The organism is Streptomyces sp. NPDC051315, from assembly GCF_044455165.1.
In the GTDB taxonomy this organism is placed as follows: domain Bacteria; phylum Actinomycetota; class Actinomycetes; order Streptomycetales; family Streptomycetaceae; genus Streptomyces.
In genome coordinates this window covers 341,315-397,133 of sequence record NZ_JBITEN010000003.1, presented here as the reverse complement: position 1 = coordinate 397,133, position 55,819 = coordinate 341,315, and the positions used below count along the sequence as shown (strand labels likewise).

General features: G+C 73.0%; 50 protein-coding genes (2 of these 50 cut by a window edge). 19 read left to right on the top strand and 31 right to left on the bottom strand.

Going from position 1 to position 55,819, the window contains the following annotated elements:
* The 4 genes from ACIBBD_RS08160 to ACIBBD_RS08145 all read right to left on the bottom strand — a co-directional run.
* A protein-coding gene (locus ACIBBD_RS08160) for an LCP family protein (protein ID WP_399418469.1) crosses the window boundary here: on the bottom strand, nt 1-782 show its 5' portion. It extends 517 nt beyond the left edge of the window; only the first 782 of its 1,299 coding nucleotides appear in the window; it begins with the start codon at nt 780-782; the stop codon falls past the left edge of the window.
* 510 nt (nt 783-1,292) lie between these two features.
* Nucleotides 1,293-1,772 carry a hypothetical protein gene (locus ACIBBD_RS08155; protein WP_399418468.1) on the bottom strand — a complete coding sequence of 160 codons (480 nt, stop codon included), beginning with the start codon at nt 1,770-1,772 and terminating at the stop codon, nt 1,293-1,295.
* 71 nt (nt 1,773-1,843) lie between these two features.
* Nucleotides 1,844-2,977, bottom strand: coding sequence for a hypothetical protein (locus tag ACIBBD_RS08150; RefSeq protein ID WP_399418467.1), 1,134 nt, complete (start codon nt 2,975-2,977; stop codon nt 1,844-1,846).
* An 81-nt stretch (nt 2,978-3,058) separates the two neighbouring features.
* Nucleotides 3,059-4,807 (bottom strand): lysyl oxidase family protein, encoded by a 1,749-nt coding sequence (locus ACIBBD_RS08145; protein ID WP_399418466.1) that lies wholly within the window; start codon nt 4,805-4,807, stop codon nt 3,059-3,061.
* Nucleotides 4,808-5,032: 225 nt separating this feature from the next.
* Between ACIBBD_RS08145 and ACIBBD_RS08140 the strand changes: the two genes are divergently transcribed.
* From ACIBBD_RS08140 to ACIBBD_RS08130, 3 genes are all read left to right on the top strand, one after another.
* The gene (locus ACIBBD_RS08140) at nt 5,033-5,317 is read left to right on the top strand and encodes a hypothetical protein (protein WP_399418465.1); all 285 of its coding nucleotides are present in this window, start codon (nt 5,033-5,035) and stop codon (nt 5,315-5,317) included.
* Between the two features lie 437 nt (nt 5,318-5,754).
* Nucleotides 5,755-5,958 (top strand): hypothetical protein, encoded by a 204-nt coding sequence (locus ACIBBD_RS08135; protein WP_399418464.1) that lies wholly within the window; start codon nt 5,755-5,757, stop codon nt 5,956-5,958.
* A 10-nt stretch (nt 5,959-5,968) separates the two neighbouring features.
* The gene (locus ACIBBD_RS08130) at nt 5,969-6,319 is read left to right on the top strand and encodes a DUF1036 domain-containing protein (RefSeq protein ID WP_399418463.1); all 351 of its coding nucleotides are present in this window, start codon (nt 5,969-5,971) and stop codon (nt 6,317-6,319) included.
* A 35-nt stretch (nt 6,320-6,354) separates the two neighbouring features.
* Here the strand turns inward: ACIBBD_RS08130 and ACIBBD_RS08125 are convergent, their stop codons facing one another.
* Entirely contained in the window at nt 6,355-6,840 is a 486-nt protein-coding gene (locus ACIBBD_RS08125) for a hypothetical protein (protein ID WP_399418462.1), read from the bottom strand.
* A 176-nt stretch (nt 6,841-7,016) separates the two neighbouring features.
* On the opposite strand from ACIBBD_RS08125, the gene ACIBBD_RS08120 reads away from it, so the two are divergent.
* A complete protein-coding gene (locus ACIBBD_RS08120) occupies nt 7,017-7,529 on the top strand; it encodes a hypothetical protein (RefSeq protein ID WP_399418461.1) in 513 nt (170 codons plus the stop codon).
* A gap of 541 nt (nt 7,530-8,070) precedes the next feature.
* Here the strand turns inward: ACIBBD_RS08120 and ACIBBD_RS08115 are convergent.
* From ACIBBD_RS08115 to ACIBBD_RS08105, 3 genes are read right to left on the bottom strand one after another with little or no spacing between them, the layout of a single operon-like run.
* Nucleotides 8,071-9,036, bottom strand: a complete 966-nt coding sequence (locus ACIBBD_RS08115; protein WP_399418460.1) for a M23 family metallopeptidase — start codon at nt 9,034-9,036, stop codon at nt 8,071-8,073.
* 53 nt (nt 9,037-9,089) lie between these two features.
* Nucleotides 9,090-10,124, bottom strand: coding sequence for a glycoside hydrolase family 26 protein (locus ACIBBD_RS08110; protein WP_399418459.1), 1,035 nt, complete (start codon nt 10,122-10,124; stop codon nt 9,090-9,092).
* Between the two features lie 4 nt (nt 10,125-10,128).
* Complete coding sequence (locus tag ACIBBD_RS08105; RefSeq protein WP_399418458.1) at nt 10,129-10,650, bottom strand: GNAT family N-acetyltransferase; 522 nt, start codon at nt 10,648-10,650, stop codon at nt 10,129-10,131.
* A gap of 110 nt (nt 10,651-10,760) precedes the next feature.
* On the opposite strand from ACIBBD_RS08105, the gene ACIBBD_RS08100 reads away from it, so the two are divergent.
* The gene (locus ACIBBD_RS08100; RefSeq protein ID WP_399418457.1) at nt 10,761-11,612 is read left to right on the top strand and encodes a hypothetical protein; all 852 of its coding nucleotides are present in this window, start codon (nt 10,761-10,763) and stop codon (nt 11,610-11,612) included.
* A 105-nt stretch (nt 11,613-11,717) separates the two neighbouring features.
* Here ACIBBD_RS08100 and ACIBBD_RS08095 read toward each other — a convergent pair whose 3' ends face one another.
* On the bottom strand, nt 11,718-12,428 hold the full coding sequence (locus ACIBBD_RS08095) for an MOSC domain-containing protein (RefSeq protein WP_399418456.1): 711 nt from the start codon (nt 12,426-12,428) through the stop codon (nt 11,718-11,720).
* A gap of 180 nt (nt 12,429-12,608) precedes the next feature.
* On the opposite strand from ACIBBD_RS08095, the gene ACIBBD_RS08090 reads away from it, so the two are divergent.
* Nucleotides 12,609-13,361 carry a DUF4142 domain-containing protein gene (locus ACIBBD_RS08090; protein ID WP_399418674.1) on the top strand — a complete coding sequence of 251 codons (753 nt, stop codon included), beginning with the start codon at nt 12,609-12,611 and terminating at the stop codon, nt 13,359-13,361.
* Nucleotides 13,362-13,367: 6 nt separating this feature from the next.
* Here ACIBBD_RS08090 and ACIBBD_RS08085 read toward each other — a convergent pair whose 3' ends face one another.
* Nucleotides 13,368-15,038 (bottom strand): alpha-amylase family glycosyl hydrolase, encoded by a 1,671-nt coding sequence (locus ACIBBD_RS08085; RefSeq protein ID WP_399418455.1) that lies wholly within the window; start codon nt 15,036-15,038, stop codon nt 13,368-13,370.
* A gap of 270 nt (nt 15,039-15,308) precedes the next feature.
* Here ACIBBD_RS08085 and ACIBBD_RS08080 point away from each other — a divergent pair, with 270 nt between their 5' ends.
* Entirely contained in the window at nt 15,309-16,259 is a 951-nt protein-coding gene (locus tag ACIBBD_RS08080) for an LAETG motif-containing sortase-dependent surface protein (protein ID WP_399418454.1), read from the top strand.
* A 166-nt stretch (nt 16,260-16,425) separates the two neighbouring features.
* Here the strand turns inward: ACIBBD_RS08080 and ACIBBD_RS08075 are convergent, their stop codons facing one another.
* Both ACIBBD_RS08075 and thrS read right to left on the bottom strand, forming a co-directional pair.
* Complete coding sequence (locus ACIBBD_RS08075) at nt 16,426-17,388, bottom strand: nucleoside hydrolase (protein WP_399418453.1); 963 nt, start codon at nt 17,386-17,388, stop codon at nt 16,426-16,428.
* A 106-nt stretch (nt 17,389-17,494) separates the two neighbouring features.
* On the bottom strand, nt 17,495-18,775 hold the full coding sequence (gene thrS / locus ACIBBD_RS08070) for a threonine--tRNA ligase (protein WP_399418452.1): 1,281 nt from the start codon (nt 18,773-18,775) through the stop codon (nt 17,495-17,497).
* Between the two features lie 332 nt (nt 18,776-19,107).
* Between thrS and ACIBBD_RS08065 the strand changes: the two genes are divergently transcribed.
* Nucleotides 19,108-19,878: a hypothetical protein gene (locus tag ACIBBD_RS08065; RefSeq protein ID WP_399418451.1), complete on the top strand. Its 771-nt coding sequence runs from the start codon at nt 19,108-19,110 to the stop codon at nt 19,876-19,878.
* 81 nt (nt 19,879-19,959) lie between these two features.
* Here the strand turns inward: ACIBBD_RS08065 and ACIBBD_RS08060 are convergent, their stop codons facing one another.
* From ACIBBD_RS08060 to ACIBBD_RS08045, 4 genes are all read right to left on the bottom strand, one after another.
* A complete protein-coding gene (locus ACIBBD_RS08060; RefSeq protein WP_399418673.1) occupies nt 19,960-20,628 on the bottom strand; it encodes a GAF and ANTAR domain-containing protein in 669 nt (222 codons plus the stop codon).
* Nucleotides 20,629-20,762: 134 nt separating this feature from the next.
* The gene (locus tag ACIBBD_RS08055) at nt 20,763-21,590 is read right to left on the bottom strand and encodes a TIGR03943 family putative permease subunit (protein WP_399418450.1); all 828 of its coding nucleotides are present in this window, start codon (nt 21,588-21,590) and stop codon (nt 20,763-20,765) included.
* Entirely contained in the window at nt 21,587-22,588 is a 1,002-nt protein-coding gene (locus ACIBBD_RS08050) for a permease (RefSeq protein ID WP_399418449.1), read from the bottom strand. The genes ACIBBD_RS08055 and ACIBBD_RS08050 overlap by 4 nt, the downstream gene beginning before the upstream one ends.
* A gap of 145 nt (nt 22,589-22,733) precedes the next feature.
* A complete protein-coding gene (locus tag ACIBBD_RS08045; protein ID WP_399418448.1) occupies nt 22,734-24,092 on the bottom strand; it encodes a tetratricopeptide repeat protein in 1,359 nt (452 codons plus the stop codon).
* Nucleotides 24,093-24,367: 275 nt separating this feature from the next.
* Here ACIBBD_RS08045 and ACIBBD_RS08040 point away from each other — a divergent pair, with 275 nt between their 5' ends.
* Nucleotides 24,368-24,544: a hypothetical protein gene (locus ACIBBD_RS08040; RefSeq protein WP_399418447.1), complete on the top strand. Its 177-nt coding sequence runs from the start codon at nt 24,368-24,370 to the stop codon at nt 24,542-24,544.
* Between the two features lie 89 nt (nt 24,545-24,633).
* Here ACIBBD_RS08040 and ACIBBD_RS08035 read toward each other — a convergent pair whose 3' ends face one another.
* The gene (locus ACIBBD_RS08035) at nt 24,634-25,896 is read right to left on the bottom strand and encodes a hypothetical protein (protein WP_399418446.1); all 1,263 of its coding nucleotides are present in this window, start codon (nt 25,894-25,896) and stop codon (nt 24,634-24,636) included.
* A 63-nt stretch (nt 25,897-25,959) separates the two neighbouring features.
* A complete protein-coding gene (locus ACIBBD_RS08030; protein WP_399418445.1) occupies nt 25,960-27,186 on the bottom strand; it encodes a PP2C family protein-serine/threonine phosphatase in 1,227 nt (408 codons plus the stop codon).
* 336 nt (nt 27,187-27,522) lie between these two features.
* Here ACIBBD_RS08030 and ACIBBD_RS08025 point away from each other — a divergent pair, with 336 nt between their 5' ends.
* Together ACIBBD_RS08025 and ACIBBD_RS08020 are read left to right on the top strand one after the other, a co-directional pair.
* On the top strand, nt 27,523-27,966 hold the full coding sequence (locus ACIBBD_RS08025) for a hypothetical protein (RefSeq protein WP_399418444.1): 444 nt from the start codon (nt 27,523-27,525) through the stop codon (nt 27,964-27,966).
* Nucleotides 27,967-28,317: 351 nt separating this feature from the next.
* On the top strand, nt 28,318-29,403 hold the full coding sequence (locus tag ACIBBD_RS08020; RefSeq protein WP_399418443.1) for a hypothetical protein: 1,086 nt from the start codon (nt 28,318-28,320) through the stop codon (nt 29,401-29,403).
* Here the strand turns inward: ACIBBD_RS08020 and ACIBBD_RS08015 are convergent.
* Entirely contained in the window at nt 29,309-30,643 is a 1,335-nt protein-coding gene (locus ACIBBD_RS08015) for an aminotransferase class I/II-fold pyridoxal phosphate-dependent enzyme (protein WP_399418672.1), read from the bottom strand. The genes ACIBBD_RS08020 and ACIBBD_RS08015 overlap by 95 nt on opposite strands.
* 74 nt (nt 30,644-30,717) lie before the next feature.
* Between ACIBBD_RS08015 and ACIBBD_RS08010 the strand changes: the two genes are divergently transcribed.
* From ACIBBD_RS08010 to ACIBBD_RS08000, 3 genes are all read left to right on the top strand, one after another.
* The gene (locus tag ACIBBD_RS08010; protein WP_399418442.1) at nt 30,718-31,518 is read left to right on the top strand and encodes an alpha/beta fold hydrolase; all 801 of its coding nucleotides are present in this window, start codon (nt 30,718-30,720) and stop codon (nt 31,516-31,518) included.
* Nucleotides 31,519-31,593: 75 nt separating this feature from the next.
* Nucleotides 31,594-31,938 (top strand): hypothetical protein, encoded by a 345-nt coding sequence (locus tag ACIBBD_RS08005; RefSeq protein ID WP_399418441.1) that lies wholly within the window; start codon nt 31,594-31,596, stop codon nt 31,936-31,938.
* Nucleotides 31,883-32,905: an endonuclease/exonuclease/phosphatase family protein gene (locus ACIBBD_RS08000; RefSeq protein WP_399418440.1), complete on the top strand. Its 1,023-nt coding sequence runs from the start codon at nt 31,883-31,885 to the stop codon at nt 32,903-32,905. Before ACIBBD_RS08005 ends, ACIBBD_RS08000 begins: the two co-directional genes overlap by 56 nt.
* A gap of 90 nt (nt 32,906-32,995) precedes the next feature.
* On the opposite strand, the gene ACIBBD_RS07995 is transcribed toward ACIBBD_RS08000, so the two are convergent.
* The gene (locus ACIBBD_RS07995) at nt 32,996-35,095 is read right to left on the bottom strand and encodes a PhoX family protein (RefSeq protein ID WP_399418439.1); all 2,100 of its coding nucleotides are present in this window, start codon (nt 35,093-35,095) and stop codon (nt 32,996-32,998) included.
* Nucleotides 35,096-35,374: 279 nt separating this feature from the next.
* On the opposite strand from ACIBBD_RS07995, the gene ACIBBD_RS07990 reads away from it, so the two are divergent.
* Together ACIBBD_RS07990 and metG are read left to right on the top strand one after the other, a co-directional pair.
* Nucleotides 35,375-37,261, top strand: coding sequence for a VWA domain-containing protein (locus ACIBBD_RS07990; protein ID WP_399418438.1), 1,887 nt, complete (start codon nt 35,375-35,377; stop codon nt 37,259-37,261).
* Nucleotides 37,262-37,400: 139 nt separating this feature from the next.
* Nucleotides 37,401-39,116 carry a methionine--tRNA ligase gene (gene metG / locus ACIBBD_RS07985; protein ID WP_399418437.1) on the top strand — a complete coding sequence of 572 codons (1,716 nt, stop codon included), beginning with the start codon at nt 37,401-37,403 and terminating at the stop codon, nt 39,114-39,116.
* A 66-nt stretch (nt 39,117-39,182) separates the two neighbouring features.
* Here the strand turns inward: metG and ACIBBD_RS07980 are convergent, their stop codons facing one another.
* Together ACIBBD_RS07980 and ACIBBD_RS07975 are read right to left on the bottom strand one after the other, a co-directional pair.
* On the bottom strand, nt 39,183-39,395 hold the full coding sequence (locus tag ACIBBD_RS07980; protein ID WP_399418436.1) for a DUF397 domain-containing protein: 213 nt from the start codon (nt 39,393-39,395) through the stop codon (nt 39,183-39,185).
* On the bottom strand, nt 39,392-40,267 hold the full coding sequence (locus tag ACIBBD_RS07975; RefSeq protein WP_399418435.1) for a helix-turn-helix domain-containing protein: 876 nt from the start codon (nt 40,265-40,267) through the stop codon (nt 39,392-39,394). Before ACIBBD_RS07975 ends, ACIBBD_RS07980 begins: the two co-directional genes overlap by 4 nt.
* 476 nt (nt 40,268-40,743) lie before the next feature.
* Here ACIBBD_RS07975 and ACIBBD_RS07970 point away from each other — a divergent pair, with 476 nt between their 5' ends.
* A complete protein-coding gene (locus ACIBBD_RS07970) occupies nt 40,744-41,493 on the top strand; it encodes a helix-turn-helix domain-containing protein (protein ID WP_399418434.1) in 750 nt (249 codons plus the stop codon).
* Between the two features lie 52 nt (nt 41,494-41,545).
* Entirely contained in the window at nt 41,546-42,157 is a 612-nt protein-coding gene (locus ACIBBD_RS07965; protein WP_399418433.1) for a Uma2 family endonuclease, read from the top strand.
* Nucleotides 42,158-42,278: 121 nt separating this feature from the next.
* Here ACIBBD_RS07965 and ACIBBD_RS07960 read toward each other — a convergent pair whose 3' ends face one another.
* From ACIBBD_RS07960 to aspS, 7 genes are all read right to left on the bottom strand, one after another.
* Nucleotides 42,279-43,622, bottom strand: a complete 1,344-nt coding sequence (locus ACIBBD_RS07960; protein ID WP_399418432.1) for a polysaccharide lyase family 1 protein — start codon at nt 43,620-43,622, stop codon at nt 42,279-42,281.
* A gap of 101 nt (nt 43,623-43,723) precedes the next feature.
* On the bottom strand, nt 43,724-45,562 hold the full coding sequence (locus tag ACIBBD_RS07955; RefSeq protein WP_399418431.1) for a carbohydrate-binding domain-containing protein: 1,839 nt from the start codon (nt 45,560-45,562) through the stop codon (nt 43,724-43,726).
* Nucleotides 45,559-46,347: a polyphosphate polymerase domain-containing protein gene (locus ACIBBD_RS07950; RefSeq protein WP_399418430.1), complete on the bottom strand. Its 789-nt coding sequence runs from the start codon at nt 46,345-46,347 to the stop codon at nt 45,559-45,561. Before ACIBBD_RS07950 ends, ACIBBD_RS07955 begins: the two co-directional genes overlap by 4 nt.
* Nucleotides 46,344-46,943 (bottom strand): DUF4956 domain-containing protein, encoded by a 600-nt coding sequence (locus ACIBBD_RS07945; protein ID WP_399418429.1) that lies wholly within the window; start codon nt 46,941-46,943, stop codon nt 46,344-46,346. Before ACIBBD_RS07945 ends, ACIBBD_RS07950 begins: the two co-directional genes overlap by 4 nt.
* A 181-nt stretch (nt 46,944-47,124) precedes the next feature.
* On the bottom strand, nt 47,125-48,123 hold the full coding sequence (locus tag ACIBBD_RS07940) for an intradiol ring-cleavage dioxygenase (RefSeq protein ID WP_399418428.1): 999 nt from the start codon (nt 48,121-48,123) through the stop codon (nt 47,125-47,127).
* Between the two features lie 176 nt (nt 48,124-48,299).
* Nucleotides 48,300-48,764 (bottom strand): hypothetical protein, encoded by a 465-nt coding sequence (locus tag ACIBBD_RS07935; RefSeq protein ID WP_399418427.1) that lies wholly within the window; start codon nt 48,762-48,764, stop codon nt 48,300-48,302.
* Between the two features lie 396 nt (nt 48,765-49,160).
* Nucleotides 49,161-50,924 carry an aspartate--tRNA ligase gene (gene aspS, locus ACIBBD_RS07930; RefSeq protein WP_399418426.1) on the bottom strand — a complete coding sequence of 588 codons (1,764 nt, stop codon included), beginning with the start codon at nt 50,922-50,924 and terminating at the stop codon, nt 49,161-49,163.
* A gap of 484 nt (nt 50,925-51,408) precedes the next feature.
* Here aspS and ACIBBD_RS07925 point away from each other — a divergent pair, with 484 nt between their 5' ends.
* On the top strand, nt 51,409-53,571 hold the full coding sequence (locus ACIBBD_RS07925) for a SpoIIE family protein phosphatase (RefSeq protein ID WP_399418425.1): 2,163 nt from the start codon (nt 51,409-51,411) through the stop codon (nt 53,569-53,571).
* On the opposite strand, the gene ACIBBD_RS07920 is transcribed toward ACIBBD_RS07925, so the two are convergent.
* Nucleotides 53,511-54,587: an AI-2E family transporter gene (locus ACIBBD_RS07920; RefSeq protein ID WP_399418423.1), complete on the bottom strand. Its 1,077-nt coding sequence runs from the start codon at nt 54,585-54,587 to the stop codon at nt 53,511-53,513. The two genes, ACIBBD_RS07925 and ACIBBD_RS07920, sit on opposite strands and share 61 nt — an antisense overlap.
* Before the next feature lie 317 nt (nt 54,588-54,904).
* On the bottom strand, nt 54,905-55,819 hold the 3' portion of the coding sequence (locus tag ACIBBD_RS07915; RefSeq protein ID WP_399418422.1) for a pirin family protein. Its footprint extends 66 nt past the window's final position; the window shows 915 of its 981 coding nt (coding positions 67-981); its start codon lies beyond the right edge, outside the window; it ends in the stop codon at nt 54,905-54,907.

Below are 55,819 nucleotides of genomic sequence, written 5' to 3'. Positions count from 1 at the left end.
TCGGGGTCCGTCGTCAGGGACTTGGTGGCGGACTGGAGGAAGCCGTACAGCGAGTTGGGGCTCGTCAGCCTCTCCTTGGCCTTCTTGACCAGGGCGTTCATGAACTCCTGCTGGCGGCCGATGCGTCCGATGTCGGAGCCGTCGCCGACGCCGTAGCGGACCCGGACGTAGCCGAGGGCCGTCTCGCCGTCGACGGTCTGGCAGCCGGCCTTCATGTCGAGGCGCGCCTTGTCCGACTTGATGGCCTGCTCGGGACAGACCTCGATGCCGTCCAGGGCGTCGACCATGCCCTTGAAGCCGGAGAAGTCGACGGACATGAAGTTGTCGATGCGCAGGCCGGTGTGTGCCTCGACGGTCTTGATGCTGCACGCTGCGGCCTCGGCGACCTCGCCGCTGGTGCCGCCGATCGCGAACGCCTCATTGATCTTGCCCTTGTGCGGGGAGGACGTCTTGCCGTTGCCCATGTCGCAGGCGGGTATCTCCACCCACGAGTCACGCGGGAACGACACGATCGCGGCCCACTTGCGGTCGGCGGGGACGTGCAGCACCATCAGCGTGTCCGACTGCATGGTGGTCAGGTCCTTCTTGTTGCCGTACTCGGCGTTCGCGCCCTCACGGCTGTCGGAGCCGACGACCAGGATGTTCTTCGAGCCCGGGCTGAGGTTCTCGGGCCGGTCGCCGCCCAGCTTGTCGTCGACGTCGGCGGAGCTGATGTTGTCGTTGAGGTCCTGGTAGATCCACGCGCCGACCCCGCCGACCGCGAGGACGACCACCGAGGTCACCCCCGCGCTCCACGCCAGCACGCGCCCCCGCCGCGTCAGCCGGGTCTTCCCCGGCCCTCCGGCCCTCCCCGGCCCTCCGGTCCTGCCCGGTCCGCCGGACCCGCCCGGCGGAGTACGCCGCCGCCTTCCTGTTCCGCTCACCGGCGCTCGCCCCTCCGCCTCGGCCGTCTGTCACCCCGTACACCGTGCTCGGATCGTGCGGCGTGGGTCACCGCCGAACGACGGAACCCTACACGCAGGTAGGAATACGTCCCGAAAACACAGACGACTCATGTGCCCCGGGCGTTCCCGGCGTTGGGGACCGGCGGCGCCTCTGGCGTGCGGGTCTCCGGGGTGGTCCGGGGCGCGTCCCCGGGCTCCGCGTCGTCATGTCCCCGGGGCCGCCGGGGGACCGGGCGCGAGCGGGTGCCGGGGGCGCGGAGGCGCGGGCGGCCCGGGGTGCGCGTCACCCGGCGGGCGGTCTCCTCGCGGATCAGCCGGCGGATGGGGCGGTCGTCCCCCGAGCTGTCCTCACGGGCAGCGGTGGCCGTTGTCCGGCAGGCCCATCGCGTGCAGGACGGGGAGGCCGTCGTCGGGGACGACGAAGGTGAACGCGGCGGACGTCGGCGGGACGCGCAGGGTGCGCTGGTCGCGGAAGGTGAGGGCGGGGTCGGGCTCCCAGGGGCAGGCCGCCCTCTCCAGCGCGGCGATCACGTCCGGCTCGGCCGGCCCGCCGGGGAAGGTGCCGGCGCCCCCGGTGAGCGGCGTGGGCAGGTCCACGGTGTCCCGCCAGGTCGGGACGGTCAGCATCCTGACCTCGCGGCAGCGGCACACGAACACCTCGAGGTCGCCGTAGCCGAACAGGCGGGGCCAGGGGCGGCGCCGGCGCGCCGGGAGCATGTCGCGCGGCTCGCCCAGGGCCGCGGTGACGTCGTCCCAGGACGCCCCGACGAAGACCGGGCCCAGACGGGCGGTGAGCGCCGCGCGGGCGAGCAGGTCGAGGAGGGACACGGGCGGAGCCTTCCAGGGCACGGACGCCCCGTCCAGCGGGTTTGCCGGTGCGCGCCCGCGGCGCTCCCCACTCACCTCGGCCGCAGCGGCCCCACCGTCGCCTGCGCCTCCGGCCACGCCATGGGCCGGATCCGCTCGGTGAAGGCGGGGACGTACGGCCACATCACCGGCCCGCCCGCGTGCACGGCGGGGGTCTCGGCCCAGACGACGCCGTCGCGGTCGGTGAAGTGGGGCCAGTGGTGGTTCAGGCCGCGCGCCACGTCGGCGCGGAGCCGTTCGACGAGGGCGGCCGGGACCGCGGGGACCGTGGGCCGCGCCGGCCGCCATCCCGGCAGGGGGCCGCGGAAGCCCACGCCGTGGCGCCGGCGGAGCAGGACGATCTCGATGGCGGCGGTCACGGTCACCCCGGCCGGACCCGCGAACAGGGCCAGGTAGTAGGACGGCGTCGGCCGCGCGCCCGGGTAGGCCTGCACGGCGTCGATGAGGACGCAGTGCGCGACGGCGGTCAGCCAGACCAGCGGGACGCAGGCCAGGGGGCGGACCAGGGGGTGGCCGCCGACGCTGAAGGAGTTCCGGTGGATCAGGTAGAGGACGGAGCCGAAGAACACCGTGAGCCAGGGGCCGAAGAGCACGGCGAGGATCAGCCAGGCCGCCCGGTCGGGTTCGTGGTCGTACCCGTTGAGCGCCCAGAGCACGAACAGGCCGCAGAAGGCCGCGGTGAGCAGGGCGGTCAGCAGGGGGCGCACGCACAGGCGGGTCACCGTGCCGCGGGTGCCGGGGCGGGCCAGGGCGATCAGCGGGGCACAGGCCAGGAGCAGGGCGACCGGGCCGGTGGCCAGCATCAGGACGCTGTCGCTGAAGGCCTGTCCGACGGATTCGAGGACGCCGCCGCCGGTGAACAGGCGGATGACGAAGAAGAGGACGCCCAGTCCGAGCAACGCCCGGGGCAGCAGCAGGCGTTCGATGAGCGGGTCGGCCGCCTGGGAGGCGAGGGTGGTGACGACCGGCTGCCCCGGCGCGGCGAGGCCGAGGGCGTCGGAGGCACTGAAGCGGAAGGCGTGGAACGGCCCGTAGACGCGCCTGGCCAGCCGCCAGGGCAGCAGCACGTCCAGCACCCACGCACCCGGCCCGCTCGGGCGGGCCGGGGCGACGGGTGTGCGGTACGGCGGCCGGTCGTAGGCATCGGCGGTGGAGGTGGTGCTCATGGCGTCGTCCGCTCCCCCGAGTCGACGGTCATGATCAGGACATCCTCATCCTGACATGTCCGCCGCCAACGCCCCCACCGGTTATGGGGCGTTGATCAGGTCGTACGGCGGAACCGTCACCGTACGGGCACCCGGCGTGCCGCCGAGGACGACCTTGCGCAGGGAGACGTTGTTGCCGAGGTCGGTCTCCTTCAGCCGCTTGGCCGGGTTGGCGAGGACCTCGATGTAGTACGTGCCGTTGGGCAGGTCGGTGACGTCGAAGGACTGGCCGGGGCGGTACTGGGTGTACGTGTCACCGGAACCGACGTCCAGGACCTCGCGGACGGAGATGGAGTTCTGCTGGCCGCAGGCGGTCGACAGGTCGGTGTTGTACGGGTGCCAGTTGGCGTTCTTCACCGTGTAGTCGACGGCGTCGGTGTTGGCGAGGCAGAACGCCTCCTTGCCGCTGCGCACCTCCTTCGTCTTGTCCTCGCTCAGCAGGCGGTAGCTGGCGAAGTCGGTGAAGTGCCAGTGCTCGTGGCCGATGCGCGGGTCCCACTCCATGGTGCCGGTGGGGGTGTAGCCGACCTGCTTGCCGTTCGCGTCGTAGAAGTACTGGTAGGCGTCCATCAGGTCCTGGCCGGGGCTGCGGAATCCGTCCACGACGAGCGGGGCGGGGCCGGCGTTCCAGACGTTGGCGCTGAAGGCGAGGTAGTCCTTGCCGGGTACGTCGCCGTCCTCACCGTCGGTGATCATGATGTCCCAGGCCGGCAGGGACCGCAGGTCGGGCTTGGGCACGTCGGCCGGAACGCCGGCACGGCCGGTGGGCCGCTTGGCGTTGGCCGTCAGCGCGGGCGCGACGCGGGAGCCGTCGGTGTGGCCGCTGCCGTCGCCGAGGTGGTGGGCCAGGCCGCGGTCCTCGAGGGCGTGGGAGAGGGCGGGCGGGGTGGGCGCGTCGGCGCCGCGCGGACCGTAGTGGTGGCCCGTGTCCTGCGCCGCGTGGCCGGCGTGCGCGGAGTGGGCGCCGTGCGCGGAGTGGGCGCCGTGGGCGCCGGTGCCGTTGTGGGCGCCGTGGGCCGCGGAGGACCGCAGGCCGGCGGCCCCCTCGCCGTCGCCCCAGCTCTGCTCCCGCACCGTCACCTTGATGGTCGGCCGGTCGTCGGGGATGGAGAACAGGTCCCGGTACTTCTTCGCCACCGACACCTTGGCCGTGTACTCGCCCGCCGGCAGGTCCACCGGCTTGTCGTAGTCGACGCCGCTGGAGTTGGCCGCCCAGCCCTGCTCCACACCCCACACCGAGCCCAGCGTGAACGGGTTGGTGGGGCAGCTCTCCGGGTAGTGCGAGGTCGCCGGGGCGTCCGGACGGATCCGCCCGGAGGCGTTGTTCGGACAGAAGGTGCCCTTGCTGGTCGCGACCTCGGCCCCGGATGCGTCCGTGAGCGACACCTCGAGGAAGCCGGGCAGCCCCTTGAAGTCGTTCACCAGGCCGGCGGGCAGCTTCTTCGTCTTCGTCCTGGTCCCGTCGCGCAGGATCTGCTGGGCGACGACGGGGTCCTTGTACGACTTGCGCGTCACCTTGAACTCCAGCGGCGCGTTGTCGACCGCGAGGTACGTGCCCAGGTCCAGGTAGACGCCGGGCTCCCCCTCCCACCGGTCGAGCGTCACGGACTGCGACGCGGCGATCAGCTTGAGCTCCGGTACGCCGGGCGTGCTCTTCGGCGCCGCGCCGGCGACGGGTGCCGCCCCGGCGACGGCTACGACGGTGAGCGCGGCCCCCGCGGCGAACGCCGCGCGCTGGAACCTCTTGCGTTGTGGCTGACTGGTCATCGGTTCCTCGTCTGCGAGTGCCATGGTCAGTGGCATCGGACTGGACAGCCCACGAAAGGCGGCACTCGTGCGGACGCACCCCACGCGCCCCGACCGCCTCTGTGAACATCCTGTGAGACAGGTAAAACCCTTGCCGGGGTTGCCTGTTGTCGGGAAATCACCTCACGGCGCGGTTCACGTCAGGGGTCCCCTCGCGGATCCCCTCGCGGAACCGTTCGCGGATCCCCGCGGGGTCTCGGACCGGAATCCGTGCCCCAGTTCCGGGCCGAGGCCGTGGTGGTGCCGGAAGTTGTGGACGAGCGGGCTCCACGCCGACGGGTCGACGTGCTGGGTGCCGGGGACGACGACGGACGCGTCGGCGTGGACGCGCGGCGCGCCCTCGGAGCGACCCTCTTCCACCACGCCCTCGACCGGCACTGGCTGACCCACCACCCCACGACCCGCATCGTGACGGTGACCCCCGCGGGTCACCAGGCCCTGCGGGAACGGTGGGGGGTGGCGGAGGAGGCGTTGCGGGGGGTGGGGGAGGCGTAGCCGCTGTCCTGCGGCCGAGGCCGTCGGCGTGGCCGGCATCGCCCCCGCGGCCCCGCCGCCCTCCGCGTCCGCTGCGCCGACGGCTTCTGCGGTTCGGAGTTGGGGACACCCGCCCACAATTAGGGTGCCGAAACGCCCAGTTGGCGGGTCTCGCGACGCCGAGGACGGACGCGGGCCCCGGCCTGATGCGGGACTGCGCCTGCGCATGGGGGTGGCGGCCGCCGACGAGGGCCGGGGGCGGGGCAGGTGCGCGTGGTACGGGTGGGCCGGCCCCCGGGACTCGGCATGCGTGATGCGGAGTGCGGGACCAGACTGGAGAAGTGGGACTCTTCCGGCCCGCGTTTCGCTGACGACGCGGCCCCTTGCCCGGTCCCCGCAGCCGGGGATCGCGGCAACTCCCCCTTCAGGTCCAGGTCCGGAGCACTTGGAGCACCCCTATGACGTATGAGGATTCCGCACAGGCCGACCCGACCACCGAAACCAGTGACGAGGCGCTGGATCGCGCACTGGCCGCCAGGGCGGCAGCGGCAGGAGGCGGCGGGGAAAGCGCGAGTGAGGCGCGCATCACCGCCGGGCTGGACGCCGGCGCGCAGGCCGGCAGTCAGAAGCCCGCGGTCCGCAAGCAAGCTCCCTCCGTGTGAGGAGGACGTCATGTCACTCAGGTTCAGGAACAACCACCACGAGACGATCTGGGCGATGGTCGAGTGGTTCTTCCCCAACTGCCCGGACGGGGGCGACTGGCTCAAGAAGGGCTGGTGGCAGATCGAACCCGGGCAGGAGGCCGTCGTCTTCGGTGGCGATGCCGACGACGTGAACCGGTTCTGGTACGCCTACGCCCACACGAGTGACGGTCTCGAGTGGGGCGGCACCTTTCCGGAGCTGGTCCCGACCCGGCGTTTCGAGTGGTGCGAGAAGACCGCCGACAGCCAGTCCAGGACCATCCACATGCACCAGTTCGAGGTCACCGGCTCCGACCACGTCCACACGTTCCGCGGAGCCTGACCCCGGGTCGGGTGGCTGTGGCGCCGCCGGCCACGTCAGTGCCGCACCGCCCGCGGCACCTCCGCCTGGGTTCCCTTCGGCAGCTTGTGCGTGCTGCGGGCCGTGGAGGTCCGGGAGGCCTTCGGGGGGACGTCCGGGACGGTGACGAGGACCGTGTCGCGCCATGTGCCGTCGGGGTCCTTGAAGTCGACCTGGACGGTGAAGGACTTGGCCGAGTCGTCGGGGTTGGTGGCGGTGACGTCGACCGTGGTGCGGCCGTCGGCGTCGGTGGACGGGGTGCCGAGTCTGACGTCGGCCTTGGCGTCGACGCCGCCCTTGATGCTGTCCAGCCGGCGGCCGGCCTCCGCGCTCGCCGACGCGAAGGCGGACGCGGCGCGGTCGCCGACCGACTCGGCGGCGGAGGCGGCGCGGCTGGCCACGGACGACGGGTCGGTCTCGTCCGAGCAGGCGCAGAGCGGGAGGGCGCACGCCGTCGCCGTCAGGGCGGCCCGCCCGGTCCAGTGCGTGCGGTGGGATGTCATGGGGCCTCCGGCGTGCGGTACGTCCTGGGGTCGCCTCCAGTGAAGGGCCGGCCGCCGCTGCCCGCATGCCGGCTCACCCGGACGGGCCACTCCTCGTGGTGGCGGCCCCCGGCCGGACCGATGGTCGAGGGAGAACAGCCGACTGACGCAGTCGCCCACAGGAACGGGGTACGGCCATGCGCGAGCAGCCGTCGTCGCAGTCCCACACTCCCTCCCCCGAGGACTCACCCGTCTGGGATCCGTCCCACCAGGGCACCGGACGGCCCCCATCGGCCCGGGCCGCCCCGCCGGCGGCCGACAGCGGGTGGGCGGCCGGCGGTGTCGTCTTCGCGGGGGTGCTGATGCTGGTGCACGGCCTCCTCACCGTCGTCCAGGGCATCGCCGCGATCGCCGAGGACGACGTGTACGCCCGGATCGGCGACTACGTCTACGAGATCAGCCTCACCGGGTGGGGCTGGATCCTGCTGATCCTGGGAGCCGTGGCGGCCGGCACCGGCGCGGGCCTGCTCAGGGGGGCCGAATGGGCCCGGGCCGTCGGCATCGCGATGGCCGCGCTGAGCATGGTCGCGCAGTTCCTGTTCCTGCCGTACGCCCCGGTCTGGTCGATCATCCTCATCGCGATCGACGTGTTCGTGATCTGGGCGCTGGCCACGTACCGGCCGCCGAGGACGACGACCCGGCCGGCCTGAGGCGAGCCTTCCCCGGGGTCCGCCCCCGGTTGGCCGCCCCGGGACACGCCACCCAGCCCCCGAGCGCCTGCCGGCCCGCCGGCTCGTTCACGTTGACCGGACCGACTTGGATGTGATCGAGAAGCTCGTCCTGCCAGGGGGAGATCGGCGCCGCCACACTGATTACCGGGCTTCCGATCGGCAGCCCGGCGAGGTTTCCCGTCGGCCGCTCCGGTGCCGTGGGGGGTTGCCCCCTCCGCCCGGTTTCGGAGTGGTTGGCGCAGCTGGTCCCGAACGCCGGCGACAGGAAAACCACCGACTCCCCCGCAGACGAAGGAGACACCGAGGAGATCACCGCTCCTGCCGCGACCGCCGTGAACAGAAACCCGTGACCGTCTAAGGCATGGTCATGACCGGGGAACGATCAATGACCACCCCGGGTCACCGTCCGGGACCTTCTGGACGTCGGTGCGGACTTCGCGCTCCCCACCGAACCACCCGGCAGGCACTCACCCGTTCAAGCGCCCCGCACGCGGGTCACCGACGTCGCCGGACAGCACACCTAGTCGCCCGGGGCGCCCGGCACCACCTCGACCGCCTTTCTCCGCAGCCACTCCAGCGGCGGCACGGCCGATCCCATGTACGGCGTGATCCGTACCTCGAAGTGGAGGTGGGGGCCGGTGACGTTGCCGGTGGCGCCGGAGAGGCCGAGGCGTCGGCCCGGTCCGACCCGCTGACCCTTGCGGACGTCGATGCGGGAGAGGTGGGCGTACTGCGTGAAGTACCCGTCGGGATGGCGGACCAGGACCTGCCGGCCGAAGCCGTCGCCGCAGGTCGTGGCTCGGACGACGCCCGGACCGACGGCGTACACGGGGGTTCCGGTGGGCACGGCGAAGTCCTGGCCGGTGTGGCGGTGGGCCCAGCGGGAGCCGCGTTCGGCGTAGCCGGCGGAGAGCCAGTAGCCGCGGGTCGGGGCGGTCCAGGCCGCCGCCGCGCCGGCCCTGGTGCCGGCCTCGGTGCGGGCCGCCGGGCGGGGGGCTGCGGCGCGGGCCGCCGCCCCGTCGCGCGCGGACGAACGACTGCGGGCCGCCGCGCCGTCGCGCTTCGACGGCCGGCCGCGGGCGGGAGCCGGGGTGCGGTCGGGGGTGCAGTGTCCGGCCTGCCCCGACGCGTCGACGGCGACCGGATCGCCGGCGTCGCGCGCCCTCGTCCACAGCAGGTCCCACAGTTCGGCGCGCAGCGCCTTGCGGCGGCGTTCGGCGGCCTCGGCCTCGGTGTCGGCGGCGCCGGCAGCCACGTCGGGACGGGGCTCGGCGGTATGTGCGGTACCGGCGTCCGCGTCGGTGTGCGCCGCCCTGAGCCGGTCGGCCCGTTCACGGGCCTGTTCGTGCGCCCGTACGACCCGGGCGGCCCGCTCGCGCAGCGCGTCGCTCCCGGCGCCGGCCGGCACCGCGGCGAGCGCCACCAGGAGGGCGGCCGCCAGGAAGGTGGCGGCGGCGGAGTGGCGCGCGGAGTGTTCTCGTCGCATCTTGGGATCATCGGACCAGCACTCGAGCGCGGTCCGGTCGACGCGCCGCGCCCTCAGCCGAACGGCCGCGCCACCCAGGCCCGGTACACGGCCGACGACCGTGGATTGTCCCGGCACCGCCACACCCCGTGCGGGCAGTAGTCGCTGATGGTCTGGTAGAGGGGCCGGTGCCGGGCGAACCACGCGAGCATGCCGCGCACGTAGGCGGGGTTGTCCCCGTTCCGGAACAGCCCCCACTCCGGGTACGCCACCGGCTTGCCGTGCCGCTTGGCGAACCGCACGTGATCCGCGAGTCCGTACGGCTCGTCGACCTGTTCCTCGAAGCGCATGCCCTCGGGCTGGTCGTAGGCGTCCATGCCGATGACGTCGACGTAGGCGTCACCGGGGTAGCACTTGGTCCACGGGATCGCGTCCCGACCCCGGTTGGGCGTGAACTCGAACCGGAACCGCTGCCCCTCCACGGCCCGCATGACCCGCACGATCCGCGTCCAGTAGCGCTTCCAGGCAGCCGGGTCCGGCCCGCAGCGGTGGGTGTAGGTGATGCCGTTCATCTCCCAGCCCACCACGAGCACGGCGTCGCGCAGCCCGAGCGCGACGAGCCGCCGGCCGAGCACCCGGAAGTGCTCGTCGTACGCCCCGCCCGCGCCCTTGGCCAGCTCCATGCGCACCACGGAGTCCGGCAGGTGCGCCTCGTTGCGCTCCAGCATCGGCACGTTCAGCACGAACATCCGGTCCGCGCGCGCCCTGCGCCACGTCCCCCAGTGCCTCAGATGTCCGGGCTCGCCCTCGATCCTGCTCCACCGGTCGCCGGGCAGGAAGGCCCTGCCCACCCGTGGCGTGGCCGCCCCGACCCACCCGTCGAGCTCCGCCAGCCGCCGCACCGCCGTGGAGTCGTACCCGACGTACGCCCCGAAGGCGGGCGGGTCGCGCGGCGGCGGCCCACCGGCGCCGCGCCCCAGGGGGACGCAGGCCGGCGCGGAGAGCAGGACCAGGACGGTGAAGGCCGTGAGGCAGGGCCTCAGGAGCCCGCGCAGCAGGCTCCGGGAAGCGCGGGGGGTGCCGCGGCGGGCGCGGAAGGGAGGGCGCATCGGCTCATGATGACCGCCTCCCGCCCTCAGGCACCCTGAACTCGCCAGGAGACCACCCGGACCGGGTACGAGGAGTCCGACGGCCGTGCGCCGGCTCGCGCACCAGGAAGACGTCCACCGCGTCCTCCCGCTCCCGTACGAACCCGTGTCGCTCGTACAGGCGGCGGGCCGGGCTGCCCCTCAGGACGTCGAGGCGGACCCGGGTACCGGTGCGGTCGGTGTCGCGGAGCAGTCCGGTGAGGACGGCGGAGCCGATGCCCCTGCCCTGGGCGCTCGGGGCGAGGTAGAAGTGCTCCAGCCAGTGGGCGTCGGCCGCCGGGCGGAGCGCCACACAGCCGGTGAGGACGCCGCCGATCTCGATGATCCGGGTGTGCGCCGGGACGAACCCGTCGCGCAGGCGCTGCCGTACGCCGTGCTCGTCGTAGCGGCCGAGTCGCTCCAGGTCGGGGCGGAGGACCACGGCGCGCAGGTCGGCCACGGCCTCGACGTCCGCCGCCGTGGCCGGGCGCAGGCTCCAGTCCGTCATGGCGGTGCAGCGTACGCGAGCCCGCGATCCGGGAGGACGGCAACCCCGGCGGGGGCCGCGGCGACCAACAGGCGTCCGTGGATCCGTCCCCCACACGAGGAGTTCACTCCATGCGCAGACACCTCGTACGGTTGTTCACCGTGCTCGCGGCGCTGGCCGCGCTGCTCCACGCCACCGGCACCGCCGCCCCCCGCGCCGAGGCGGCCGACGAGTGGAACCCGCCCGCCCAGCTCGTCCAGCCGCTCGACGAGGTCTGGAACCACGTCTCGACGACCTACCCCGACCTCCACGGGTTCCGCAACTACGGCTGGGACCAGGTCATGGCCAACAAGGGCAGCATCAACTACTGCGTCCGCTGGGAGTCCGACGCCCCGGTCAGCGCCGCCCTGCGCGACCGCGTCCACGCCGCGCTGAAGCGGCAGTTCGCCCTGTGGATGGCCGCCCAGGTGGAGAACGGCCGGGGCTACGACAACTGGCCGTACACCACCGTGCCCGTCAACATCGTCGGCTGGGCCGTCAAGAACCGCGCCACCCTCCAGTGGACGGACAACTCTGTCGACATCTACACCAACGTCCTCGACGGCGGCGGCGCCCCGCAGTGCGCCCCCGACTGCGGCCGCTTCTTCCACCAGGACGGCGACTACTCCCAGTGCCCCGGCGGCACCGCCCGCCACTACGACCAGTCCCTCTGGCTGACCAAGGGCTTCCAGGGCGGCGCCGGCGGCGACTGGGGCCAGCGGCTCGGCCAGGAGTACTTCACCTCCGCCCTCGACCAGCAGAACATCCACATCTACCTGCACGAGGTCGGCCACACCTTCGGCCTCGACGACTTCTACGACTGGACCCCGACCGGCCAGTGCTGCTTCCTGATGAAGGCGGGCAGCGCCACGCACATCACCGAGTTCGACAAGTGGATGCTGCGCGACTTCTGGCGGCACCTGAAGGGGCGGTACGGGCTCTGAGGTGACCCCCGCACCGGACGACGGCGACGCCCGCGGAGCAATTCTCGATCCGGCCCGCCCCGCGCTTCCGTCGTCCGGCCGCCGTCGTCCGGTGCGGTCCGCGCGTCAGACGTCCCGCACGCCGTGGGCCACCGACACCTCGTCCCCCACGGTCACCTTCCCCGCCCGCTCGACGGTGAAGTAGGCGCCGAAGGCGACCCCCTCCGTCTCCCGTCGGTAGTCGGCGAGGGTGCGCAGGGGCTCGGGGCCGCAGCGGCGGCCCGTTTCCTGGTCGACCATCGTGATGGCGCAGCGGATCGTGCGCTCGGTGAAGGTGAGCCGGGTGCCGGCGACGGTGAGGTGAGCGACGCCGTCCTCCGTGTGCGGGGCCGGCCAGCCGTCGATCACCATGTTCGGGCGGAAGCGGTCCATGGGGAGGGGATCGGCGCCGCGCTCCACGAGCCTGGCGTTCAGCAGGTCCAGGCTGGCGCGCGAGACGACGTGCAGACGGCCGCTGTTGCCGGCGGGCGGGCGGACCAGGCGGCTCGGCGCGCCGAGGAACTCCGTCAGCCAGGCGTCCGCCCCGCTCCCGTCGGGCGGCACGCGGAGCGTCTCCCTGCCCGGGGCGCGCAACCGCAGTTCCCCGTCGGACAGTTCCGGTGTGATCAGGGCCAGCGCGGGGTCCCCCCACTGCCAGCGGACGTCGCCCTTGTCGTCGACGATCGCGTACGTGCGGTCGTCCCGCAGACCCGTCGGGGTCAGCTCCGCCTCCGTGAGGGTGATCCCGGCGCAGCCCTTCACCGGGTAGTACGTGAGCTCCGCGACCTTCGCCACCATGCGCAACGCCCCCTTTTTCCGGGAACCTACTCGCCCGTCGTGGCGCGGCGGGCAAGTTTTTGCGGAATCCGGTGAGTTCTCGCGGCCCCGCGTCCGTACTCCTGTGCGTCCGACCCCGCCGAGCACAGGGCGGTATCCCCGAACGGGCAAGGAGGAACGGTGCGCTTTTCGCGGAACGCGATGGGAACTGCCTTCGTGGGCGGCGCTCTGAGCTTGACCCTCGTGGCCCTCGCCTATCCGTCGATGCTGGGGCTGGAGACGGTCTCCACCTCGAACGACCGGATCATCGCCAACACGCAGTGGGGCCCGTTGACCGAGAGCGACCGGGCCTTCGTGGTGGCCGTGCGGGCGGCCGGTCTGTGGGAGTACCCGGTCGGCTTCATCGGGCTGCAGAAGGGGCAGAGCCCGGCGGTGAAGACCGCGAGCGAGCACCTCATCGACGGGCACGCGGCCCTGGACACCACCTGCCGCAAGATCGCCCCGATGCTGAACATCACGCTGCCCAACGTGGCCAGTCCGCAGCAGATCGGCTTCGTCAACACACTGCAGGCGGCCCAGGGCGAGCAGTTCGACATCACGTTCGCGAACATCCTCCGCCAGACGCACGGCTCCATCTTCAACACCGTGGCGAAGGTCCGCTCCACCACGAAGAACACCCTGGTGCGGGCGCTGGCCGACCAGGCCAACGACACCGTCCTCGACCACATCACGGTGATGGAGAAGACCGGCATGGTCGACTTCGACCAGACGCTCTTCAACCAGACCACCCCGCCGAAGCTGCCCAAGTCGGAGATGACCCCGCCGCCGCCGGCCGCCGGCCAGCCGATGGTCGTCCTCACGCCGCCGCCGACCGCCACGTCCACGCCCGTGGACATCGACGGCGCGGCCGTGGTGGGCGGGGTGGCCCCGGCCCCCACCCCCACGGCGGGCTGAGTCCCCCTACGCCAGCCAGACCGTCGTGTCCGGCCCGATCCGTCCGTCACCGTCCAGGGGAACGCTGGTCAGCAGCACCTCCCCGGGCGGCAGCGGCACCGGCCGCCCGGACAGGTTGGTGACGCACCGCCAGCCGTCGCAGCGGGTGAAGGCCAGGACACCGGGCGGGGTCTCCTCCGCCCAGGTCAGCTCCTCGCCCTCCAGCAGCTTGCGGCGCAGCCGCAGGGCCGTGCGGTAGAGCTCCAGGGTGGAGCCGTCCGTGCCGTCCTGCGCCTGGACGGCGTACCGCGCGAAGGACGGGGGCTGCGGCAGCCACGCCCCGCCCGCGCCGAAGCCGTACGACGGGCCCGTCGTGGTCCACGGCAGCGGCACCCGGCAGCCGTCACGGCCCTTGCGGACGCGGCCCGTCTGCTCCCAGAGGGGATCCTGGAGGACCTCCACGGGCAGGTCGGCGACCTCGGGCAGCCCGAGCTCCTCGCCCTGGTAGACGTACGACGATCCCGGCAGCGCCAGCATCAGCAGGGTGGCCGCGCGGGCGCGGCGCAGGCCGGCCTCCTCGTCGACGGGCGGGGCGTGGCCGCCGGACAGCAGCCAGGCGTTCTGGTCGGTGCCGGGCGGGAGCATCAGGCGGGAGGTGTGGCGCAGGACGTCGTGGTTGGAGAGCACCCAGGTCGCCGAGGCGCCGACGGCCCGGGCGGTGGCGAGGGAGGCGGTGATGACCTCGCGGATCGCCTTCGCGTCCCAGGGGGCCTTCAGGTACTCGAAGTTGAAGGCCTGGTCGAGCTCGTCGGGGCGGGCGTACAGGGCGCGGCGGGCACCCGGGACCCAGGCCTCGGCGACGGCCGTGCGGGGCGGTGAGTAGCTGTCGAGGATGCGGCGCCAGTCGCGGTAGATCGCGTGGACCTCGTCGCGGTCGTAGAAGGGGTGGGTGCCCGGCTCCATGGACGCCAGCGCCTCCTCGTCGCTGCGCTCCGCGGCGCCGAGGTCCCGCAGCGGCTCGCGCAGGTCCTTGACGAGGGCGTGGGCCACGTCGACGCGGAAACCGTCGACCCCGCGGTCGGACCAGAAGCGCAGGGTGGTGCGGAAGTCCTCGCGGACCTCCTCGTGGTCCCAGTTGAGGTCGGGCTGCTCGCGGGCGAACAGGTGCAGGTACCACTGGCCGTCGGGGACGCGCTGCCAGGCGCTGCCGCCGAAGACGGACTGCCAGTCGGTGGGCGGCAGTTCGCCGTGCGCGCCGCGTCCGTCGCGGAAGACGTACCGGTCGCGGGCGGGTGAGCCCGGGCCGGCGGCGAGGGCCTCCTGGAACCAGACGTGGCGGTGGGAGGTGTGGTTGGGGACGAGGTCGACGATCACCTTCAGACCGAGGCGGTGGGCCTCGGCGACCAGCGCGTCGAAGTCGTCCAGGGTGCCCAGGCGCGGATCGACGTCCCGGTAGTCGATGACGTCGTAGCCACCGTCGGCCAGTTCGGACGGGTAGAACGGGCTCAGCCAGAGCGCGTCGACGCCGAGGGCGCCCAGGTGCGGCAGCCGCTCGGTGACGCCCCGCAGGTCGCCGAGCCCGTCGCCGTCGGCGTCGGCGAAACTGCGCGGGTACACCTGGTAGACGACGGCCTGGCGCCACCAGTCGGGGTTGCGGGAGGACAGGTCGGTCGTGGCAGCGGTGTCGAAGTCGGTCACGTCGTGAAGCCTGTCCACTTTGCCGGGAAAGACAACGTCCGCACCATGCGGATCGGATCATTCCACACGTGCGGAATCGGTGACGGAACCTTGAACTCCCCCTGCATCGGCGCAGGTTGACAGCCATCCACCGCGCGCCCCACGATGTGCCCACGCTGTGGCGCATGTGACCGATGGGCCCAGTGTTTCTTCTGATCTGACCGTCACCCCGGCCTGCGCCGCTCCGGCCCTCGCCTCGTCGTGGCGGTCACTCGCCGAGATGGGATACGCATGTCCATAGCGAGACGTGTCACCGTGCGCCGCCTGCTGGGGACGGGCGCCGCTTCACTCGCCCTGTGCACCGCCTCCGTCGCCGCCGCCACCGGCGCCTTTGCCACCGGGACGCCCGGCGGCGACGGCTGGAAGTCCGGCGGCCAGTACCAGCCGGGGACGGGCGCGGGCACGGAGACGGAGACCGACCGCTGTCAGTTCTCGCTCGACGGCACCCGCTTCTTCGACTCGGTCCGCGTCGACGACCAGAACCTCCGGCCGACCGGCGACGGCAAGGTCCACCTCACGGTCCGCACCGCCGACCAGGCCACCACCTGCACCGCCTCGCTCGCCTCCTACCTGGCCCACGGCGCGGACTTCCGCACCTCCGGCGAGCAGGTCTTCCTCGACTTCGACACGGTGACGGTCAAGCCGGGGCGGACCGGCACCCTCGACATCGCGGTGCCGGACGCGGGCTGCTACGCGCAGATCGACCTGTACCGGGGCGCGGTGAAGTTCGACGGAGAGCTGGACGCCGAGGACGGCTTCGAACACGGCGAGCTGCCCAAGGGCCCGGACCGTCCGGTCATCAAGGACAAGCTGATCGCGGCCTGGAACGGCGGCTTTGACGACTGCGCGGTCACCGAGCAGCCGCCGGCGTCCGCCCCGCCGTCCTCGCAGCCGCCGAGCGCCCCCGGGTCGCCGTCGGCGCCGGCCTCCGAGACGCCGTCCGAGACCCCCTCGGACACCCCGTCGCAGACCCCGTCCGCATCCCCGTCGACGTCCACCCCGACGCCCGGCGCCCCGGAGTCCACCACCCCCGCGGCGCCCACCCCCAACGGCGGTGGCGGCGACCTCGCGGAGACCGGCGCGAACGGCGTTACCGGCCTGATCGCCGGCGGCGCGGCGGTCCTGCTGGCGGGCGGCGCGGCGATCGTCGTGGCGACGCGGCGCAGGCGGGCGACCCGCTAGGGGCACCCGCGAGGTGCGGGAGGGCGATCCGCCAGAGGCCACCCGCGACGTGCGGGACGGCGGCCCGCCAGAGGTCACCCTCTCGTACGACGACTCGACGCCGGCCGGGCCGTGGGAAACCGGCCGGCGTCGGCTGTCCGGCGGCCGTCCGGCCGCCGTTCGGCGGCTACGGCTTCTCGACCGTCGTCAGCCACAGGTTGACGTACCGCTCCACGTCCACGTCCACCGCGACGTCCACCAGGGGCTGTTCGCGGAAGCCGTGGTGGACCTCGGACTCCCCGGGGCGGGGACGGCGGTCCACGATCGTCTGGCCGCGGGAGGGGCCGGGGGCCAGCGAGACCTCGACGGGCAGCCGTTCGGTGGTCAGACCCGCCGGGTCGACGACCGCGCAGACCGCACCCGCGTCGCCCAGGCCGCCCGTGGGGGTGGGATCGCCGGAGGTGGCCGGGTCGCGGTGGGCGAGGAGCTCACCGGCCATCCGCAGCCGGGGTTCGGAACTCGCGCGCAGCCGCTGGACGTCCGCCGCCGGGACGAGGACCCGCTTGAACACGTCCAGCCCGTACATCGTGATCGGCACCCCCGCGGTGAGCAGGACCGCGGCGGCCTCCGGGTCGTGCCACACGTTGAACTCCGCGACCGGCGTGGCGTTCCCCGTCGTCACCGCGCCGCCCATGAACACGATCCGCTCGATGTTCCGCACCACCTCCGGATGCGTGCGCAGCAGCAGGGCGATGTTGGTGAGGGGCGCGGTGGGGATGAGCGTGACCGGGCGCGGCGAGGCGAGGATCTCGCGCCGCAGCAGCGTCACCGCGTCCACGTCGACCGGGACGCGGGTCGGCGCGGGCAGCCCCAGGTCGCCCATTCCGTCCTGCCCGTGCACGTGCCGCGCCGCGCGGACGGGTTCGATCAGCGGGCGCTCGGCACCCCGCGCGACCGGGATGTCCCCCGCCCCGGCCTGCTCCAGCACGGTCAGGGTGTTGCGGACCACCCCGTCCACGTCGGTGTTCCCGGCCACGCAGGTCACCGCGCGCACCTCGAGACCGGGATGCCGTACGGCGAACAGCAGGGCCAGGGCGTCGTCGACACCCGTGTCGCAGTCGATGATCACCGGAATGGGCCGACCGGTCACAGGGGCGCTCCTCTCACTACGGGCATGGGGGTACGGGTCCGTCGGTACCCGTACGTCGGTCGGGGAACGTCCGTACGGGTACGTCGGTACAGGTACGCCGTCGACCTTACGCAGCCGCCCACAGTTCGGCCCCGCGATCCGCGACCCGCCCGGCGATCCGGTGCAGCACCTCGTCCACCGGCACCGCCCCCGGCCGCCGCCCGTCCCGCAGCCGTACGGCCACCAGGTCGCCCTCGGCCTCCCGCTCCCCGATCACCGCCTGGTACGGCACCAGGCGCGCCGCCCGGATCCTCGCCCCGAGGGTGCCCTCCCCGGGGCCGCGCACCTCGGCCCGCACCCCCCGCGCCACCGCCTGCCGTACGACCTCGTGCGCCCGCTCCTCCTGTGCCTCCCCCACCGGCAGCACCGCCAGGTGCACGGGCGCGAGCCAGACCGGGAAGGCGCCACCGTGGGCCTCGACGAGGTGGGCGACGGCCCGTTCGACGCTGCCGATGACACTGCGGTGGACCATGACGGGCCGGTGTTTGGCGCCGTCGGCGCCGATGTAGTGCAGGTCGAAGCGTTCGGGCTGGTGGAAGTCGATCTGGACGGTGGACAGGGTGGCCTCGCGGCCCGCGGGATCGGTGATCTGCACGTCGATCTTGGGACCGTAGAAGGCGGCCTCGCCCTCGGCGGCCTCGTAGTCGACGCCGGAACCGTCGAGGACCTCCTGGAGCAGCGCGGTCGCCCGGCGCCACAGCTCCGGGTCGGCCACGTACTTGCCGCCCTCGCCGGGGAGGGAGAGGCGGTGGCGGGAGGCGCGGATGCCGAGGTCGGCGTAGGCGCGGGCGATCAGGGTGAGGGCCGCGCGGGCCTCCTCCACCGCCTGCTCCAGGGTGCAGAAGATGTGGGCGTCGTTGAGGGTGATGGCCCGGACCCGGGTGAGACCACCGAGCACCCCGGACGGCTCCGAGCGGTACATACCGCCCAACTCGGCCATGCGGAGGGGGAGTTCGCGGTAGCTCCGGGACCGTGAGCGGTAGATCAGGGCGTGGTGGGGGCACAGGCTGGGGCGCAGGACGACCTGGTCGGCGCCCAGGTTCATGGGCGGGAACATGTCGTCGCGGTAGTGGTCCCAGTGGCCCGAGATCTCGTACAGGTCGCGTTTGCCGAGGACCGGCGAGTACACGTGCCGGTAGCCGGCGGCCCGCTCCGCCTCCCGGACGTACTCCTCCAGGGTGTGCCGGACGACCGCCCCGTCGGGCAGCCAGTACGGCAGGCCGGCGCCGATGAGGGGGTCGGTGTCGAACAGGTCCAGTTCCCGGCCGAGCCGGCGGTGGTCGGCGGGGCGGGGGGCGTGGGCGTGGGAATCGTGGGCGTGAGGGTCGTGGGCGTGAGGGTGGTTCACGGTGGGTTCCTCTCGGGGGAGAGGCGAGCGCCCGCACGACGAAGCCCCGGGGCACTCGCCCCGGGGCTTCGGACATCCAGTGGTCAGCGCGCCGGGACACTCTCCGGCGTCGTCGTGAGGGACTTGAGGGCGCGCTGCATGGGGCGACCGTAGCAAGGCGGTGCGCGGGCGGGCGATCGGTTTTCCCGCGGGGCCGCCGCCGCGCCCTCCGGCCACCCGCCCGCACCAACCGGCGTAACCCGGACGGCCCGCCGCGCTGGTCGGCCCCCGGCCGTGGTGGTGCCGTGAGAGGAGGCACCCGCGCAGATCCCCGCCCACCAGGAGGCAGCCCGATGACCCGCCGTACCCTGCTCGCCTGCGCTTTCTCCGTCACCGGGCTGCTCCTCACCACCAGCGCCTGCGCCACCCTCGGCCTGGAGCATCCACCGACCGCCCGGCCGGCCCTCCCCACCGTCCAGAAGTCGTCGTCGGGCACGTCCACCGCCTCCGCCGCCACCGTCCTCACCGCCGAGCAGGCACAGGCCGCCCTGATCACCGTCACCGACCTCGGCGCGCCCTGGACCCCGACGCGCGGCGCGGCCACCTGGCGGGACGGCCTGCTCAAGGCCACCACCCCGACCGCGGAATGCCAGAAGTTCCTCGACCGCCTGTACACCGACGAGCCGCTCGGCGGACCCGCCCGCGCGGTCGTCGCGCTCGACGACCCCGACAGCGAGGCCCAGTTGCGCTACCAGCTCACCGACCGCCGCCCCGACCAGGCGGACCGTGCGCTGGCCTGGCTGGGGACACTGCCGCAGAAGTGCGCGCGGTTCACGGCGAAGGCGCCGGACGGCACCGTGCTGGACGTGACGGTCACCGACCTGCCCCTGCCGGAGGTCGGTGACGTCCGGCAGGGGCTGCGGGTCACGCTGACCGACTGGGACACCGACGGCGAACCGTTCGCCCTCTCCCTCGACGTGGCCGCCGTCCGCGCCGGGCAGGACACCTTCGCCCTCACCAACGGCAGCGTGAACGACGTACCGAACGAGGCCACGCAGGCGGCGGTGCAGCTGGGGGTGCAGCGGCTGACGGAGGTCAGGAAGCAGGGGCGGGTGCAGGTGTGAACCCCGCGCTCCTGCTCGCCTGCGGCGATCAGGGGAGGCGATCCGGGGCGATCGGGGCGTCCGTCCCGTCGCCCCCCTTCGTCAGTCGGGGTCGAAGCGGGTCGAGCGGGCGACCACGTCGTGGGCCATGTCGAGCACCGTGCGGCCCTCGGCGAAGGCGTGGGCCCGCAGGAGGGCGAGGGCCTCGTCGGAGGCGACGCCCCGCTGGGCCATGACCATGCCGACGGCCTGGTACACCTCGTCGTGGTCGGTGGCCAGCGGGCTCAGCCAGAGGCCGTCGCCGAGCCGGCCGGCCTCCTCCCCGCGCGGCAGCGCCATCAGGGCCACCGTCAGGACGTCGGCCACGAAACGCGCCGTGCGGATGTCGTCGGCGGCCAGCTCGCCGGGGACGTCCCGGTAGAGGTCGAGGGTGCCCACGCACACCGATCGGTCGCCCAGCGGCAGCGCGTACACCGCGCCCACCCCGGCGGCCGCCGCCTGCTGCGCGAACACCGGCCAGCGGGAGGCGTCCCGGCCGGCCGTCAGGTCGCAGGCGAAGACGGGCGCACCGGTCTCCGCGGCCCGCAGACAGGGCCCGTCACCCAGCGTGGCCTGGACCTCCATCAGATGCGCGGCCCGCTCACTGCTCGCGCTCAGCGGTACGGGCATCCCGTCACCCCGCAGCGACACGCTCGCCCCGCTCACCGGCAGCAGCCGCACCGCCGCCGCACACAGCCGCTCCGGCACCTCACCGGGCTCGGCGTCCCGCATCTCCTGGGCGATCACGTCGGTGATCCGCTCCCGGTTCCGATCGCGCACGCCGACCACCTCCGCGTACGCCTGCCGCACAGACACTGCCCGTCGTCCGGCCGGGTACCCCCAGCCCGCCGGGAAAACCGGTGCCGCTACGCCTTCTCGTACGGATCCGCCGGCTGCTTCACGCGGGTGACCGTCGCCGCGTCGAGGACCGGCGGCCAGGCGTCGTCGGAGCCCAGGGCGCCCTTCGGGTGCCAGGTGCCGGTGACGGTGATCCAGGTGTCGGTGGGCAGCGCGTCCGCGTCACGGACCTCGATCTTGCCGACGGTGGCGTCGGCGGCGCAGCAGGCGACGGCGAGACGGGTGACGTACCAGGTGCCGTCGTCCCCGTGGGTGACGAAGCCGGTCAGCCGGACGGTGCGCCCCTTCAGGGAGCGGCCGCTGTCGTAGATCGCCCGTGAGCTGAACTCCGCGACGGTGAGCCCCACCGGGTCCCCGCCCGGGAGCGCCGGGAAGGTGCCCATCCCCTGCGCGGCCCGCCGGGCGGCCTCCCGGTCGGCGCTGTAGGAACCGAGGGCGGGCGGCGGGAAGAGGAGCAGGGCGAGGGCGGGGAGGGCGAGCAGCCAGGCGAGGCGGGATCCGGCGGGGTGGTGCGCGTGGCCGTGACCGGGATCGGGATCGGGATCGTGTGACGGTTCCTCGTGCTCGTCATCGTCCTTGACGACGTCCTTGACCTCTTCGCCGTCCTCGCCGCCCTTGACCTCTTCGCCGTCCTGGCCGTCCTCGCCGTCGTCCGGCGTACGGCCGCGCAGGACCGCCGCCGCCGCTCCGAGCAGCACCAGTGCCACCCCGGAGACGATCAGGTACGGCCGTAGCCCCGCCTGCACGTACCGCAGGTACAGCTCGCTGAAGAGCGTGACGCGCAGCACCGCCCCTCCGGTCAGCAGGAGCAGCACCGCCGGTCCGAACCGCCTCACAGCAGCCACCACCCCACGAGCACACTGGCCGTCACGGCCACCACCCAGGTCACGGACGCGAACCGCACCGCGAAGGCGCGGCCGAAGGTACCCGCCTGCAGGGCGACCAGTTTCAGGTCGACCATCGGGCCGACCACCATGAACGCCAGCCGCGCGGTCGCCGGGAAGGCACTCAGGGAGGCGGCGACGAAGGCGTCGGCCTCGCTGCACACGCACAGCACGACCGCCAGCAGGGCCAGCAGCGCCACCGACACCCAGGGCGAGCCGGTGAACACGTCGAGCACGGAGCGCGGGACGACGATGTTGAAGGTCGCCGCGGCCGCCGCGCCCAGCACGAGGAAGCCGCCGGCGTGCAGGAAGTCGTGCTGGAGGCCGACGAGGAAGGCGCGGGCGCCGGTGGCGTGCGGGGCCGGGCGGCGCGGCGGGCGCAGCCACTTCTCCTTCCCGAACCTCGCCCACAGCCAGCCCATGACCACGGCGGTGCCGAGCGAGGCGAGGAGGCGGGCGAGGACCATCTCCGGCCGGCCCGGGAAGGCGATCGAGGTGGCGACGAGCACCACCGGGTTGATCGCGGGCGCCGAGAGCAGGAAGGCGAGGGCCGCCGCCGGGGCCACCCCGCGCCGCATCAGGCTCCCGGCCACCGGCACGGACGCGCACTCGCAGCCGGGCAGCACCGCCCCGGCCACCCCCGCGACCGGCACGGCCAGCGCGGGAGTGCGCGGCAGCAGCCGCTTGAGCACCCGCTCCGGCACGAACGCGCCGATCGCCGCCGAGACGACCGTACCGAGGAGCAGGAACGGCACCCCCTGGACGGCGATGGCCGTGAAGACCGTCCACCAGGCGGCCACCGGCGGGGTGTACAGGTCGAGCGCGAGCGTCGGGCCCAGCACGGCCACGACGGTCGCGACGGCGATCAGCGCCGTGCCGCCGAGGACGGCGTACACGAACGCGCGCACGACGACCCACAGCCCGTCGGCCACAGTGCGTTGGTTCTGCACGCCGGGATTACCGCCCTCGTCCGTCCGTACCGTCCGTCGGTGTCGCGGGCACGCTAGTGAGGGCGCCTGTGGGCCGCCCAGGATTCGCCCGAGAGCGACCTGTGACGAGTGACCTGGGACGGTGACCTGGGACGGGACGGGTCCGCTACAGGGCCGGCGGGTACAGGGGCGGCTGGGCGGGTGCGGGACCCAGGGTGGTGGTGCCGGGGGCCGTACGGTGGCCGAGTCCCGTCCGGTAGGCGTCGAGGGCGGCCTCCACCCGGCCCGTGCGCCGCAGCAGGTCCCCGAGGAGCCGGCACAGGTCGGCGAGGTCACCGACGGCGCCCGCGCGTTCGAGGAGGCTCAGGGCGCGGACGTAGTGCTCCTCGGCGGCCTCCGTGTCGCGGGCGTCCTCGGCGATGATGCCGAGCAGCCGGTGCGCCCCGGCGGAGTGCACGGCCCCGCGCTCGGGGGAGAGGTCCCCGAGCACGTCGTGCAGCAGTGCGGCCGCCTCCCGCGACTCGCCCCTGCGGTGCAGTACGTCGGCCAGCTCGACGGCGACCTGACTGCTGTAGAGGGCGGCCCGCTGCGCGGAGAGCATGGCCTGGGCCTGCCGCAACTCGGCCTCGGCCCGCTCCAGTTGGCCGTTCTGGGCGTAGACGTAGCCGCGCATCCAGTGGCAGTTGGCGAGTTCGGTGCGGAGCTGGAGCTGACGGTAGAGCTCGGCGGCCTTGGCGAGGGAGGCGTCGGCCTCGGCGAGGCGGCCCTCGGCGAGGAGGGTGCGGGCGACGGAGCGGTGCATGTGCGCCACGAGGGCGGGGTCGCCGACCTGGGGGGCGAGGGCGAGGGCGAACTCGGCGGCCTGGGCGGCGCGGGCGTGGGCGCCCATGTCCATGTAGGGGCCGATGACGGAGGCGTAGAGCAGCAGGAGGGCGTCGGGGTCGTGCAGTCCGCCCCGGTTCAGTTCGTCGAGGGTGGACTCCAGCAGGTAGACGGCGTACCGGAGTTCACCGGCGAGGTAGTGGGCGACGGCGCGGCCGCGCAGGGCGGGGACGCGGGTGGGCAGGGACGCGTCGGCCAGGCATCCCTCGGCGCGTTCGAAGTGCTCCCGGGCCGTCTCCAGGTCGCCGGTGGAGATCGCGCACTCCCCGAGCCCGAGCAGCGCGGTGGCGCGTTCCTCCTCCAGCCCGTGCTGCTCGGCCTCCGCCAGCAGGCGGGCGTACTGGGCGGCCGCGTCCTGGGCCTCCCCGGTGGCGAGGGCCCGCTGGGCCTCGGTGAGGCGCAGTCTGAGGTCGGTGACGAGACGGGCCGAGCGCCCGGTGGCCAGCTCCTCAAAGTCCACGCCGAGCCGCTCGGCGATGTGCTTGAGCGCCTCGTCGGAGGGGCGCACGCGGCCCGCCTCCAGCGTCGAGATGTAGGCGGGGGTGTAGGTCGGTTCGGCCAGATGCCGCTGGGTCAGCCCGCGTTCGACGCGCAGGCGCTGCACCCGGCGCCCGATGACCTCGGGTTCGTCCCGCACACCCACGCCCCGACTCCCCCCGACTGCCGTTCGGCCCCTTGCCGTCAGGCTCGCACAGCCCCTAGGTTAAACGGCGTATTAACCATGCTTAATACATGGTTGACGCCACCCCCCGTGGCAGAACTCGCTTTTTGACCGCCAGACACACCCCCTGCCCGCCAGACACCCCCTGCCCGCCAGACACCCTCCCGCCCGCCGGGCGTCGTCCTCCCTCCCCCCGGGCACTCGTCGCCCGCCCTTCGCCCTCCGCCCGCCGTAGTCGCCGACGCTGCGAGGTTGCCGTGCCCGGACGCACCACCGCACCCCACGGACGTTCTTCCAGCCGGTACGCCAGAGCCCTCGCCGCGGCCGTCGTCGCCACCGCGGCACTCGTCACCGCGGCCAACGCGGTCCCGGCCCACGCGACCGACCCCCGCCCGACGCCGGCCGTGTCGGAGGGCCGGGTCCGGGGCGGCTAGGGATACGGGGCAGCCAGGGATACGGGGCGGCCAGCGGGACTGACCCGCGGGGTTTCCCGCCGCGGGTGAGGGGCGGCCGGCCGGGCGGCTCAGTCCTGGGTCTGGAGCTGGCGCAGTTGACGGCGGACGTGGTCCAGGGCGCCCTGACGGCGGCCGGGGACGCGGGTGCGGAGGTCGGCCAGGGCGGGGCCGAGGTCGCGGGCGCGGGTCCGGTCCGTTATGCGGCCCCACTGGTGGTGCGCCCGGTCCACGGCCGCCTCCACTGCGGGCGCGTCGACCGGCTGCCCGGCGGTCAGCCGCGCCGCCGCGACGGCCATCCAGGTACGGCAGCTGCGTTCCGCGTCGCCCGCGAACATCGCCAGGTCGGCCCGCACCTCCGTCCAGTGCAACGCCTGCTGCGACCCCGGCCCGTGCGCGGCCGCGGCGGCCTGCTCCCAGCGGGCGGCCAGGGCGTCGGCGTCGGCGTGGTTGCCGGACTGGACGGCGGTGGTGATGGCGGCGTGCGGGTCGTCGGCCTCCTCGACGGAGGCGGGTGGGCGCGGCGCGTCCCGGGGTGCCGTGACCGGGGGAGCCTGCGGGCGGGGTCCGGCCCCGGCCGGGACGGGGGCCTGGGGCCGATGGCCCTCCGGGACGGGGACGGGGACAGACACGGGGACGGTGGCGGCCGGAACGGCGACGGGGGAGAACCCCTGGGCGGGGGCGAACCCGGCACCGACACCGACACCCGTCCCGGACAGCACCAGGTCCCCGACCTCCCCCTCGCCGGCGATCCGGGCCAGCGCCGTCTGGTGCAGTTGCTCCACGGGCGGACGGCCGCCGCTCCGCAACACCGTCGCGACGGCCTTCATGTACGTGGGCGCGGCCACCTTCCGCCGCCCGGCCGGTGGCGCCACACGGCCGTGCACGGCGACCCCGGGCCCGCAGTCCAGGGCACGCCCCCGCAGCCACTCCCACGTCTCCGCGTCCGCGTGCAGATCGAGCAGCAGCGTCGTCGACCCGGCCTGCCGCAGCCGCAGTTCCTCCCGGAACCAGTGCCAGGGGAAGGCCGTGTACCGGACGGTCGCCGGCGTCGTACGGGCCAGCGCCAGGTGGGGCAGCCGCTGACGGCGGTCGAGCTGGAGCTGACCGGTGACGAACACGGTCAGCGGCCCGGGCGCGGTCGCGGCGGCCCGCAGCCGGGTGAGGACGGCCTGCGGCTCCAGCGGATCGGCGAGTTCGACGACGTTCGCGGTGTCGGTACCGGCCAGCACGGAGGGCGGTACGGCCGCGAGCACGGGAAGTACGGAGGCCGCGTCCACCAGGCACCCCTTGCCCACGGGTGAGGCCGCGAGCAGCAGCACGGTTCCGGGCATCGTCCCTCCCCCTGTCGATCACGTACGTCAGCACCGTAACCGCTGCTGCTGCAAAGGTGGACCTCAGGACTGCAAACGTCCCCGTTCGGGGCCTTCGTGGGCATCCGCCCCCTCCCGCCGCACCGCGAAGATCGTCGTGTCGTCGGCGAGACGACCGCCGCAGTGGGCCAGGGTGCGGTCCCGGACGTGGGCGACCAGGCGGGCGGGCTCGGCGGTCCGGGGGTCGTGGGCGAGGGCCTCGGTGAGGTCGTCGGCGAGCGGATAGAAGGCGCCGGCGCGGTCGCGGGCCTCGGTGACCCCGTCGGTGACCAGCAGCAGCGTCTCGTCGGGGGCGAGGAAGGCGCGCCGGACGGGCGGGGGGCCTTCGGCGGCGGGGTCACCGAGGCCGGCGGCGAGGTCGCCGAGGCCGAGGGGGAGGCCGTCGCCGTGCGGCAGGGGCCGTACGCCCGCCGGACCGACCGCCAGCGGCGGCTCATGACCGAAGCCGACGACGTCCACCACGTCCCGCTCCTCCTGCGGGAAGCCGATCAGCACGGCCGTGGCGAACCGGTCCCCGTCGTCGCGCCCGAGGGCCACGGTGTGCAGCCGGTGCCGTCGCATCCGGGTCTCCAGCCGGGCGGCGACGGTCGTGAGGTCCGGCTCGTGGTAGGCGGCCTCACGGAACGTGCCGAGCAGCGCGGCCGCCGCCTCCACCGCGCCCAGCCCCTTGCCCTGCACGTCGCCGAGGAGGACGCGGGTGCCGTGCGGGCCGGGCTGGATGTCGTAGAAGTCGCCGCCCATGCGGGCGTCGGCGTCGGCGGCCAGGTACACCGCCGCGTGGTCGAGGCCGCCCCAGCCGGGCGGCAGCGGGCGCAGCACGGTACGGCGGGTGGTCTCGGCGATGTGCCGCATGTGCAGCATCCGCCGTTCGGAGCGCACCCGCACGTCGGCCGCGAGGACGGAGAGGACCCCGCCGACGAGGACGAGGACGAAGTCGGCGGGCCCCGCCCGGTACTGGTACGGCCACGCCGCGTCCGCCCCGACGTACGTGACGAGCGCGAGGACCGCGAAGAGGGCCGTCGTCCACACCCCGCACAGGGCGGCGGCGATGGCGGCGACGAACACGCACCAGGAGACGATCCGGAACTCACCCGTGGTGTTGAAGTCGACCACGACGATGACGACCAGCGTCACCAGCGGCACCAGCCAGGTGACACTGCGACCGCGGACCTGGAGCAGCTGGTGGCGTTGCAGGCCGTCCCGGCGCCGGACCCGCGAAGAGCGGTCGAACAGCCCCTGGTCCCGCTTCACGAGGTGCCCCGCCGCGTGAGGGCCCCGCCGCACGAGGTGCCCCGCCGCGTGAGGGCCCCGCCGCACGAGGGGCCCCGCCGCATGAGGCCGCTTCATGAGGTCAGCGAAACACGGGAGGGGGCCGGCCGCATCCGGGCACGCGGCCCGTCGCGCCCGGCGCGGGACGGGTGGACCGCGAAGGCGGCCCGTCGCCGTCCACCCGTTGCGGGACGGGTGGACCGCGACGGGTGGACGGCATCGGCGTCGACCGGGTGCCGTGCGGGTCCGACGACTTGCCACCGCCCCCGCCCAGGTGTGCCCTGGAAAGCGGGGACGAGGAGAGGAAGGAGCGCTCTCATGGCTCAAGCGGCACCGACACCGGGCATGCTGCCCCGTGCCACGACACCGCCGCCCGATGTCTTCGGCGAGCGGACCCACCGGATCGCGAAGTGGGCGGTGCCCGTCGTCATCGGGCTCGTCTACGGCTACTGGGCCGCCGCCAACCAGCGCAGCGGCGGACCCATCACCGGCTGGAACATCCTGTTCGGCTTCGTGACCGCGCTCGTGTTCATCGCGCTGTACGTCGCCGTACGCGCCCTGGCCCCGCGGCTCGAGCGCGAAGGGCACGCCCTGCTGTGGTCGGCGTTCGCCGGCTGCGCGTTCGGTTTCCTGATCAACCAGACCGGGGCGAGCGTGCTGTACTCCACCGGCATCGCGCTGGTGATCGCGGCGGGCTTCTTCGCGGTGCTGTTCTACCGCTACTACACGCACGAGGACGCGGAAGGCCGTCCCGTCCGCTGACGGCCGCGCGCATCCGTGGACCCCGGCGGTTCCCCGCCGGGGCCCACGTTTCCCTCATCCCTCCACTCACCGCGCGAGCGGGATCCGATCCCACCCGCCCGACGAGGTTCCGGAAGTCCTGTTGTCCCCACCTCCATGAGACACCCGTTCGGGTGAACCCTCCACCGGAGCACACGCTCCCCTGTCGCCCCAACGGTCCCGGTGGCCACCCCACCGGGTCCCGATCGCCACCCCAGCGGGTGCCGGCCTCCACCCCACCGGGTCCCGGCCGCCGCCCCACCGGGTGCCGTCGCCACCCGACCGGCGGCTCCCCGCTGGCGCACCCTCCCCCGCACCCCGTTGCCTGGATACGTGTCACGACGCCTGCGGACCGCCCTCTCGGCCGTCCTCATCGCCCTCGCCTGCCTCCTGCTGCCCTTCGGCACGCTGGCGGCCTGGGCCGCGTACGGCCTGACGGACACCGGCCGCTACGTCACCACGATGGCTCCCCTCGCCTCCGACCCGGCCGTACGGGACGAGGTCGTGGACACGGTGGCCGACGGCCTCCTGCGCGAGGCGGCGTCCGACCGGCGCCGCCCCCTCCACCCCGAGGTCACGCCCTTCGTGCACGACGCCGTGCGCTCCTTCACCCACACCGCGGCCTACCGCAGGGCGTGGGACGCGGGCAACGAGGAGGCGCACAAGGCCGTCATGACGGCGCTGCACGCCGACCGGGGCGGCGGGGTCACCGTCGACCTGGCGCCGGTGGCCACCCGCCTCAAGCACCAACTCGCCGCCGACCACGTGCCGTTCGCGGACAAGGTCCCGGTCACGCACACCCGCGTCGCCCTCCTCCCGGCCGGCGAGCTCGCCGCGCTCCGGAAGGGCTACCACGTGCTGGACATCGCCGGGTTCTGGCTCCCGCTCGCGGCGGTCGCCCTCGCCGTCACGGGCATCGGCGTGGCCGTCGGCCGGCGCCGGGCCCTCGCCGCGACCGCGCTCGGCACGGCCCTCGGCGGCGCCTGCCTCGCGCTGGCGGTGGCGATCGGCCGCCGCCTCACCCTGGCGGACCTCGCCGACCAGAGCCACCGGCCGGCCGCGGCCGCCATCTACGACGCGCTCACGGCGACGCTGCGTACGGCGTCCTGGCTGCTGGTGGGGGTGGGGCTGACGGTGGCGGGCGGGGTGTGGGCCGGCCGACGGGTGCGCTGCGCCGGCCTTCGACCGGCCTTGACCCACCCACCCGCCCGAAACACCCGGACGAGAAACGGAGCTCGCCCCGCGGCCCCGCCCCGCACCCCCGCGGGCCGCCCGCCCCGGCGTCCTCACCGCTCCGCACCCGACTGGGGCTCCGCCCCCGTCCTCAGCCGGCACCGCCCCCCTCCCGCGCCACCCCCGCCAGCACCCCCAGCGCCCGGACCAGTTCCCCCTCCTCCGCCGACGCGAGGCCCAGTCTGACCGCGTTCGGGGTGCGGTGGGGGTCGACGGTGAAGGTGGGGCCGGGGGTGACGGCGATGCCGTGGGCGGCGGCCGCGGCGGTGAAGGTGTCGGCGCGCCAGGGGGCGGGCAGCTGCCACCAGGCGAAGTAGGCGTGCGGGGCGGTCCGTACGGCGAACCCGTGCAGGTGGGTGGCGAGCAGCCGTTGCCGGCGGGCCGCGTCCGCGCGTTTGGCCGCCACCAGCCGCGCGACCGTCCCGTCCCCGGTCCACCGCACCGCGGCCTCCAGCGCGAACCGCCCCGCGCTCCACCCCCCGGACCGCACCGCGCCGGCCACCGCCTCGACGCGGTGCGGCGGGACGGCGAGGAAGCCGACGGTCAGTCCCGGCGCGACCCGCTTGGACAGGCCGTCGACGACATGCGTGAGCTCGGGAGCGTGGGCGGCCAGCGGAACGGCGTCCGGCCGGAGGAAGGACCAGATGCGGTCCTCGACGACGGGCAGGCCGAGGTCGGCCACCGCGCGGCCGAGGTCGGCCAGACGCCGTTCGCTCGTGGTCAGCGAGGTCGGGTTGTGCAGGGCGGGCTGGAGGTAGAGGGCGGAGAGGGGAGCGGCGCGGTGGGCGGCGGCGAGGGCGTCCGGCCGTACCCCCTCGTCGTCACCGGCGATCGGCACCAGCACGATGCCCAGCCGGGCGGCGATCTCCTTGACCAGCGGATACGTCAGTTCCTCCACGCCGGCCCGGCCGCCCGGCCGGACCAGGGAGGCGAGCGCGGCGGCGATGGCCTGGCGGGCGTTGCCCGTGAAGAGGAGCTGTCCGGGCCGGGGACGCCAGCCGGGGAGGGCGAGCAGGTCCGCCGCTGCCTCGCGGGCGGCGGCGGTGCCGCCGGCGGCGGCCGGCCGCAGGGCCTCGCCCAGCACGTCGGGCCGCAGCAGCGGCGCGAGGGCGGGCGCGAGGAGGTCGGACTGTCCGGGCGCGGAGGGGTAGTTGAGCTCCAGGTTGACCGGCGCGGCCGTCGCCATCTCGACGAGGGCCCGCCCCTGCCCGACGGCCGGCGCGGCCCGTACGAAGGTGCCGCGTCCGACCTCGCCCACCACCAGCCCGCGCCGTACGAGTTCGCCGTACACCCGGCCGGCCGTCGAGGCGGCGATCCGGTGACGCCGGGCGAACCGGCGCTGCGGAGGCAGCTGCTGACCGGGGGCGAGCCGTCCGGCGGCGATGTCGGCGGCGATGCGGTCGGCGATACGCCGGTAGTCGTCCACGGTTCCCCCTGGCATTGCACCGAGGGCAAAGATCTTATTGCACCGAGGAGTTGGCCGCCCCTAGGGTCGACGCCATGGCACCCTTCCTCGCATACGAGGACAAAGGCGCTGATTCCTCCCCAGGAAACCGCGTCCCCTTGGTCCTCGTCCACGGCCACCCCTTCGACCACACGATGTGGACCCCTCAGCTGGCGGCCTTCGCCCCCACCCGCCGCGTCGTCGCCCCCGACCTGCGCGGCTACGGCGCCTCACCCGTCACCCCCGGCATCACCCCCCTCGCCCGCTTCGCCCAGGACATCGAGGAGCTCCTCGACGACCTGAAGGTGGACGCCTTCGTGCTGGCCGGGCTGTCGATGGGCGGCCAGATCGCGATGGAGTGCTACGCCCGCTTCGGCGACCGCGTCCGCGGCCTGGTCCTCGCCGACACCTTCCCGTCCCCCGAGACGCCCGCCGGCCGGACCGCCCGCAACGCGATGGCCGACCGTCTGCTGCGGGAGGGCATGCGCGGCTACGCCGACGAGGTCCTGGACAAGATGGTCGCCCCCTACGCGGCCCCCGACGTCAAGGCCCACGTCCACCGCATGATGACGACCGCACCCCCCGAGGGCGCCGCCGCGGCCCTCCGTGGTCGCGCCGAACGCCCCGACTACCGCCCCCTGCTGACCCGCGTCACCGCCCCCACCCTGATCGTCGTCGGCGCCGACGACGAGTTCACCCCGGTCTCCGACGCGCGGGCCATGCACGCCCTGGTGCCGGACTCCGTCCTGAAGGTGATCGACGGATGCGCGCACATGCCCAACCTGGAGCGGGCCGGGGAGTTCAACGAGGTGCTGGGCGACTTCCTGAGCCGCGTCGACACACACGCCGCCGGGTGACCCGCCCGGCCCGCCCGCCCCGCCGCCGGTATTCCCTTCGCCGTGCCGCCGGCCGCCCGGCTACCGTCACAGCCCATGCGTACGACCACCACCCTCTGGCGCCCCACCGGCCCCGAGGAGCTCGCCCTCGTCGAGGCCTCCGGGTGGACGGCCTGGCCGCCGCGGCTGCCCGAGCAGCCGATCTTCTACCCGGTGCTGAACGAGGACTACGCGATCCGGATCGCCCGTGACTGGAACGTCCCCGCGTCCGGCGCCGGATACGTCACCCGGTTCGAGGTCGACAGCGACTTCCTCGCCCGGTATCCGGTGCGGCAGGCCGGGGGAGAGACCATCCTGGAGCTCTGGGTACCGGCGGAGGAGCTGGATGAGTTCAACGCGCACATCGTCGGACGCATCGAGGTCGTCCGGGAGTTCCGCTGACGTGTCCGGCGGGCGGGGGTGGGTACGGCCGGCCGGCGGCTGGTGCGCGGGACTGCTGTTCGCCGGGGTGAGCGTGGTCGTGGGGTGCCGGGCGGGTGACACCGACGCCTTCACCCCCGTACCGCAGCTGCTCGCCTTCCTGCCGTGGCTGCTCGTGCCGACCGGGCTGGGGCTGCTGCTGTGCCTGCTCGCCCGGTGGTGGCCCGGGCTGCTGTGGGGGACCGTCCTGCTCGGGCTGCTCGCCTGGTTCGTCGAGCCGTACGGCGCGACCGGCCGGCCCGAGGGGGCGGCGGTCGCGCGGGTGCGGGTGCTGACCTCGAACGTCGAGTTCGGGTGGGCGACGGACGCGCTGATCACCGCCGTGCGCCGGGAGAAACCCGACCTCGTCTTCGTCGAGGAGTGCGAGTACGGCTGCCAGGCGGCGGTCACCCGCGAACTCGGGGAGCGCTATCCGCACCGGCGGGCCGTGGAGGGGGGCACCTCCGTCGGGTCGGTCATCCTCAGCCGCTTCCCGCTCACGCCCACCGCCGGCGTCCCCGGCCGCATGGGCATGCCCGGTGCCGTCGCCGACGTCGACGGGCACGCCGTACGGCTCCAGCTCGCGCACCCCATGCCGCCGCTGCCCCGCCAGGTCGCCCTGTGGAAGCGGGAGCTGGGCCGGCTGCGGGACTTCGCCGGCGCCCACCGCGACGACGGGCCCCTCATCCTCGCCGGCGACTTCAACGCCTCCCAGGACCACGCCGCCTTCCGCGGCATCCTCGACACCGGGCTGTACGACGCCGCCCGCCTCGCCGGAGCACACCGCGAGCCCACCTGGCCCAGCCGGACGACCCCCGCCTTCGGCGCCCAGATCGACCACGTCCTCGTCTCCGGGGAGTTCTCCGCGCGCCGCGCCCGCTTCCTCCGCCTTCCCCGCACCGACCACCGCTCGCTGCTCGTGGACCTCACCCTGCACCGGCCACGATGACGGCGGCCCGGTCCGTGTCGAGGCGTCGAGGCGTCGAGCACGGATCCGGGCCGTCGTCCGGAAAGAGAGAAAGGAGTCCGGACGTGTGGGCTAGACGCCGATGTCCTCGCCGTCCTTGCGCCAGACGGCCACGACCGCCGGACGGACGATCTTCCCGGGCCCGTCGGGCCAGGTGCTCGCCGGCTTCTCCACCGACGCCCCGTCGAGCTCACCCGGGTGCTGCACGGCGACGAGCACCCGCCGCTCCTGGATGATCGGGCCGCAGGTCTCGGCGCCGTTCGGGACGGTCAGGAACTGCTTCAGCTCGCCGCGCCGCGCACCGCGCGTGGCGACACCGAAGAGACCGTCGTGCGAGCCGAGCTGCGCCCCGTCCGTGGAGATCCACAGGTTGCCGTACGGGTCGAAGGCCACGTTGTCCGGGCAGGAGATCGGGCTGACCGAGTCCTTCGGGAAACCGGCGAAGTACGTCGCCGGGTCCTGCGGGTCACCGGCGACGAGGAACAGCGACCAGGCGAACCTCGTGGCCTCCGGACGGTTCCAGCGCTCGGTCAGCTCCAGGACGTGCCCGTGCTTGTTGGCGTGGCGCGGGTTGGCCTCGTCGGCCTTGGCGTTCGTCCCGACACCGCGGTTGGAGTTGTTGGTGAGGGCGACGTACACCTTGCCGGTGACCGGGTTCGGCTCGATGTCCTCGGGCCGGTCCATCTTCGTCGCGCCGACCTTGTCACCGGCGAGCCGCGTGAAGACGAACACCTCATCGGCGGTCATGCCCTCGACGTGCGAGACGGCGCCCTTCGCGGTGGCCGTCGCCAGCGGGATCCACTCGCCGCTGCCGTCGAACTCGCCGTCGCCCGGCAGCTTGCCCGTGCCGTCGATCTCGATGGCCGGGGAGTCACCGGTGAGCTTGGCGACGTAGAGGGTCCCCTCGTCGAGCAGCGAGAGGTTGTGCTCCCGCACGGCCCTGCCGCTGCCGTGCCTCATCCGCTTGCTGCTGACGAACTTGTAGAAGTAGTCGAAGCGCTCGTCGTCACCGGAGTAGACGACGGGACGGCCGTCGGCGGTGAGCCGGACGGTCGCGGCCTCGTGCTTGAACCGCCCGAGCGCGGTGTGCTTGCGGGGCGTGGACGCCGGGTCGTACGGATCGAACTCGACGACGTAACCGAACCGGTGCACCTCGTTCGGCTCCTGGGCGACGTCGAACCGCTTGTCGAAGCGTTCCCACTTGCGCTCGGTGGCCCCGGTGCCGACGCCGTACCGCTTGTCCGTGGCCCGGCCGCTGTTGGCGAAGTACTGGTTGAAGTTCTCCTCGCCGTGGAGGGTGGTGCCCCACGGGGTGGTGCCGCCGGAGCAGTTGTTGAGCGTGCCGAGCACCTTGGTGCCGGTCGGGTCGGCGGAGGTCTTCAGCAGATCGGAGCCGGCGGCGGGGCCGGTGATCCGGAACTCGGTGGTGGCGGTGACCCGCCGGTTCAGCGGGTGGCGCGGCACGGCGACGAGCCTGCCGGTCTTCCGGTCCCCCTCCACCACGACGGCGGACAGCCCGTGCGCGGCCCAGGCGATCTCGACCTGCTCCCGGGTCGGGTTCGCGGCGTCGTAGCCGCGGAACATCAGCACCTCGTCGGTGTACTCGTGGTTGGCGACGAGCAGCTGCCGGTTCCGCTCCCCCGGCAGGGGCAGCAGCGCGAGGAAGTCATTGTTGTAGCCGAACTGGCCCGCCTGGGCGGCCGGGGTCTGGTTCTCCGGGTCGAAGGCCGGCGCACCCCGCAGGATGGGCTCGCCCCAGCGGATGACGACGTTCTGGGTGTAGCCGTCCGGGACGACGACGGCGTCGGTCGTGTTCGGCGCGACGCTGCTGTACCGCAGCCCACGTGCCGCACTGCCCGGTTTCGCCGGTTTCCCGTACGCGGCGGACGCCGCGTCCGCCGCGGACGCCTGCGGGGTCGCCGCCCCGGCCGGACGCGCCCCGGCGACGCCCGCCGCACCGGCGGCGCCCGCGACGGTGACGACGGCGGCGGCGCGCATCATCGAGCGGCGGCTGAGGGCCCCCGCGATGACGTCACCGACGTACTCGTTGTCGCTGGTGTTGGGCACCTCGTGGAAGCAGGCGTCACCACACCGGAAACGACAGGTCATGGCGGATCGTCCGCCCGGATGTGACTGGTTCGGCGTTCCGATCAGCGGCAGCAGCTTGCGCACCTTTAATCTCCCCTTGCGTGCCCGTGGGTGTGAGCGTGACGGTAGGGGTACGTATGTGCGGACGCGCTGACGCTGAGTGAACGGCGAGTGAATCCCCGGCAGCCACAAGGGGGTTGAGGCGGGGGTGCGTCGGCAGGCGGCGGGCCGCCGAGGCGGTGTTGACACACGTGTCTTCCGCCCACTCACCCCTCCCCAAGATCACCACTCGGGGCCGCTAACCTTACGTGTCCGTCCTGGCCAGGGATTCACGGGCATCAACTCACTCGAAGGGTTGCGCACATGGGCATTCTCACTCTCCTGCGGAACGCATTCGGCCGCTCACGCAAGACGCGCACGGCCGAGGCAGAGGGTGCGGAGCGGGTTCCTTCGCAGGGAGCGCCTTCGCAGGCCGCGCCTACGCCGGCGGCGGAGACGGACCGGCCGACGACGACCGAGCCGACCGGGCCGACCGAGCCGGCCACCCCGGAACCCACGGCCCAGGTGCCCGAGCCCCGCTCGGCGACCGACGAGGAACACGAACTGGTCGCGGCGGCCTTCGACAACGTGACGGTCCCGAAGCCGACCCGCTCCGAGGACTCCGAGGACCACTCGGAGAGCCAGGCGCAGGAGGCGGCACCGGCCGCGGAGGCGGTGGCCGAGGAGCCCGTGGCGGAGAAGGCGACGGCCGAGGAGCCGACGCCGGTGGCCGAGGAGCCGGTGGCGGAGGAGCCGGTGGCCGAGGAGCCGGTCGAGGAGGCCACCCCCGAGGCCGAGGCCGAGACGAAGCCCGCCGCCGAGGAAGCGTCGCCGGAGGCTGAGCCGGAGCCCGCCGCCGAGGAGCCCGCCCAGGACACCGAGACCGAGACCGAGCCGGTCGCGGAGGACGCGGCGCCGGTCGCCGAGGAGGCCACCCCCGAGGCCGAGCCCGAGGCGAAGCCCGCCGCCGAGGAAGCATCGCCGGAGGCTGAGCCGGAGCCCGCCGCCGAGGACGTCACCCCGGAACCGGAGGCCGACACCGAGCCCGCCGCCGAAGAGGCCACCCCGGTAGCCGAGGCGGCTGCCGAGCCGGAGGCCGAACCCGTCGCCGAGGAGTCGACCCCGGACGCCGAGGAGTCGACCCCGGTCGCGGAGGAGGCCACCCCGCAGGCCGAGGCGGAGGCGAAGCCCGTCGCCGAGGAAGCGGCCCCCGAGCCCGAGGCCGAACCCGTCGCCGAGGAGTCGACCCCGGACGTCGAGCCCGCCCCGGCGAGCGAGTCCGCGCAGACGGACGAGCCCGAACAGACGGACGAGTCCGTGCCCGCGGACGAGCCCGCGCAGACGGACGAGCCCGCGCCCGACCTGGAGTCCGAGCCGGTCGCAACCGCCGAGGAGCCCGTCGAGGAGCCCGTGGCGGAGCCGCAGCCCGAGCCGACGGCTGAGACGCCCGCCGAGGCGGAGCCGCAGGCCGATACCGACGCCGAAGAGCCCGCCGACGCTGACGAGCCCGCCGCCGACGAAAAGCCCGCCCCCGTCGAAAAGCCCGCCGTCGGCGTCCGCGTCCCCGCCCACCTCGCCACCGCCTACCGGGCAGCCGACGCCACCCTGGACAAGCTCGACCTTTCCGGCGCACGAGCCGACGTCTACCTCGTCCTCGACCGCTCCGCGTCCATGCGCCCGTACTACAAGGACGGCTCCGCGCAGGCCCTGGCCGACCAGACCCTCGCCCTCGCCGCGCACCTCGCCCCCGAGGGCGCCGAGCCCACGGTCCACGTCGTCTTCTTCTCCACGGAGCTCGACGGCACCGCCGACCTCACGCTCGCCGACCCGGAGAACAGGATCGACGACCTCCACGCCGGACTCGGCCGCATGGGCCGTACCAGCTACCACGCCGCCGTGGAGGCCGTCGTGGCCCACCACGAGAAGCACGGGAAGGCGGCGGACCCCCAGGTTCCCGCTCTCGTCGTCTTCCAGACGGACGGCGCCCCCGACGCGAAGACGCCCGCAACCCAGGCGCTCACCGACGCCGCGAAGAACCACCCCACCGTGTTCTTCTCGTTCGTCGCCTTCGGTGAGCACGACAACAAGGCCTTCGACTACCTCCGCAAGCTGAAGACCGACAACACGTCCTTCTTCCACGCGGGCCCCACCCCCCGGGAGCTCACGGACCAGGAACTCTACGAGGGCGTCCTGGCGACCTGGCGCCGGTGACCGCCGGTGACCGCCGGTCACCGCAACGAAGATCACCCGGGCCGCCCCTTCCCACCCCTCAAAACGGGAAGCGGGCGGCCCACCCATGTCGGCTACGATTTCAAGGTTCGCAAAACGACCGACCTGGGAGCAGCCCGCGATGGCTCGACACCTCATCACCAGCGCCCTTCCGTACATCAACGGAATCAAGCACCTGGGCAACATGGTGGGGTCCATGCTCCCGGCGGACGTGTACTCCCGGTACCTCCGCCAGCGCGGCCACGACGTCCTCTACATCTGCGCGACGGACGAGCACGGCACCCCCGCCGAGCTGGCCGCGAAGGAGCAGGGTCTCCCGGTCGACGTGTTCTGCGCGCAGGCCCACGACGCCCAGAAGGCGGTCTACGACGGCTTCGCGCTCGCCTTCGACTACTTCGGCCGCAGCTCCAGCCCGCAGAACGTCGAGATCACCCAGCACTTCGCCCGCCGCCTCAACGAGAACGGGTTCATCGAGGAGCGGGCGATCCGCCAGGTGTACTCGCCCACCGACGGCCGCTTCCTCCCGGACCGCTACGTGGAGGGCACCTGCCCCCACTGCGGCTACGACAAGGCCCGCGGCGACCAGTGCGAGAACTGCACCCGCGTCCTGGACCCGACCGACCTGATCAACCCCCGCTCGGCGATCTCCGGCTCCACCGACCTGGAGGTCCGCGAGACCAAGCACCTCTTCCTCCTGCAGTCCAAGCTCCAGCACGAGGTCGAGGAGTGGGTCTCGCGCCACGAGGCCGACTGGCCGCAGCTGGCCTCCTCCATCGCCCGCAAGTGGCTGAACGAGGGCCTGCACGACCGCGCGATCACCCGTGACCTCGACTGGGGCGTCCCGGTCCCGGCCGACACCTGGCCGGAGCTGGCGGCCGAGGGCAAGGTCTTCTACGTCTGGTTCGACGCCCCGATCGAGTACATCGGCGCGACGAAGGAGTGGGCGGACCAGGACCCGGAGAACCGGGACTGGAAGTCCTGGTGGTTCGAGGCGGACGACACCGTCCGCTACACCGAGTTCATGGCGAAGGACAACGTCCCGTTCCACACGGTGATGTTCCCGGCCACCGAGCTGGGCGTACGCGAGCCGTGGAAGAAGGTCGACTACGTCAAGGCCTTCAACTGGCTGACGTACTACGGAGGCAAGTTCTCCACGTCCCAGAAGCGCGGTGTCTTCACCGACCAGGCGCTCGACGTCCTCCCGGCCGACTACTGGCGCTACTTCCTGATCGCCAACGCGCCCGAGTCGGACGACTCGTCCTTCACCTGGGAGCACTTCACGGCCACGGTGAACAAGGACCTCGCCGACACCCTCGGCAACTTCGTCAACCGAGTCCTGTCGTTCTCGAAGAAGCGCTTCGGCGAGGAGGTCCCGGCGGGCAGCGCCGCCGGTGAGGCGGAGGCGAAGCTCGGGGAGCAGATCGCCGAGCTGCTGGCCGAGTACGAGGGCCACATGGAGACCCTCCAGTTCCGCAAGGCGGCCGCCGCCCTGCGCGCCCTGTGGTCCGCGGGCAACTCCTACCTGGAGGAGAAGGCCCCCTGGCTGGAGATCAAGACCGACAAGGACGGCGCGGCGCTCACCCTCCGCACGGCGATGAACCTGATCCACCTCTACGCGGTGGTGTCGGAGCCCTTCATCCCGACGACGGCGCAGACCATGCGCGAGGCGTTCTCGCTGGAGAACGACACGGCGACCTGGGTCACCGCCGATGAGGCGAAGGCCCTCACCTCCGTCCCCGCCGGCACCCCCTTCACCGTCCCGCCGGTCCTCTTCGCCAAGCTGACGGACGAGGACCTGGCGGCCTACAAGGAGCGCTTCGGCGGCGAGCCGGCGTAGGGGCCCCGAGGTGACGGCCCGGGAAGCCTTGGGGCTTCCCGGGCCGTCTCCCTTGCGGTCGAGGAGTCAGCTCCCCGACGCGTACGCCACGAAGTCCGCCCAGGCCGTCGGCGCCAGCGCGAGGCGCGGGCCGGCGTCGCGGTATTTGGAGTCGCGGACGTGGATGGTGCCAGGGGAAGTAGCGATCTCGACGCAGGACTCGCCGTCGGTGCCACCGCTGTAGCTGCTCTTGAACCACGCCGGTTCGGAGGCGTCCCCGGCTGAGACCTTGCGGATCATGTTTCTCCCAGCAGTTGCTCGATGAAGGCCAGCGACTCCCGCGATGAGAGAGCCTGCGCCCGGATGGTGCCATACCGCAGCTCAAGAATGCGCAGCTGCTTCGGATCCGTGATCGGCCGTCCGTTGAACGCACCGTCAGAGCGACCCGCGGCTGTCCCGTCCGGGAACTTCAGCAACTCGATCCTGCCGTCCAGCCCCGGATGAGCCTCGGTGTTCGTCGGCATGACCTGAAGCGTGACGTAGTGCAACCGCCCCACCTCCAACAGGCGTTCGAGCTGCTGTCGCCACACCATTGTGCCGCCAACCTGTCGGCGCAGCGGCGCCTCTTCCAGGACGAAGTGGATCGACGGGGCCGGATCGCGATCGAAGACCGACTGTCGAGCCAGACGAGCCGCCACCATGCGCTCGACGTCATCGAGCGAGTAGGGCGGCTGCGCTGCTTTGATGACGGCTCGGGCGTGTTCGGGCGTCTGTAGCAACCCAGCGATGATGTTGCACTCGTACACCCCGATCTCGACGGCCTTGGCCTCCATCTCGGCCAAGGCCCGCACCTTCTTCGGATACCGGACCTTGTCCACGTCCTCCTTCATCGCGGACAGCAGCCCGCCCGCCCCCAGCACCTCGTCCGCCCTGTCCAGATACTCGGGCCGAGGAATCCGCTTGCCGCTCTCGATCTTGTAGACCAGGTCCTCGCCGTACCCGACGGCCTTGCCGAAGTCGCCGGCCCGCATCCCCACCGCCTCGCGCCGCAGCTTCAACTGCCGCCCCACGGTGGCGACGACCGCCACGCCCCACTCGTCGTCCGGATCCACCTCCCACCCCGGCTCGTCCGCCTCGGTCCTGAGCCGCCGTACCTCGCCGTCCACCGACATGCGCGCCCCTCCGTCGTACCGCCCCGTACCGCGACGCCCCTACCCGTGCGCACCACTTCGACAGGCCCGGACACCACCGGACAACCACCGGACAAACCACCGGACAACCAGCGGATTGTCACCGTAGGCAACGACGTCGTCACACCTCACGGTAAGCAGATCCGGGCACGCTGAGTGACGCGAATCAGAAATCTCCGCAACGGAACGACCGGAGTCTGACGCCCCGCACTCCGGTCTGACCTGCGCTCCCTATGAACTACTCACTGGGGAGAAAGAACCCCACCAAGCCCCACCCCTCCCTCCCGCCGGGGCAAACTCACTCCCGAGAGTGAATATGCCCAACTCGGCTGGATTCGGGACCGGTTGCCTGCCTTACGCTCAGCGCGGCACAGCACAACCCCAGACATGCGACGGCCCCCGCCGGGACTAGCGATCCCTGCGGGGGCCTGACCACCGAGGAAGTTAGGCCCTTCCTGATGGACACCGAAAACCCTAGCGCGCCCCCGCACGCCCAGTCCCGTATCCCTGGCAGAAACCACCCTCACGTGCGGCCGGACTCCGGCGTCGTCCACGACAACGTCCGCCACACCGAGAACTTCACGGTGATCGGCAACCACCTCGCCCAGCACGAGGAGCTGTCGCTGCTCGCCATCGGGCTCGGCTGCTACATCCAGTCGGTGCGACCGGGCACCGCCGTCGACATCAAGACCCTCGCCGCCCGCTTCCCCGAGGGTCCGACCCGTATCGCCGCCGCCCTGCGCGAACTCGAAACCCACGGCTACCTGCGCCGCACCCGCGAACGAACCCCCACCGGCCGGATCGTCACCCGCACGGTCTCCTGCAACAAGCCCGGACACCGCACCGCCCCGGCCGATCCCTCCACCAGGCCCGCCCGCCGCACGGCTCGCGAGAAGCCGCCCCCGCGCAAGCGCCTGCCCGCCGTGCCCCAGCCCTCGTACAGCTCCCCGGCCCTCCTCCGGACGGCCGTCGACGTCCTCGCCGGCCTCCGCCGCCGCGACCCCCGTCGCCTCCTCCCCGCCACCGACGCCGAACACCTCGCCCCCGGCGTCGCCGCCTGGCTCGAACGCGACCTCACCCCACCGGCCCCACCTGCGCCGGACCCCACACACCCGTTCCAGACCTGCGACGGCTGCGACCGCGCCTTCCGCTCGCCGACACCCGGCCGCTGCCGCGACTGCCGATCCGATCTCCCGAGGGCCGCCTAGCATGAAAGCGACGATCCTTGCCCCTGGGCACAGACGACGAGGAGCGAGCGCCATGACCATCGCCCCGGACAACGCGCGGCAGGGCGCCTCCCCCCTCTACCGGGCCATGCGGGATTTCGTGCACTCCACGGACGACAGCCTTCCCGGCAAGTTCGAGATCACCAAGGAAGGAATCGTCCTCGACATGATGTCGCCCTCGAAGCCGCACGAGCTGACCGTGCTGCGCGTCCGGCAGCGCCTGGAGAGGGTGATGCCGGAGGCTCTCGTGGCTCACACGGGCGAACCCGACGTCGAGGACGAGGCCGAGGGGGTCATGCGCCGCCCCGACGTGATGGTCATCAGCGAGGCGGAAATGGAAGGAGACGGATCCTTCGATCCCCGCTCGCTCGTCGCCGCCGTGGAAATCGTCTCGCGCTCCAACCCGGACAACGACTGGGTCTCCAAGCTGCGCGACTACCCCCTCATCGGCGTCCCCGTCTACGCGGTCTTCGACCCCCGCACCGGCACCGGTGCCGTCCTCACCGACATCCACCCCACCCCCGACGGTCCGCGTTACGCCACCCGCAAGGACTTCGTCTACGGCGAGGACGTCACCATCGGCGACTGGACCATCTCGACCCAGGACCTGCCGCGCTACGAGAGCGGGACCGGCGAGCAGCACTGAGGTACGAGGTGCAGCCGATCCTCACGCAGTTCCGCCGCCGGGGAAGCGGACGCGAGGGCCGGGGGCTCGTGGTCTCCCGGCCCTCGCGCGTTTCAGGGGCCGCTCAGGCAGTGGCCGAGGGCTACTTGAGAACGCCGGCGCCCGTCGTCGTCCCCAGCGTCGTCGGCAGGTTCTTCGCCGACGTCTCCAGGCCGGTCGTCAGGGTCGGGGTCCAGTTGACCGTCGTCTTCAGGTCCTTGGAGGACGCGGCGTTGTACGCGGCGACCAGGTCGGTCACGGTGCCGTTGACGAGGTTGCCGGTGCCCTTGACCGAGCCGGTGCCGTCGCCGCTGAGGAGCTTGGCGGCCTTCGCGCCGGACGGCAGCTTCCAGTAGTTGTTCTCGGCGACGACCTGGGCCTTGGCGCGGGAGTTGATGCTGTACTGCGGCGCGTACCCGTTGAGGGTCGTGACGTCGTAGTAGTTGTTGTAGATGTGGATCTGGCCGATCCGGGCCAGCGGGGCGCGCTGGATGATGCCCTTCCACACGTTGTGGTGGATGGAGACCCGCAGCTTGCCGACGCTGTCGGTGTCGCTGCTGCCGATCAGCATCGTCTTGTCGTGGTTGGTGAACTGGTTGTGCGAGACGGTCACCAGGTCGGAGCCCTTGGTGATGTCGAGGGCGCCGTCGTGGATCTGGTACTCGCGGCCGAAGTACGTCGGGTTGGCGCTGTCGAAGTGCGGGGCGTCGGTGAACGTGTTGTGGTCGGCCCAGACGTGGGTGGCCCCGCGCAGGGTGACCGAGTCGTAGTTGGAGTTCCAGTTGCCGTCGTCGCCGTCGGTCGGGTCCCACTGCGGGAAGCAGTCCTCGGTGGCCGCGAAGGTGAGGTTGCGGACGATGACGTTGTCCACGTTCTGGATCTGGACCATGCCGCCGGTGATGCCGGCGTTGGTGCCGGGCACGCCGACGAGGGTGGTGTTGGCGGGGACCTTGAAAACGATGTTCTTCGCCTGCTTGGCCTGGGCGGCGGCGCGCGCCGTCTCCTGGGTGCCGGAGGGCAGCTTGGAGGTGCCGTAGGTGGCGGGGTCGAAGGCCTTCAGGTACGCCGACAGCGAGTAGCCGGTGCCGGACGCGTAGTCGGCGCAGGTCAGCTTCTTGCCGGAGTCGTCGGTGTTGGCGTCGATCATGCCCTTGACCTTGATGATCCGGGGCGTGGTGTCGGACGCCGACCCGAGCGCCTTCACGAGCTGGGCGCGGGTGGAGACGGTGAAGGTGTGGGCGGCGTCGGCCTTCGCGCCCCCGGTGGTCCCCGTGCCGGAGGACGCCCAGCCGTCCTTCGCGGCGAGCGTCTGGTGGTACAGGTCGACGGCGTCGGCGTTCGCGTTCAGCACGAACACACCGGCGCCGACCCCGGCGGCCACGACGGCGGCGGAGACGGCGAGGGTGCGGCGCTTGCGGAGGGACCGGCGGTGGGTGGTGGCTGCCACGGGGAGTCCTTACGGGTGGGTCGAACAAGCCTTACGACTCGTCAGTGGCCGCCCGGGAGGGAGAGGTTGCCGCATCCGGAGGATTTCTTTCCGCGTCCCGCTCAGGGCCTCCCGCCGCCGAAGCCGCCCTCCGGGGCCTGGCCGGCCGTCACCGTGGCGATCTGCTGCGCCGAGCCGAGGGTGCCGGCCGTGGCCGAGAGGCCGCCGGTGCCGTCGCCGGACGCCGAGCCGCCGGAGTGGATCCGGTACTCCTCCCCGCTCTTGACCGCCGACGACGAGTACACGACGTTCTGGATCTGCTTGGACGTGGCGTACGTGGCCACGACCCTGCCGTCGGCGTCGACGATGTGGAGGGTGGTGCCGGCCGGGACGGCCGTGTCGAGGGTCGCCGAGAGCCAGCCCTGCGCGGAGTCCTCCCCGGGGGTGACGGCCATGCCCGCGCTGCCCGCGGCGAGCAGGGTGCCGCCGCTGACGGTGAGCGTGCCGTTGACGTCGAGGGCGCCGTTTCCGCCCTGCTGGGGGCCGTTGACGACGACCGTGCCGCCGGTGATCTCGGCGGTGCCGTTGGAGTCGAGGCCGTCGCCCTCGGAGTCGACGACGAGGGTGCCGCCGGTGACGGTGAGCTTGTAGTCACCGGCGTCCCCACCGCCACCGCCGCCCCCTCTGCCGCCTCCGCCGAAGCCGTCGCCCTGCGCGGTCCCCGTGCCGCCGGACGCGTTGACTCCGTCGTCGCTGGAGACGAGCGAGACCGCGCCACCGGCGACGACGATGTTCCCGCCCTCGACGGCCTCGACCGCGGACGTGACCTTCAGCGTGCCCTTGTCGACGACGAGGTCCCCCTCCGCGTGCACGCCGTCGTCGCCGCTCGCGGCCGTCACCGCGGCCCCGGCGACGTGGACCGCGCCGTCGCTGTGCACGGCGTCGTCGGAGGCGTCGACGGTGACGGTGCCGCCCTCCAGGACGCCGATGACCCGGGCCTTCAGCCCCTTCGCGGAGGCGTCCTCGGAAGGCTGCTCGCCGCTGCCGCCGCCGCTGCCGACGGTCAGCCGGCCGCCGGTGACCACCAGGTCGGTGGCCGCGTCGACGCCGTCGCCCCGGGCGGTGAGCTTCAGCGTGCCACCCGCGACCGAGACGTAACCGGCGTCCGCGTCCTCGGCGTTGTCGGCCTTGAGGCCGTCGCCGCCCGCCGTGACGGTGACCGTGCCGTCGCGGACGGCCAGGTAGTCCTTGCCTCGGATGCCGTCGTCGGCGGCCGTCACGGTGAGCGTCCCGGAGGCGATCACCAGGCCGTCCTTGCTCGCGATCCCGTCGTTGCCGCTGCCGCGCACGGTGAGCGAGCCACCGCCCCCGACGGTCAGGTCGCCGGCACTGAACAGCGCGGCGTCGGCGTCGTCGGCGTCGTCGTAGGACGTGGTGTCGGAGAGGGCGTTGGTGGTGCCGTCGGCGAGGACGACGACCAGGTGGTCCACGGCGGTGGCGGCGAGGGCGGAGGACGTGGAACTGGAGATCCGGGCGCCGTCGAGGACGAGGGTGACGGTCGCGTCGGGCGCGTCGACGACGATCCGCCCGTCGGAGAGGGTGCCGCTGAGCCGGTAGGTGCCGCCCGCGGTGATGGTGACGGTGGTCCCGTCGACACCGGCGCCCTCGCCGTCCACGGAGGCGGACGTCCCGGACAGCCGGACGTCCACGGCCTTCGAGGCGTCCCACGCGAGGTCACCGTCGTGGGCCTCCTGGTTGGCGGCGAGGACGGTGGCGGCGTTCTGCGTGCCGTCGGCCTGGGCGGCGGCCGCGCTCGACGCCGAGCCGGTGGAGCCGCCGGTGGCCTCGCCGGACGCGTCCGACGAGCATCCGGCGAGCGCGGCGGAGGCCAGCACGACGGAGGCGAGGGCGGCGCCGGTCCGCTGCCGCAGGGGTCGGGGTCGTGCCGTTCTTCTGCTCATGCGGGGCTCCCGTCGAGGGCGGTGGGGAAGTGGCGACGCAGCACCGGCAGCCAGCGGTGCGCGGGGAGACCGGGGCGCAGGGCGGCGAGCCCCGTGCCGTACTTGGAGACCGCGCAGGGCCGGTGCCCGAGCGACCACAGCAGCCGGTCGGCCCCGGATCCGGCGCGCCCGGACTTGGTCTCGACGACGGCCCGGTCGGGCGTGCCCAGGTGCCGGCTGCCGTCGGGCAGGGCCCAGACCAGCCCGGTGTCGACGGTCAGCCGGCTCCCGTCGGCGGGCAGCAGCAGCGTGGTCCGCCGGTAGGCGGTGGTCAGGGTCGGGACGAAACGGAAACCGCGGGAGTCGATGCCGGCGCCGGCGAGGACGGTGTCGACGTAGGCCCGGCCGGCGGCGTCCGGGAAGGCGCCGTCGTCGTACGGCATCCGGTGCTTGACCGTCGTCCCCCGCGGCCCTCTGGTCTTCACCTCGAGGAAGCGCAGCCCGGAGTGGAGGTAGGTGCGCTCGCGCACCTTGAAGCGGCGCCGCCGGGACCGGGCCGCGCCGAGGTAACCGTGCAGTTCGGGCGTGTCGAAGTACAGCGACCCGTACGCGAAGTCCCGTTCGCCGTCGATCTCCAGCACCCGTACGCCCCTCCCGAGGCCGCCCAGCAGGAAGGGAACGTCGGCGAGGGGGAGGACGTACTTGCGGTCGACGCGGGTGAGGAGTTCGGCGCGGGCGACGAGTTCGTCGAGCGTGACGGGCGCGAGGGTGCGGACGGCGGCGCCGACGGAGTCCAGGGCGGTCATGCCCGGACCTCCGGCCGGACCGGTCCCGGTGAGGGGGCCGGGGCGCGCGTGCCGGCCACCACGTACCGGACCTCGACCAGGGTGGTGTCGTTGACGAGGTCGATGTTCCTGACCGACAGGTTCACCACCCGCCCGCCCAGCAGCACCGCGAGGTGCGCGCGCAGGGCGGCCTCGTCGGTGTGCGCGGAGTCCAGGCGCAGGGTGCGGCTGCGGTGGCGGGCGAAGAGGCGGGGGTGGTCGGCGACGTACAGCGTCACGACGATCAGGACGGTGAGGGTGACGGGCAGGGCCGTGGCGTCCTCGGGGATGCCGTTGAGCAGGCCGATGGCGAGGGCGGAGAAGTAGTAGGCGATCTCGTGCTGCGCGATCTCGTACGACCGCAGCCGGATGATCGACAGAACGCCGAACAGGCCCATGCCGAGCCCGATTCCCACGGCCGAGTCGCTCAGCGTCATCGCCACGGCCAGCACCCCGACGTTGATGCCGAGGAACGCGGTGACCAGGTCCCGGCGGTGATGGCGCGGGAAGTAGACGGCGAACGCCAGCACGGAGATGGCGAGCAGGTCGGTGGCGACGAGGAGCGGTTGGGTGCTCATGCCCATGACGATCAGGGGCACGGCTGTGAAAGGGCTTGGGGAACCCTTAAGGGACTTTGAGAAGTACGGGGCGAGTACGGAGGCCTTCCTGAGGGTGAACCGCAGCGGTTCGGGCCGGACGGGCCGGGGGCGTACGGCCGCGGCGCCTCACGTGGCGTGCGGGCGTACGCCCCCGGCGGGGTCAGCTCGCGGAGGCCGACGGGGACGCCGTGGCGGACGCCCCCGGCCGGCCGGCGTCGTCGGTGCCGGTGTGGGTCGCCTCGGGGTCGACACCCACGGTGATCGACGCCTGCACCCCCTTCGCGATGTTCTTCTTGTCGTACTTCAGCTTGAGCAGACCGCCCTGGGTGCCGCTCTGGTCGTAGATCGTGTCCTCGGTGAGCGTGGTGCGCTCGGTGGTGCTGGTGGAGTACGGCTCCACCTCGGCGGAGGCGAGGACGGACTCCTCGTCGAAGAAGAACTGGCCGGTGTGGCAGGTGTGCCCGCCCTCGTACCCGGCGTCGGTCCACTCTCCGTCCACGTGCACCTTGGTGTGGATGTGCACGCACCGCCCCCGGTACCAGCCGGGGAAGACCGTCCTGAAGGTGACCAGGCCGCGCCGGTCGGTCTTCCAGGTACCGCGCAGGTACCGCTCGTCGTCGGTGGGCTCCTCGTGGACCCCGCCACCGCCGGTCCCGCCGGACGGCGCACCCGTCGGCGGCTCACCGGTGGGCGTGCCCGTGGGCGTGCCCGACGGGGCGCCGGTCGGCGCTCCGCCGCCTCCGCCCGTGGACAGGCTCTCGTAACCGGAGTAGATGCCGAGCGCGTCGCAGTGCCAGATGTCCACGGCCACGTTCCGCAGGGGCTCGCAGGTCTCGGAGTCGATGACCTTGATGCTGAGGGTGAGCGGAATGCCCTCCTTGTCCTCGGTGATGTCCTGCCGGAGCTTGTCGGCGTCGATGTAGTAGGGGCCCTCGGTGGTCTCGGAGGTGAGCTTGTAGCAGATCTCGGAGCCACTGGCGGTGCCGGTCGCCGAGGCACCGGCCTTCGCCGTGCCCGACTCCCCGGCGAACGCGCCCGCGGCCAGTGCGCCGCCCGCGCCGACCGCGGCGACCGCCCCCGCACCGGCGACGACGACCTTGCGGCGCGTCAGATCGCGCTTGTGGCGGGGGCCCTGCTGGTTTTCCGTGTTTCCCGTCATGGGCGAGGAAGCTAGGAGACCGCCCTGTCAGGAAGGTGGGAAAGGCCTGTGCGATCCCCTGAACCGGCCGGCCGACGACGAAAAAGCGCCACGGCCGCCGGCCACCGGCCGCCTCCCGCCCGGCTTCGGCGACCCCGGCCGGGACGTCCGCGTGGCAGGCGGCGGCGCGACCCGGTCTACGGCGCCGCCGCCCCGGCCGGGACGTCCGCGCGGCACGGCGCCGCCGCTCCCGCCGGGCGACGGGCCGCGCGGGGACGGCTGCCGGGGGTGGGGGGCTCCTCCTCGATGCCGAGTGCCGTACGGGCCTCGCGCAGATGGCGCAGTCCCTCCCGCGCCAGCCGGGTGGCCTCCCCGTACTCCTCCGCCGTACGGGCCGTGGCCAGCCGCTCGCGGGCCGACCGATGGCACTCCACCGCGCACGTCAGCGACCGGGCCGTTTCCGCGTCCGCGCCCGCCCAGACGCGGACGCCGGGCGGGACCAGGCCGCCGCCCAGCCGTACGAGCCACTGGTTCGCCTCCGCCTCCGCGTCCAGGTCGGACAGGCCCGGGGAGCGGCCGGGCCGGTGCGCGCGGCGCAGGGCCGTCACGCCGACGACCGCGCCGGCGATCAGCAGTACCGAGAGCGTGATCATGAACGCCATGGCAGGTTTCCTCCCTCGCCCCACGGACCCGCGGGCCTGTGCCGACCCTCGTCGGCTCCGTCTCCCGTCCCATGGGACGACAGGCCGCTGTGGGTGTCCCCCGGTGTTCCTGTGGGGCACCGGTGAGGTGCCCCAGCGGCCCGGCCGGCGGCCCGGCCACCGGCCGCGGACTCCTCGCCGAAGCCGTCGGGTACCGCGCGGGTGGCGTCTGCCGCCTTTCCTCGCGCACGCACAAGGGGCCTGTGATCGACGTCGATCACAGGCCCCTTTCCGCGAGTCTTCCCTGAAGGGCTGCCTTATCCGGCGGCCTTACCCGGCGGCCCTACCCGGCGGACTTACGCGGCTGACTCATCCGGCTGCCTGGCTTCGGCTGCCTACTTCGGCTCAAAGGCCGCCCTACTTCGGCTGCGGCTTGCGCACTGTCAGGTGCAGCTCACGCAGCCGCGCCTCCTCCAGCTCCGTCGGCGCGCCCATCATCAGGTCCTGGGCGTTGCCGTTGAGCGGGAAGGCGATCGTCTCGCGGATGTTGGGCTCGTCGGCCAGCAGCATGACGATGCGGTCGACGCCCGGCGCGATGCCACCGTGCGGCGGGGCGCCGAAACGGAAGGCACGCAGCATGCCGGCGAACTCGCGCTCGACGGTCTCGTTGTCGTAACCCGCGATGTTGAAGGCCTTCAGCATGATGTCCGGCTCGTGGTTCCGGATCGCGCCGGAGGACAGCTCGACGCCGTTGCAGACGATGTCGTACTGCCAGGCCAGGATGTCCAGCGGGTCCTGGGTCTCCAGCGCCTCCATACCGCCCTGCGGCATCGAGAAGGGGTTGTGCGAGAAGTCGATCTTCCCGGTGTCCTCGTCCTTCTCGAACATCGGGAAGTCGACGATCCAGCAGAACCGGAAGACGTCCTCCTCGAAGTGGCCGGAACGCTTCGCGGCCTCGACCCGCACCGCGCCCATGATCTTCGAGACCTCGTCGAACTCGCCCGCGCCGAAGAAGACCGCGTGACCGGCGGCCAGCGACAGCCGCTTCGTCAGCTCGGCGACGTTCTCCTCGGTCAGGAACTTGGCGATCGGGCCGGACAGCGAGCCGTCCTCGGCGACGCGCACCCAGGCCAGGCCCTTCGCGCCCTGCGAGACGGCGTAGTCCCCGAGCTGGTCGAAGAACTTGCGGGGCTGGGCCTGGACCGCCGGCACCGGCAGGGCGCGCACGTGCTTGCCGGCGAACGCCTTGAACTCCGAGCCCGCGAAGATGTCGGTGATGTCCACCAGCTCCAGCTGGGCGCGCAGGTCCGGCTTGTCGGAGCCGTACTTCAGCATCGCCTCGCGGAACGGGATCCGCGGGAAGGGGGAGGTGACGTGCCGGCCGTTGCCGAACTCCTCGAACAGCTCGGTCATGAGCTTCTCGATCGGCCGGAAGACGTCCTCCTGCTCGACGAAGCTCATCTCGACGTCGAGCTGGTAGAACTCGCCCGGCGAGCGGTCGGCGCGCGCGTCCTCGTCACGGAAGCAGGGGGCGATCTGGAAGTAGCGGTCGAAGCCGGAGATCATCAGCAGCTGCTTGAACTGCTGCGGCGCCTGCGGAAGGGCGTAGAACCTGCCCGGGTGCAGACGGGAGGGGACGACGAAGTCGCGGGCGCCCTCGGGGGAGGTCGCGGTCAGGATCGGCGTCGCCATCTCGTTGAAGCCGAGGGCCACCATCTTCTGGCGGATGGCCGAGATGACCGCCGTGCGCAGCATGATGTTGCGGTGCATGCGCTCGCGGCGCAGGTCCAGGAAGCGGTACTCCAGGCGCCGCTCCTCGTTGACCCCGTCCTCGGTGTTGATCGTGAAGGGCAGCGGCTGGGCGGCGCCGAGCAGCTCGACCTCGGCGACCTCGACCTCGACCTCACCGGTGGGCAGGTCCGGGTTGACGTTCTCGGCGCCGCGGGAGACGACCTGGCCGTCGACGCGGACGGTCGACTCCTTGGTCAGCTTGTCGAGGGCCTCGTACGCGGGCGTGCCGGGACGGGCCACCAGCTGCGTGATGCCGTAGTGATCGCGCAGATCGATGAAGAGGATGCCGCCCAGGTCGCGCCGATTGTGCAGCCAGCCACTCAGCCGGACGTCGGTGCCGACGTCAGAGGCGCGGAGCTCGCCGCAGGTGTGGGACCTGTACCGATGCATCGTCGTTCATCCAGTCTTCGCGGATCGGGGTCTGTGTTTCAGGGTGTTTCACGTGAAACAACCCCCAGGGTACCGGGCGGGCCAAGATCGGCTCTCCCCACTTAGAGCTCCGAACAAAAGGGGAGTCCGATCAGCTCGCGGCGTCCGGTGCGTGCGATCGCCAGGCGCCGGAAGGTCCTTGTAGCGGAGCTACCAGGGCCTTTTGGCAACGCGGCCCGCGTGCGTGCCAGGCATCGCGAGCCGGGCGCCCCTTTTGTTCGGAGCTCCTACGCGCGGCGCGGGGGCACGTACCGAGCCACCGAACGGTGGGCTCGCAGGCATCGGCCGGGCGCACGCAGGCATCAGAGGGGACGCACGCAGGCGTCGGCCGGCAGGCACCCAGGTGTCGGCCGGGACGCGCGCGGCGCCTGTCGGGACGCGAGTGATCATGATCGACGTCGACGATCAGTGGCACGATTCGATTGCCTGTTCTTAAAGTGGGGCAATGCGCACTGGCGAGCCTCTGCCCGCCGTGGGGGACGTCCTCGCCGCCCTCGCGACCGGCCTGTGGCACTGGAGCACCGCCACCGGGCTGGTCACGGTAGACGCCGAGGCGGCCCGGCTGCTCGGGCTGCCCGCCGAGGGCACCGTGCTCACCGAGGCCCAGACCCGCGCCCGGCTGCACCCGGTCGACTGGAACGAGATCACCGGCGTGGTCCAGCTCGCCGTCGCCGAGGGCACCCTCGCGGAGGTCCGGATCCGGATCATGGACGACCGGGGACGGGTCGTCCGGGTCGTCCGCAGCCGCTCCAAGCCGTCGTTCGACCCGGTGAAGAAGGCGTACGAGCTGATCGGGACCCTCCAGGAGGTCACCGAGCCGAGGCCGGGCACCCCCGCCGGACGGACCGCCGTCACCGGCGACTGGCGGCGCTCCCGGGAGGCGTTCCTGCTGGACGCGGGCCGGGCGCTGGCGGAGGCGCGGTCCACGGAGGAGGTGCTGCGGGTCGCCGCGGGCCTGTCGATGCCGGGCTTCTCCCCGGACGGCCTTGCCGTCTTCGGCGTGGAGGGCGACCGGCTGACGATCATCGGGCACCACGGTCAGCCGCCCGGTGAGGAGGCTCCCTTCACCCAGATGCCCGTCCAGACGGACTACCCGGCCGCCGAGGTCGTGCGCACGGGCCGGGCCGTCTACCTCTCCTCGCCCGAGCAGTACAAGGAGCGCTACCCGCTCACCTGGCCGCTGGCCGCGCACTTCGGCCGCCAGTCCTGGGCGTTCCTGCCGCTGACGGTGGCCGGTCGCACGATGGGCGCCTGGATGGCCGCCTTCGCCTATCCGGTGGCGTTCACCCCGGACGAGCGGTCCGTCCTCACCACCGTGGCCCGCATGCTCGCCCAGGCCCTCACCCGGGCGGGTGCCGCCGAGACCCAGCGCGAGCTGACGGACGGCCTCCAGCGCTCGATGCTGCCCACACTCGGCCCCGAGATACCCGGCATGACCCTCGCCGCCCGCTACATCCCCACCGGCGGCGGCCTCCAGGTCGGCGGCGACTGGTACGACATGATCCCGCTGCCGAACAAGCGGTTCGCGCTGGTCATCGGGGACGTGCAGGGGCACGACGTCCGGGCCGCGGGCCTGATGGGCCAGCTGCGCATAGCGCTGCGGGCGTACGCCGCCGAGGGCCACCGCCCCGACGCCGTCCTCTCCCGCGCCTCCCGCTTCTTCTACGGCCTCACCCACGACGACGCCCCCGACACTCACGCCGACCTGCGGTTCGCCACCTGCTTCTACGTCGAGGTCGACCCCGTGACCGGGGTCCTGGAGACCGCCCGCGCCGGCCACCTCGACCCGGCGATCCGGATGGCCGACGGCACGGTCCTGGTCCACGACACGGCCGGGGGTCTGCCGCTGGGCATCGACCCCGACTCCGACTACCCCACCACCCGCCTCACCCTGGAGCCCGGCGAGGCGCTGATGCTGTGCACGGACGGTCTGCTGGAGACCGGCGGTCACGACCTCGACAGCGGCTGGCGACGCGTCCGCAAGATCCTCGAGGCGCACGAGGGCGACCTGGAGGAGCTGGCGGACGCGCTGGTCCAGGCGGTGCACGGGCCGTCGTCCCACCACACCACCGGCCCGTTCGCCGACCGGCGGGAGGACGACATCGCCGTCCTCCTCGTCTGCCGCCACGGCGAGGGCTGCGGTCTCGGCGCCCCGGTACCCGCACGGCCGACCGTACGGCGCACCGTGCTGACGGTCGCGCAGGCCGAGCCCGAGCGGGTCGCCGAGGCCCGCCGTCAGGTGCGCGAGCTGCTGCACGACTGGGTCTGCGACGACCAGGTCGACTCGGCCGTCCTGCTCGTCTCCGAGATGCTGACCAACGTCCTCGTGCACACCGACGCCGACGCGCTGATGCTCGCCGAGGTGACGGGCGGTCCCGGCGCACGCCGGATGCGGATCGAGGTCACCGACAGCAGCGACGACCTGCCCCACAAGCGCCGCCCCGGCGAAATGGCCTCCTCCGGCCGTGGCCTGGTCCTCGTCGAGCTGCTCGCGGACGAGTGGGGGGTGGCGCCTCGGGGCGAGGGCAAGAGCATCTGGTTCGAGCTCTACGAGCCCGACGGCTCGGGCGGAGACGGGGACACGGCCGGCTCCGGGCCGGCGGCGTGACGCTCGCGCAGCTCGTGCAGGATCCCGAACGCCGCCGCCGTCAGCGGTACGGCCAGCAGCATGCCGAGGATCCCCGCGATCGAGGCCCCCGCCGTGATCGTCACCATCACCACCGCCGGATGCATCTGCACGGTCCGGCTCTGGATCAGCGGCTGGAGCACGTGCCCCTCCAGCACCTGCACGGCGAGCACCACCCCGAGCACCCACAGCGCGATGACGAACCCCCGGTCGGCGAGTGCCACGAGGACGGCGAGGGCACCGGAGATGAAGGCGCCCAGGTAGGGGATGTAGGCCCCGACGAAGACGAGCGCGCCCAGCCCCACGGCCCCCGGGACGTCCAGGACGAGCAGCCCGACGGTGATGCACACGGCGTCGATGAACGCGATGAACGTGGTCCCCCGCATGAACCCCTCGACGGCGTGGAAGGCCCGCCGCCCCATGGCCTCCACGGTGTCGGCGGTGCCGTGCGGCGCGAGGGACCGCATGGTGCCGACGGCCCGGTCGGCGTCCCGCAGGAAGAAGAAGACGAGCAGCAGCGCGAGGACGGCCATGGCGATGCTCTCGCCGACGACACTGACCCCGCTGACGACCCCCGAGGCGGCGGTCCCGCCGAACTTCGACAACAGCTCCCTGGAGTTGGACACGAGGTCGTCGAGCGAGGTCCCGGCCGCCCCGAAGTGCCGGGCGACATCCTTCGCCGCGTCCTTCAGCGAGGTGACGATCTCGTCCCCGCTGTCGACGAGCGCGGCGACCACGATGTACACGGCCCCGCCGACCACCACAAGGACAGCCACACAGGTGACACCGGCGGCGGTCGACCGGTTGACCCTCGCCTTCACCAGCCGCCGGTGGAACGGCCTGAGCAACGCCGACCCCAGCAACGCCAGCAACACCGGCACGACCGCCGTACGCACCTCCGCGCACAGCCGGATCCCGACGTAGACGACACCGGAGACCAACAGGATGACGGCACACCAGGCGGCGAGTCGTCGGACCGAGTCGGGAAGCAACAGCACGCCTCCAGCCGACCACGCGCCCGGACGCTTGTCCCGCGCGGACTGTCCGACCGGGTGACGGACTCCGCAGACCCGGTTCCCGGCCGTCGACGTGTGCAGGAGCCGAGAGTACGCACATGCCGGATCCGCCCTGCGGCCCGACGAGGGAGCCGGCCGACCCGGAATCGCCGCCGCGACCGGCCTCGACGGTGCCGAGAGCGTGCTCCACGAGCACACTCTGGGTCTTGCCGCAGGTCGCAAGCAGCGCCGGGACGTGAACAGGCCCGAAGCCGCTCACTAGAGTTGCGGCTTCGGGCCTGCTCCTGCCGTATCGGAGCTCAGGCCTCCTGCGGGCCCTCCTCCGTCATCCCGTGCACCGCCGGGATGGTGCCCAGGCGGCCCTTCTGGAAGTCCTCGAAGGCCTGCATCAGTTCGTCCTTGGTGTTCATGACGAACGGGCCGTAGTGGACCATGGGCTCGCGGATGGGGCGGCCGCCCAGGAGGACGACCTCGAGGTCGGGGGTGTGGGAGTCCTGCCGCTCGTCGGCGCGGACGGTGAGGGACGAGCCGGCGCCGAAGACCGCCGTCTGGCCCACGTGGACCGGGCGGCGCTCCGTGCCGACCGCGCCCTTGCCCGCGAGGACGTACGCGAGGCCGTTGAAGTCCTCGCGCCACGGCAGGGTGATCTCCGCACCCGGCGCCAGCGTGGCGTGGATCATCGTGATCGGCGTGTGCGTGATGCCGGGGCCCGCGTGGCCGTCCAGTTCGCCCGCGATGACGCGCAGCAGCGCGCCGCCGTCGGGGGAGGTCAGCAGCTGGACGTTGCCGCCGCGGATGTCCTGGTAGCGCGGGGCCATCATCTTGTCCTTGGCCGGCAGGTTCACCCACAGCTGCAGGCCGTGGAAGAGGCCGCCGGACATGACGAGGTGCTCCGGCGGCGCCTCGATGTGCAGCAGGCCCGAGCCGGCCGTCATCCACTGGGTGTCACCGTTGGTGATGGTGCCGCCCCCACCGTTGCTGTCCTGGTGGTCGAAGATGCCGTCGATGATGTACGTGACGGTCTCGAAGCCCCGGTGCGGATGCCACGGGGTGCCCTTCGGCTCGCCCGGCGCGTACTCCACCTCGCCCATCTGGTCCATCATGATGAACGGGTCGAGGTGACGGTAGTGGATCCCGGCGAACGCCCGGCGCACCGGGAAGCCCTCGCCCTCGAAACCGCTCGGCGCGGTCGTGACGGCGAGCACGGGACGTGC

Excerpts from the sequence above, each read along its gene's own strand:
- ACIBBD_RS07950 (WP_399418430.1), bottom strand. The coding sequence starts at position 46,347 with ATGACCGCCCTGGACTCCGTCGGCGCCGCCGTCCGCACCCTCGCGCCC.
- ACIBBD_RS08120 (WP_399418461.1), top strand. The coding sequence starts at position 7,017 with ATGCGCGAGCAGCCGTCGTCGCAGTCCCACACTCCCTCCCCCGAGGAC.
- ACIBBD_RS08060 (WP_399418673.1), bottom strand. The coding sequence starts at position 20,628 with ATGCGGGACGCCGAGCCCGGTGAGGTGCCGGAGCGGCTGTGTGCGGCG.
- ACIBBD_RS08150 (WP_399418467.1), bottom strand. The coding sequence starts at position 2,977 with ATGAGCACCACCTCCACCGCCGATGCCTACGACCGGCCGCCGTACCGC.
- ACIBBD_RS08035 (WP_399418446.1), bottom strand. The coding sequence starts at position 25,896 with ATGCCCGGAACCGTGCTGCTGCTCGCGGCCTCACCCGTGGGCAAGGGG.
- ACIBBD_RS08005 (WP_399418441.1), top strand. The coding sequence starts at position 31,594 with ATGCGTACGACCACCACCCTCTGGCGCCCCACCGGCCCCGAGGAGCTC.
- ACIBBD_RS08100 (WP_399418457.1), top strand. The coding sequence starts at position 10,761 with ATGCGCAGACACCTCGTACGGTTGTTCACCGTGCTCGCGGCGCTGGCC.
- ACIBBD_RS07965 (WP_399418433.1), top strand. The coding sequence starts at position 41,546 with ATGACCATCGCCCCGGACAACGCGCGGCAGGGCGCCTCCCCCCTCTAC.
- ACIBBD_RS08090 (WP_399418674.1), top strand. The coding sequence starts at position 12,609 with ATGGGAACTGCCTTCGTGGGCGGCGCTCTGAGCTTGACCCTCGTGGCC.
- ACIBBD_RS08145 (WP_399418466.1), bottom strand. The coding sequence starts at position 4,807 with ATGGCACTCGCAGACGAGGAACCGATGACCAGTCAGCCACAACGCAAG.
- ACIBBD_RS08010 (WP_399418442.1), top strand. The coding sequence starts at position 30,718 with ATGGCACCCTTCCTCGCATACGAGGACAAAGGCGCTGATTCCTCCCCA.
- ACIBBD_RS08130 (WP_399418463.1), top strand. The coding sequence starts at position 5,969 with ATGTCACTCAGGTTCAGGAACAACCACCACGAGACGATCTGGGCGATG.
- ACIBBD_RS07940 (WP_399418428.1), bottom strand. The coding sequence starts at position 48,123 with ATGACGGGAAACACGGAAAACCAGCAGGGCCCCCGCCACAAGCGCGAT.
- ACIBBD_RS07925 (WP_399418425.1), top strand. The coding sequence starts at position 51,409 with ATGCGCACTGGCGAGCCTCTGCCCGCCGTGGGGGACGTCCTCGCCGCC.
- ACIBBD_RS07970 (WP_399418434.1), top strand. The coding sequence starts at position 40,744 with ATGGACACCGAAAACCCTAGCGCGCCCCCGCACGCCCAGTCCCGTATC.
- aspS (WP_399418426.1), bottom strand. The coding sequence starts at position 50,924 with ATGCATCGGTACAGGTCCCACACCTGCGGCGAGCTCCGCGCCTCTGAC.
- ACIBBD_RS08125 (WP_399418462.1), bottom strand. The coding sequence starts at position 6,840 with ATGACATCCCACCGCACGCACTGGACCGGGCGGGCCGCCCTGACGGCG.
- ACIBBD_RS08115 (WP_399418460.1), bottom strand. The coding sequence starts at position 9,036 with ATGCGACGAGAACACTCCGCGCGCCACTCCGCCGCCGCCACCTTCCTG.
- ACIBBD_RS07945 (WP_399418429.1), bottom strand. The coding sequence starts at position 46,943 with ATGAGCACCCAACCGCTCCTCGTCGCCACCGACCTGCTCGCCATCTCC.
- ACIBBD_RS08095 (WP_399418456.1), bottom strand. The coding sequence starts at position 12,428 with ATGGTGGCGAAGGTCGCGGAGCTCACGTACTACCCGGTGAAGGGCTGC.
- ACIBBD_RS08135 (WP_399418464.1), top strand. The coding sequence starts at position 5,755 with ATGACGTATGAGGATTCCGCACAGGCCGACCCGACCACCGAAACCAGT.
- ACIBBD_RS07980 (WP_399418436.1), bottom strand. The coding sequence starts at position 39,395 with ATGATCCGCAAGGTCTCAGCCGGGGACGCCTCCGAACCGGCGTGGTTC.
- metG (WP_399418437.1), top strand. The coding sequence starts at position 37,401 with ATGGCTCGACACCTCATCACCAGCGCCCTTCCGTACATCAACGGAATC.
- ACIBBD_RS08080 (WP_399418454.1), top strand. The coding sequence starts at position 15,309 with ATGTCCATAGCGAGACGTGTCACCGTGCGCCGCCTGCTGGGGACGGGC.
- ACIBBD_RS08000 (WP_399418440.1), top strand. The coding sequence starts at position 31,883 with ATGAGTTCAACGCGCACATCGTCGGACGCATCGAGGTCGTCCGGGAGT.
- ACIBBD_RS08110 (WP_399418459.1), bottom strand. The coding sequence starts at position 10,124 with ATGCGCCCTCCCTTCCGCGCCCGCCGCGGCACCCCCCGCGCTTCCCGG.
- ACIBBD_RS07990 (WP_399418438.1), top strand. The coding sequence starts at position 35,375 with ATGGGCATTCTCACTCTCCTGCGGAACGCATTCGGCCGCTCACGCAAG.
- ACIBBD_RS08065 (WP_399418451.1), top strand. The coding sequence starts at position 19,108 with ATGACCCGCCGTACCCTGCTCGCCTGCGCTTTCTCCGTCACCGGGCTG.
- ACIBBD_RS07955 (WP_399418431.1), bottom strand. The coding sequence starts at position 45,562 with ATGAGCAGAAGAACGGCACGACCCCGACCCCTGCGGCAGCGGACCGGC.
- ACIBBD_RS07975 (WP_399418435.1), bottom strand. The coding sequence starts at position 40,267 with ATGTCGGTGGACGGCGAGGTACGGCGGCTCAGGACCGAGGCGGACGAG.
- ACIBBD_RS08025 (WP_399418444.1), top strand. The coding sequence starts at position 27,523 with ATGGCTCAAGCGGCACCGACACCGGGCATGCTGCCCCGTGCCACGACA.
- ACIBBD_RS07935 (WP_399418427.1), bottom strand. The coding sequence starts at position 48,764 with ATGGCGTTCATGATCACGCTCTCGGTACTGCTGATCGCCGGCGCGGTC.
- ACIBBD_RS08105 (WP_399418458.1), bottom strand. The coding sequence starts at position 10,650 with ATGACGGACTGGAGCCTGCGCCCGGCCACGGCGGCGGACGTCGAGGCC.